Source organism: Bdellovibrionota bacterium (assembly GCA_035292885.1).
Taxonomy (GTDB): Bacteria; Bdellovibrionota_G; JALEGL01; order JALEGL01; family DATDPG01; genus DATDPG01.
The window spans coordinates 1-57,340 of record DATDPG010000076.1 but is presented as its reverse complement, the minus strand read 5'-3'; the positions used below and the strand labels follow the sequence as shown (position 1 = coordinate 57,340).

The 57,340-nt window shown below is 55.7% G+C and carries 62 protein-coding genes and 1 tRNA gene (1 of these 63 cut by a window edge); 43 read left to right on the top strand and 20 right to left on the bottom strand.

Annotated elements, in window-relative coordinates; genetic code table 11:
• Positions 1-935: the 3' portion of a hypothetical protein gene (locus tag VI895_05985; GenBank protein ID HLG19351.1), read on the top strand. It extends 979 nt beyond the left edge of the window; 935 of the gene's 1,914 nt are visible here — the last part of the coding sequence; its start codon lies off the left edge, out of view; its stop codon occupies positions 933-935.
• On the opposite strand, the gene VI895_05980 is transcribed toward VI895_05985, so the two are convergent.
• From VI895_05980 to rfbF, 7 genes are all read right to left on the bottom strand, one after another.
• Positions 936-2,024 carry a glycosyltransferase family 61 protein gene (locus VI895_05980; protein ID HLG19350.1) on the bottom strand — a complete coding sequence of 363 codons (1,089 nt, stop codon included), beginning with the start codon at positions 2,022-2,024 and terminating at the stop codon, positions 936-938.
• Between the two features lie 116 nt (positions 2,025-2,140).
• Positions 2,141-2,908: a CmcI family methyltransferase gene (locus tag VI895_05975; GenBank protein ID HLG19349.1), complete on the bottom strand. Its 768-nt coding sequence runs from the start codon at positions 2,906-2,908 to the stop codon at positions 2,141-2,143.
• Positions 2,892-3,815, bottom strand: coding sequence for an NAD(P)-dependent oxidoreductase (locus VI895_05970; GenBank protein ID HLG19348.1), 924 nt, complete (start codon positions 3,813-3,815; stop codon positions 2,892-2,894). Before VI895_05970 ends, VI895_05975 begins: the two co-directional genes overlap by 17 nt.
• The gene (rfbC, locus tag VI895_05965; protein ID HLG19347.1) at positions 3,812-4,342 is read right to left on the bottom strand and encodes a dTDP-4-dehydrorhamnose 3,5-epimerase; all 531 of its coding nucleotides are present in this window, start codon (positions 4,340-4,342) and stop codon (positions 3,812-3,814) included. Before rfbC ends, VI895_05970 begins: the two co-directional genes overlap by 4 nt.
• Entirely contained in the window at positions 4,339-5,583 is a 1,245-nt protein-coding gene (locus tag VI895_05960) for a class I SAM-dependent methyltransferase (protein HLG19346.1), read from the bottom strand. The genes rfbC and VI895_05960 overlap by 4 nt, the downstream gene beginning before the upstream one ends.
• Positions 5,576-6,688 (bottom strand): CDP-glucose 4,6-dehydratase, encoded by a 1,113-nt coding sequence (rfbG, locus tag VI895_05955; GenBank protein HLG19345.1) that lies wholly within the window; start codon positions 6,686-6,688, stop codon positions 5,576-5,578. Before rfbG ends, VI895_05960 begins: the two co-directional genes overlap by 8 nt.
• Positions 6,649-7,419 (bottom strand): glucose-1-phosphate cytidylyltransferase, encoded by a 771-nt coding sequence (gene rfbF / locus VI895_05950; protein HLG19344.1) that lies wholly within the window; start codon positions 7,417-7,419, stop codon positions 6,649-6,651. Before rfbF ends, rfbG begins: the two co-directional genes overlap by 40 nt.
• Before the next feature lie 75 nt (positions 7,420-7,494).
• Here rfbF and VI895_05945 point away from each other — a divergent pair, with 75 nt between their 5' ends.
• Together VI895_05945 and VI895_05940 are read left to right on the top strand one after the other, a co-directional pair.
• A complete protein-coding gene (locus VI895_05945; protein ID HLG19343.1) occupies positions 7,495-8,631 on the top strand; it encodes a hypothetical protein in 1,137 nt (378 codons plus the stop codon).
• 4 nt (positions 8,632-8,635) lie between these two features.
• Positions 8,636-9,658, top strand: a complete 1,023-nt coding sequence (locus tag VI895_05940) for a hypothetical protein (protein HLG19342.1) — start codon at positions 8,636-8,638, stop codon at positions 9,656-9,658.
• Here the strand turns inward: VI895_05940 and VI895_05935 are convergent.
• From VI895_05935 to VI895_05905, 7 genes are read right to left on the bottom strand one after another with little or no spacing between them, the layout of a single operon-like run.
• Complete coding sequence (locus VI895_05935) at positions 9,655-11,046, bottom strand: MBOAT family O-acyltransferase (protein ID HLG19341.1); 1,392 nt, start codon at positions 11,044-11,046, stop codon at positions 9,655-9,657. The genes VI895_05940 and VI895_05935 overlap by 4 nt on opposite strands.
• A complete protein-coding gene (locus tag VI895_05930) occupies positions 11,043-12,074 on the bottom strand; it encodes a hypothetical protein (protein ID HLG19340.1) in 1,032 nt (343 codons plus the stop codon). Before VI895_05930 ends, VI895_05935 begins: the two co-directional genes overlap by 4 nt.
• 2 nt (positions 12,075-12,076) lie before the next feature.
• Positions 12,077-13,159: a Gfo/Idh/MocA family oxidoreductase gene (locus tag VI895_05925; protein HLG19339.1), complete on the bottom strand. Its 1,083-nt coding sequence runs from the start codon at positions 13,157-13,159 to the stop codon at positions 12,077-12,079.
• Between the two features lie 33 nt (positions 13,160-13,192).
• Positions 13,193-14,323: a DegT/DnrJ/EryC1/StrS family aminotransferase gene (locus VI895_05920; protein ID HLG19338.1), complete on the bottom strand. Its 1,131-nt coding sequence runs from the start codon at positions 14,321-14,323 to the stop codon at positions 13,193-13,195.
• A 1-nt stretch (position 14,324) separates the two neighbouring features.
• The gene (locus tag VI895_05915) at positions 14,325-15,737 is read right to left on the bottom strand and encodes a hypothetical protein (protein HLG19337.1); all 1,413 of its coding nucleotides are present in this window, start codon (positions 15,735-15,737) and stop codon (positions 14,325-14,327) included.
• Positions 15,734-16,291 (bottom strand): WcaF family extracellular polysaccharide biosynthesis acetyltransferase, encoded by a 558-nt coding sequence (locus tag VI895_05910; protein ID HLG19336.1) that lies wholly within the window; start codon positions 16,289-16,291, stop codon positions 15,734-15,736. Before VI895_05910 ends, VI895_05915 begins: the two co-directional genes overlap by 4 nt.
• A 7-nt stretch (positions 16,292-16,298) precedes the next feature.
• The gene (locus VI895_05905; GenBank protein ID HLG19335.1) at positions 16,299-17,480 is read right to left on the bottom strand and encodes a glycosyltransferase family 4 protein; all 1,182 of its coding nucleotides are present in this window, start codon (positions 17,478-17,480) and stop codon (positions 16,299-16,301) included.
• A 97-nt stretch (positions 17,481-17,577) separates the two neighbouring features.
• On the opposite strand from VI895_05905, the gene VI895_05900 reads away from it, so the two are divergent.
• Positions 17,578-18,684, top strand: a complete 1,107-nt coding sequence (locus VI895_05900; GenBank protein ID HLG19334.1) for a glycosyltransferase family 4 protein — start codon at positions 17,578-17,580, stop codon at positions 18,682-18,684.
• Here the strand turns inward: VI895_05900 and VI895_05895 are convergent.
• From VI895_05895 to VI895_05885, 3 genes are read right to left on the bottom strand one after another with little or no spacing between them, the layout of a single operon-like run.
• On the bottom strand, positions 18,665-19,891 hold the full coding sequence (locus VI895_05895) for a glycosyltransferase family 4 protein (GenBank protein ID HLG19333.1): 1,227 nt from the start codon (positions 19,889-19,891) through the stop codon (positions 18,665-18,667). The genes VI895_05900 and VI895_05895 overlap by 20 nt on opposite strands.
• Positions 19,888-22,329, bottom strand: coding sequence for an O-antigen ligase family protein (locus tag VI895_05890; protein HLG19332.1), 2,442 nt, complete (start codon positions 22,327-22,329; stop codon positions 19,888-19,890). Before VI895_05890 ends, VI895_05895 begins: the two co-directional genes overlap by 4 nt.
• Before the next feature lie 38 nt (positions 22,330-22,367).
• On the bottom strand, positions 22,368-22,649 hold the full coding sequence (locus tag VI895_05885) for a DapH/DapD/GlmU-related protein (protein ID HLG19331.1): 282 nt from the start codon (positions 22,647-22,649) through the stop codon (positions 22,368-22,370).
• A gap of 151 nt (positions 22,650-22,800) precedes the next feature.
• Here VI895_05885 and VI895_05880 point away from each other — a divergent pair, with 151 nt between their 5' ends.
• From VI895_05880 to VI895_05725, 32 genes are all read left to right on the top strand, one after another.
• Positions 22,801-22,989: a Trm112 family protein gene (locus VI895_05880; protein ID HLG19330.1), complete on the top strand. Its 189-nt coding sequence runs from the start codon at positions 22,801-22,803 to the stop codon at positions 22,987-22,989.
• Positions 22,986-23,381: a holo-ACP synthase gene (locus VI895_05875; GenBank protein ID HLG19329.1), complete on the top strand. Its 396-nt coding sequence runs from the start codon at positions 22,986-22,988 to the stop codon at positions 23,379-23,381. The genes VI895_05880 and VI895_05875 overlap by 4 nt, the downstream gene beginning before the upstream one ends.
• Before the next feature lie 174 nt (positions 23,382-23,555).
• On the top strand, positions 23,556-24,425 hold the full coding sequence (locus tag VI895_05870; protein ID HLG19328.1) for a YicC/YloC family endoribonuclease: 870 nt from the start codon (positions 23,556-23,558) through the stop codon (positions 24,423-24,425).
• A 13-nt stretch (positions 24,426-24,438) separates the two neighbouring features.
• On the top strand, positions 24,439-25,023 hold the full coding sequence (gmk, locus tag VI895_05865) for a guanylate kinase (protein HLG19327.1): 585 nt from the start codon (positions 24,439-24,441) through the stop codon (positions 25,021-25,023).
• 62 nt (positions 25,024-25,085) lie between these two features.
• Complete coding sequence (gene rpoZ / locus VI895_05860; GenBank protein HLG19326.1) at positions 25,086-25,301, top strand: DNA-directed RNA polymerase subunit omega; 216 nt, start codon at positions 25,086-25,088, stop codon at positions 25,299-25,301.
• A 96-nt stretch (positions 25,302-25,397) separates the two neighbouring features.
• Entirely contained in the window at positions 25,398-26,492 is a 1,095-nt protein-coding gene (locus tag VI895_05855) for a serine/threonine-protein kinase (protein HLG19325.1), read from the top strand.
• Between the two features lie 44 nt (positions 26,493-26,536).
• The gene (locus tag VI895_05850) at positions 26,537-26,815 is read left to right on the top strand and encodes a hypothetical protein (GenBank protein ID HLG19324.1); all 279 of its coding nucleotides are present in this window, start codon (positions 26,537-26,539) and stop codon (positions 26,813-26,815) included.
• 14 nt (positions 26,816-26,829) lie between these two features.
• Entirely contained in the window at positions 26,830-28,032 is a 1,203-nt protein-coding gene (locus tag VI895_05845; protein HLG19323.1) for a phosphoglycerate kinase, read from the top strand.
• A gap of 15 nt (positions 28,033-28,047) precedes the next feature.
• A complete protein-coding gene (tpiA, locus tag VI895_05840) occupies positions 28,048-28,803 on the top strand; it encodes a triose-phosphate isomerase (protein HLG19322.1) in 756 nt (251 codons plus the stop codon).
• Between the two features lie 2 nt (positions 28,804-28,805).
• Positions 28,806-29,192, top strand: coding sequence for a preprotein translocase subunit SecG (secG, locus tag VI895_05835; protein ID HLG19321.1), 387 nt, complete (start codon positions 28,806-28,808; stop codon positions 29,190-29,192).
• Positions 29,193-29,313: 121 nt separating this feature from the next.
• Positions 29,314-29,892, top strand: a complete 579-nt coding sequence (locus VI895_05830; GenBank protein ID HLG19320.1) for a helix-turn-helix domain-containing protein — start codon at positions 29,314-29,316, stop codon at positions 29,890-29,892.
• Entirely contained in the window at positions 29,861-30,259 is a 399-nt protein-coding gene (locus tag VI895_05825; GenBank protein ID HLG19319.1) for a nucleotidyltransferase substrate binding protein, read from the top strand. The genes VI895_05830 and VI895_05825 overlap by 32 nt, the downstream gene beginning before the upstream one ends.
• A gap of 36 nt (positions 30,260-30,295) precedes the next feature.
• Positions 30,296-31,681 carry an SH3 domain-containing protein gene (locus tag VI895_05820; GenBank protein HLG19318.1) on the top strand — a complete coding sequence of 462 codons (1,386 nt, stop codon included), beginning with the start codon at positions 30,296-30,298 and terminating at the stop codon, positions 31,679-31,681.
• A gap of 188 nt (positions 31,682-31,869) precedes the next feature.
• Entirely contained in the window at positions 31,870-33,018 is a 1,149-nt protein-coding gene (locus VI895_05815; protein HLG19317.1) for a hypothetical protein, read from the top strand.
• Positions 33,015-33,551, top strand: coding sequence for a hypothetical protein (locus tag VI895_05810; GenBank protein ID HLG19316.1), 537 nt, complete (start codon positions 33,015-33,017; stop codon positions 33,549-33,551). The genes VI895_05815 and VI895_05810 overlap by 4 nt, the downstream gene beginning before the upstream one ends.
• 17 nt (positions 33,552-33,568) lie before the next feature.
• Positions 33,569-35,110 carry a hypothetical protein gene (locus tag VI895_05805; GenBank protein HLG19315.1) on the top strand — a complete coding sequence of 514 codons (1,542 nt, stop codon included), beginning with the start codon at positions 33,569-33,571 and terminating at the stop codon, positions 35,108-35,110.
• A 42-nt stretch (positions 35,111-35,152) separates the two neighbouring features.
• Complete coding sequence (locus VI895_05800) at positions 35,153-35,590, top strand: hypothetical protein (GenBank protein ID HLG19314.1); 438 nt, start codon at positions 35,153-35,155, stop codon at positions 35,588-35,590.
• Positions 35,591-35,662: 72 nt separating this feature from the next.
• Positions 35,663-35,881 (top strand): type II toxin-antitoxin system VapB family antitoxin, encoded by a 219-nt coding sequence (locus VI895_05795; protein ID HLG19313.1) that lies wholly within the window; start codon positions 35,663-35,665, stop codon positions 35,879-35,881.
• A complete protein-coding gene (locus tag VI895_05790) occupies positions 35,878-36,282 on the top strand; it encodes a PIN domain-containing protein (GenBank protein HLG19312.1) in 405 nt (134 codons plus the stop codon). Before VI895_05795 ends, VI895_05790 begins: the two co-directional genes overlap by 4 nt.
• Before the next feature lie 97 nt (positions 36,283-36,379).
• A complete protein-coding gene (locus tag VI895_05785; protein HLG19311.1) occupies positions 36,380-37,567 on the top strand; it encodes a thiolase family protein in 1,188 nt (395 codons plus the stop codon).
• Positions 37,564-38,415 carry a 3-hydroxybutyryl-CoA dehydrogenase gene (locus tag VI895_05780; protein HLG19310.1) on the top strand — a complete coding sequence of 284 codons (852 nt, stop codon included), beginning with the start codon at positions 37,564-37,566 and terminating at the stop codon, positions 38,413-38,415. The genes VI895_05785 and VI895_05780 overlap by 4 nt, the downstream gene beginning before the upstream one ends.
• Positions 38,416-38,421: 6 nt before the next feature.
• Positions 38,422-39,195: an enoyl-CoA hydratase-related protein gene (locus tag VI895_05775; protein ID HLG19309.1), complete on the top strand. Its 774-nt coding sequence runs from the start codon at positions 38,422-38,424 to the stop codon at positions 39,193-39,195.
• Positions 39,195-40,346, top strand: a complete 1,152-nt coding sequence (locus VI895_05770; GenBank protein HLG19308.1) for an acyl-CoA dehydrogenase — start codon at positions 39,195-39,197, stop codon at positions 40,344-40,346. Before VI895_05775 ends, VI895_05770 begins: the two co-directional genes overlap by 1 nt.
• 12 nt (positions 40,347-40,358) lie before the next feature.
• Positions 40,359-42,023: a methylmalonyl-CoA mutase family protein gene (locus tag VI895_05765; protein ID HLG19307.1), complete on the top strand. Its 1,665-nt coding sequence runs from the start codon at positions 40,359-40,361 to the stop codon at positions 42,021-42,023.
• 315 nt (positions 42,024-42,338) lie between these two features.
• Complete coding sequence (locus tag VI895_05760; protein HLG19306.1) at positions 42,339-42,740, top strand: cobalamin B12-binding domain-containing protein; 402 nt, start codon at positions 42,339-42,341, stop codon at positions 42,738-42,740.
• A gap of 11 nt (positions 42,741-42,751) precedes the next feature.
• Positions 42,752-43,258: a hypothetical protein gene (locus VI895_05755; protein ID HLG19305.1), complete on the top strand. Its 507-nt coding sequence runs from the start codon at positions 42,752-42,754 to the stop codon at positions 43,256-43,258.
• Positions 43,255-44,406, top strand: a complete 1,152-nt coding sequence (locus VI895_05750; GenBank protein HLG19304.1) for an acyl-CoA dehydrogenase family protein — start codon at positions 43,255-43,257, stop codon at positions 44,404-44,406. Before VI895_05755 ends, VI895_05750 begins: the two co-directional genes overlap by 4 nt.
• A gap of 5 nt (positions 44,407-44,411) precedes the next feature.
• Entirely contained in the window at positions 44,412-45,035 is a 624-nt protein-coding gene (locus VI895_05745; GenBank protein HLG19303.1) for a MotA/TolQ/ExbB proton channel family protein, read from the top strand.
• Positions 45,032-45,457, top strand: coding sequence for a biopolymer transporter ExbD (locus tag VI895_05740; GenBank protein HLG19302.1), 426 nt, complete (start codon positions 45,032-45,034; stop codon positions 45,455-45,457). The genes VI895_05745 and VI895_05740 overlap by 4 nt, the downstream gene beginning before the upstream one ends.
• Before the next feature lie 149 nt (positions 45,458-45,606).
• Positions 45,607-45,933, top strand: coding sequence for a BrnT family toxin (locus VI895_05735; protein HLG19301.1), 327 nt, complete (start codon positions 45,607-45,609; stop codon positions 45,931-45,933).
• A gap of 25 nt (positions 45,934-45,958) precedes the next feature.
• A complete protein-coding gene (locus VI895_05730) occupies positions 45,959-46,144 on the top strand; it encodes a CopG family antitoxin (GenBank protein ID HLG19300.1) in 186 nt (61 codons plus the stop codon).
• Between the two features lie 369 nt (positions 46,145-46,513).
• Positions 46,514-48,466, top strand: coding sequence for an acetoacetate--CoA ligase (locus VI895_05725; GenBank protein ID HLG19299.1), 1,953 nt, complete (start codon positions 46,514-46,516; stop codon positions 48,464-48,466).
• A 9-nt stretch (positions 48,467-48,475) separates the two neighbouring features.
• Here the strand turns inward: VI895_05725 and VI895_05720 are convergent, their stop codons facing one another.
• Positions 48,476-49,216, bottom strand: coding sequence for a class I SAM-dependent methyltransferase (locus VI895_05720; protein HLG19298.1), 741 nt, complete (start codon positions 49,214-49,216; stop codon positions 48,476-48,478).
• Positions 49,217-49,262: 46 nt separating this feature from the next.
• Complete coding sequence (locus VI895_05715) at positions 49,263-50,513, bottom strand: patatin-like phospholipase family protein (GenBank protein ID HLG19297.1); 1,251 nt, start codon at positions 50,511-50,513, stop codon at positions 49,263-49,265.
• An 82-nt stretch (positions 50,514-50,595) separates the two neighbouring features.
• Here VI895_05715 and VI895_05710 point away from each other — a divergent pair, with 82 nt between their 5' ends.
• The 7 genes from VI895_05710 (at position 50,596) to VI895_05680 (ending at position 56,836) form a co-directional block, all read left to right on the top strand.
• Positions 50,596-50,931, top strand: coding sequence for a septum formation initiator family protein (locus VI895_05710; GenBank protein ID HLG19296.1), 336 nt, complete (start codon positions 50,596-50,598; stop codon positions 50,929-50,931).
• The gene (locus tag VI895_05705) at positions 50,931-53,141 is read left to right on the top strand and encodes a diguanylate cyclase (protein HLG19295.1); all 2,211 of its coding nucleotides are present in this window, start codon (positions 50,931-50,933) and stop codon (positions 53,139-53,141) included. Before VI895_05710 ends, VI895_05705 begins: the two co-directional genes overlap by 1 nt.
• 78 nt (positions 53,142-53,219) lie before the next feature.
• On the top strand, positions 53,220-54,566 hold the full coding sequence (gene xseA / locus VI895_05700; GenBank protein ID HLG19294.1) for an exodeoxyribonuclease VII large subunit: 1,347 nt from the start codon (positions 53,220-53,222) through the stop codon (positions 54,564-54,566).
• Positions 54,527-54,796 (top strand): hypothetical protein, encoded by a 270-nt coding sequence (locus tag VI895_05695; GenBank protein ID HLG19293.1) that lies wholly within the window; start codon positions 54,527-54,529, stop codon positions 54,794-54,796. The genes xseA and VI895_05695 overlap by 40 nt, the downstream gene beginning before the upstream one ends.
• A gap of 33 nt (positions 54,797-54,829) precedes the next feature.
• Positions 54,830-55,732 carry a RimK family alpha-L-glutamate ligase gene (locus tag VI895_05690; GenBank protein ID HLG19292.1) on the top strand — a complete coding sequence of 301 codons (903 nt, stop codon included), beginning with the start codon at positions 54,830-54,832 and terminating at the stop codon, positions 55,730-55,732.
• Between the two features lie 12 nt (positions 55,733-55,744).
• Positions 55,745-56,698: a J domain-containing protein gene (locus VI895_05685; GenBank protein HLG19291.1), complete on the top strand. Its 954-nt coding sequence runs from the start codon at positions 55,745-55,747 to the stop codon at positions 56,696-56,698.
• A gap of 63 nt (positions 56,699-56,761) precedes the next feature.
• A tRNA-Arg gene (locus VI895_05680) sits at positions 56,762-56,836 on the top strand.
• Here the strand turns inward: VI895_05680 and VI895_05675 are convergent.
• Positions 56,822-57,340 (bottom strand): hypothetical protein (locus tag VI895_05675; protein HLG19290.1); only part of this gene is annotated, 519 nt, incomplete at its 5' end. The genes VI895_05680 and VI895_05675 overlap by 15 nt on opposite strands.

Sequence of the window (57,340 nt, the reverse complement as noted above, 5' to 3'; positions counted from 1 at the left end):
CCGCGTACATTGCACTTTTTTATAAAGTCACCCAAGCGAAAGTTACGAACCTGGATGCTATGCCTTCATTAAGCTCCATCGTCCTGGGGTGGCTTCGACTTTCCAAGCCGATTCTTTGGATCAGTTTTTCCCTCATGGCTCGGGTCACGCTTTTCGTTGGCCTGGCCTGGGTCCTCGTGAAGTGGTTCGAACGCAAAAATAGTGTTGAACACGAAACATTTGGCCCTGCTCTATGGATGTCACTTTTTCTGACCGCCGCGGGGATTGCGGTTTTTCAGGCCGTACCGACGAACGAAAATACCTATCAATTTCCGTACATCGGATACGTGGCCTGTTGGTATGCGCTTATACCGATGATTTCACGCCTAACCTTGAACTCGAAACGTTCGATGGCGGCGACCGTGATCGGAACATGCTTTATCGCCGTCATAACTTCGACTCATTCGATGTGGGGATTCGATGTCGACTGGAGTCAAAGTTTAGGGCACGTCTATGCCGCGCGGCACTCGATCGAGCCGGAGACGGCTCGAATCGTAACGGATCTCGCCCGGGAAGGGCGCAGGATTCGAATAGGATACGTTTTAACCCAAAGGGAGGTCGAGACGTACGACGTGAAGTGGTTTCAGCCCCTCATTTACGTTCCAGGAAACAAGCTTGGATATCTCGCCGCGGGGATGGATATCGAACCGATCTCTCCGTTTAAGTATTTTGCGACAAAAGGAACAAAGGAGACTCGCGAGTACCTTCTTTATATTTATCGTCTGTTGCCGCTCTATGGAGACAAACGGCCCAATCTCGAAACGTACGATCATTATTTCAGGCTACGACCGATGGATCGTGTGATGTATGACGGCCAACTCTACGAGCCACATGAGTTTTTGAAGTTGGGTATTCTTGACGAGCAAATACGCTCTAGTGGTTCAGTGGGTCCCTAATCAAATTTCAGCGCATGCCTTTCGGATTCTTCCAATTTCTTCGGAAGTTAACCTAACATTATCCCGGGTTTTGATCGGACCGATGGGAACCACGTGATGTATTAGACCGAGCGCGCGGGAGATCTGGTAGAAGAACAATTGGCTTTGATCCCATTCGAATCCACCGGGCAAAAGATCGATCACTCGGGCGTGGTCCGAATAGATAAGATTTGGAAATGCGGATCCGTGAACCAAAACGACTTTCTCCGCGTTTCGAAATAAGCCCACCTCATCTCGAAACGGCATCCCTTCCGTATCGAGGACGGTGAAGTCGAGGTCTGAAAGGGCGTCATGCAAGTGATCAATGTTCAAAATGCTGCGGCCATGGATCGGCTGCCGATTAATGATGAAGTTTTTCGGAAAAGTACCGGTGACCGGGATCGCTTTTGATCGCCTGTGGAGCTCGCGGTAGGCTTCAAGGGAGTTGACGTCGCTGTTCATCGTTTCGGCGTCTCTCCGATGCCGGTATCCGGGCACGATGAGCTTCTTAAAAACCGCCCGCGTATAGGCCCACGGCAGAAACTGCTCGGGCCGAATTCCAAAGAGCTCGGTCAACGTGTCACGCTGGAATGGGTAAGGCGTTCCACTAATAACGACCCGGACATCCCGGCCGAACGCCTTTTCGACCTCCGGATAGGCGAGAAAGCGCGCCAGAGCTTCGCCTGTCCAATGGCCGTAAGAGCGTTCGTGCCAAGAGACTAGGCTGATCGCCGGAAAGGGGAATTCAATCGCTTCGATTCGCCGCCGTCGAAGAATGAAACGAGCGTCGTAGGTTTTTCGAAAATACTCCATCTGAAAAACGGTGGATTCAAGAAGGATGTTTCCCGATGGATCCAGGGCAACCGCCTTTTTCCCGACCAATTCGCCGCGAGGCAGAACGACGAAAAAGGGGCGATGGAGAGTGAGCGGCTTTTGAAAAAGACGTTCCCAATAAAACGGGCGTTCGAGTCCAATCTTTTTCCATGTGGCGTGCGTACCGGAGATGGTTTCTGCATCGCCAAAGAACCGGACGTCATATTTTCTACCTTCAAAAAGCTCGCGACGGTTCACAAAGTGGAAGAGAACGCGGGCCAAGGCGGTGTAACATTCGAATTCCGCCTTTCGAAGCCAACGGACGAAGCTGACCAAAAGCGGAAAACGTTGAAAGAATGTTTTTAATCGTTCTTTCAGGAGACTCTCTTAATCCACGCCCCCGGCCAATGCGTAACTTCGATATCGAGGTTGCTTTCCGAGAAGGGGGGCTTCGGCCGCTCGATTCGAAAGGCAGGGTGCTCCTTGACGAATTCGGCGGCCGCCTCGTACGGATTGTCGCTTATCCAAGAAGAGTTCCCGCGGGGTACGTCCGTAAGGTCCTTCATGATTCCGTCGGTCGCCACGATGTAAGAACCGAGCGATACGAACGGGCTGTAGGCTTCGAGCTCTTCCAATACGTGTTTCTTTGAATGATTTGAGTCGAGGAACACGAGGACGGTACGGGCACCCTTGGCAAGGTCCTTGGCTTGCTGGACAATGGTTTTGTCCGTCGAACTTCCTTCCAAAAGGGTGATCATCGAGGCCAATTCGTGTTTTTCGATAGCCTTGCGATTATGGGGACGAATTTCTATGTCAATCCCGACGACATGGCCGTTCCCGATGGCTTTAAGGAGGCTTGCGTAAAGCACAAGAGATCCTCCGTGGGCCACGCCCGTCTCAATAATAAGATCCGGACGCAGCTGGAAGATGACTTCTTGTGTTCGGACAATATCTTCGGGGAGTTGGATGATCGGCCGGCCGAACCAACTGAACGTATACGTGTACTTTTGATCCCACCCGACGCGCAACCATTGTTGTGAAAGCCACTCAAGAGCTTCTTGGGAATAAAGCGGAACCGTTCGGCTTTCCCCGCCTGCCTCGCGAGTAATTGTGCGACGATCCGTGTCAATGACGAGGCGCATCGGACGAATGATTCTGCCACCAATTTATAGTATGAGCGAGGCCTGTTTCGAGATCGTGTCGAGGAGACCAATCGGTAATCTCATGGAGGCGGTCGAGCGAAGGCACGAGATATAACGGTTCTCCTGCAGGGACCGTGTCCCCGAATCGGACCCTGTCCACAGCCCCCAAAATCCCGGCGATTCGTTCGACCACGTGACGAACAGTAAAACGCTGACCCGAACCGAAATTCACGGCTCCGACGAATTTACTAGAGAGGATGTCGCAGAGGGCCTGGGCCACATCTTCAATGTAAGTGAAGTCGCGAGTCTGAGTTCCCGACGAGCAGGTCGCCACGTTTCCCGACAAAAGTGTTTGAATGACGGAGCTCACAAGGCGTTTTGGATGCTCGTGCGGGCCGTACATGTTGAATAGCCGAACCCATGCCAATTCGATGCCATCGGCATTGCAAATCTCTTTTGCGGCGGACCGAAAGCGATTCTTACACTGGCCGTAAAGCGTGCGCGGTTCGAGGGGGGTTGCGCCTTCGTCCATCAGTTGGTCGCTCCACCGATATTCGGCGCAACTCCCGGTCACGAGTATTCGTTTACCGCCAGCTGATACGAAGGCTCTAACGAGATTCAAACTTGAATCCACCCACACGAGGTTCTCGTTGGCGGACCAGAAGGCTCCGGGCTGTGTGCACCAAGCGAGGTGAACGAGTTCCGTGGGGGCGATTCGTTGGATGATCTCCTTGAGCTGATCCTGTTTCCCTGTGAGCAAATCGAAGGGATACCATTTAACCCCGGGGTGTTCTGAATCGAGGGGGTACCTGGAAAGTGCGTGTATTTCACATCCCTCCTTTTCCAGAATTGGCTTCAGATGACGTCCGATAAAGCCGTTTGCGCCCGTGACGAGGATTTTCCTCATGGCTGGAGGGGAGAAAAATTCCGATCGCGATCCGACAGCGTGGGGTTGGGAATCGGCCAAGATATCTTGAGGGTGGCGTCGTTCCAGGGAATGCCGCGCTGAAGTTCCGGACGATAGAATTCGGAGATGTAATAGAGAACCAACGCATCGTTCTGAAGCGTTTGGAATCCGTGAGCAAATCCCTTTGGGACATAGAGCATGTTGGACTGTTCGGCGTCGAGGTCGACCCCGTACCAATGAAGATACGTCCTCGAACCGGGACGCAAATCGACGGCGACGTCGAAAATCGCGCCTCTAACGCACGAGACGCATTTCGCTTCCTCATATGGTTCGGATTGGTAATGAAGGCCTCGGATCAAACCCCGTTTGTTGTTATAGGATAGATTCGTCTGAACAAGTCGGTTCTCCAGGCCGTTCTCCGAAAATTCCTTGGCGCAAAAGGTGCGTGCAAAAAACCCCCGGTCATCGACTCGAGGTTCTGGAGAAATCGACCAAAGCCCATCGAGCGTTGTCTTCTTGAACTTCATGGCATCACGGTCGGACGAGGTACGGGGATAATGAATCGTCCTCCCCATTTTCGAATGTCGCTCATCTGGGATGTAATTTCGGAGGCGATATTCCAAGGCAGAATGAGCAGATAATCGGGCTGGGTCTCGAATATTTTTTGAGGCGGAACAATAGGAATGTGCACGCCCGGCAAGAGATTCCCCTGTTTGTGAGGATTGCGATCGACGATGTACTCCAAGTAGTTTGTACGGATACCGCAGTAGTTCAACAGGGTGCTTCCTTTCGCGGCGGCCCCATATCCGACAATCGTCTTTCCTTCGCGCTTAAGGGTGTCCAGGAGGGCTAGAAGTTCGCGTTTCAATCTGCGGACTCGATCCTCGAACCCCGCATACGTACTCAGCTGGTCCAGACCCATTCTCTTTTCTTCATGTCGCAAAAGCTCCAGTCGTTCGGAAGTTGTGGAGTGGCCGCTTCCGTTATGGCAGGCATAAATACGCAACGAGCCGCCGTGTGTCCCGAGTTCTTCCGCATCGAACACACGAAGGCCGGAAGTGCGCAGAGCTTCCTCGGTGGAGCGAAGCGAGAAGTAGGAAAAATGCTCGTGATAAATCGTGTCGAATTGAACATCTTGGATCAAGCGGAGAAGGTGGGGGAACTCGATACTGATCACTCCGTCCGGGGCGAGGATGATTGCGAGGCCTCGGACAAAATCCAGGAGATCGGGAACGTGGGCCATGACGTTATTGGCGACCACCAAATCGGCACGGGTCTTTTGTTGCACGAGTTTGGAGGCCAACGCCGAGCCGAAAAATTCGGAAATCGTCTCGATTCCATTGGATCGAGCGACATCCGCCACGTTCGAGGCGGGTTCGATGCCGAGAGAGGGCACACCAAGTTCGCGAAAATGGGTAAGCAGGTAACCGTCGTTGCTTCCGATTTCGATGACAAGACTGGTCGCTGCGAGACCGAAGCGCCGCGCGGTATTTTGAGCAAATTTCTTCGCATGTTCTACCCACGTGGCCGAATACGAAGAAAAGTAGGGATAAGAGGAGAAAATTTTGTTGGGACTCTGGAATTCTTCGAGCTGAACCAAGAGACAATGGTCGCATACGTATACGCGCAATGGGAAAAACGCTTCCTTCTTCTGGGAGTCCTGCGGCGCTACGAGCGAGTTAGCCAATGGGGCCGATCCGAGATCACAAAAAGTCGTGCGGAGAATTTGCCGGCAGAGTCGGCATTTGGGCGGGGCCGCCTCAGGCATTTTTTAGTTTCTCATAGCGTTGGATCTGCTTTTCGGAAATGGTTTTGGCGTCTCGAGTCGTCCACGAGTCGCGATACCATTCCGCCGTCCATTGGAGAATTTCGGGAATCGTAAGTTGGGTTTTCCACTCGAGTCGCGCCCGGGCTTTGGAGCTGTCCAGCTCGAGCGTTTTTGCTTCATGGGGGTGTTTCGCCGTATCCGTCTGCCATTGAATGGGAGGATCGAAGTGGCGACCGAATTCAGTCGCCATCCATCCCACCGGCTTACTGCTCTCTTCCGATGAGGGGCCAAAATTCCAACTTTCCGCAAAGGACGCGCCGATTGTGAACGCCTTTTCCGCCAGAATGAGATATCCGCGGAGCGCGTCGAGGACAAACTGCCAGGGACGAACAGCATGCGGGTTGCGAATGGGTGCCGGGCGTTTCTGTTGAAAAGCGCGTACAAGATCCGGAATCAGACGATCCTGGGCCCAGTCCCCGCCGCCGATGATGTTCCCGGCCCTGCATGTTGCGATGGCTGGGGATTTCGGAAATTGAGTTCCGTTGAAATACGAATTCCGATACGACGCCGTTACGATTTCTGCAGCGGCCTTGCTGGCTGAATAGGGGTCCTTCCCGCCGAGCGGAGCCGTCTCCGCATAGGGCCGCTTCGCCGGGTTGTCTTCGTAACACTTGTCCGTCGTAACAATCAGCGCCGCCCGAAGGGACGGAGTTCGACGGCAAACGTCCAAAACGTTCGCCGTGCCCATGACATTCGTGGAAATCGTGTCGAGGGGATCGGTATAAGAGGTTCGAACCAATGCCTGGGCGGCCAAATGAATCAGAACTTCGGGCCGTGCTTTGGAGACGGCGGATTCGAGAGCTGGCAGATCGCGGACGTCACCCGTAATGGAATCCATCTCCTTCACGAGGTTCGAATCGCTAAAGAGGTTTGGTTGTGTGGGGGGAGGGAGAGAATAGCCTGTCACCTCGGCACCGAGGCGACGAAGCCAAAGAGAGATCCAGCTACCCTTGAACCCCGTATGCCCGGTGATGAAGACGGACTTCTTTCCCCAAAAGCCGGGGTTCATTTCCAGATCTTCCAGGGAGCCTTTCCCGAGTTCCAAAGAGCCTCCAGCACTTCTTTATCTCGCAGTGTGTCCATTGGATGCCAAAAGCCTTTGTGCACAAATGCGGAGAGTTGACCCTCCTTCGCCAGTCGCTCCATCGGCTCGCGTTCCCAGGTCGTGTGATCCCCTTCGATATAGTCGATCACACGAGGCGACAGGACGAAGAATCCGCCGCTGATGAGGCTTGATTGATCGGGGGATTTCTCCCGAAAAAGAGTGGCCTTTCCTTCCGCCACGGCCAACGACCCGAAACGGCTAGGGAGCGTCATCGCCGAAAGAGTCGCCAGCGTGCCCTGCGTCTTGTGAAACGCCGTCAGTTTTCGAATGTCGATGTCGCCGACGCCGTCTCCATACGTAAAAAGGAAGTCTTCTTCGCCGATAAAAGGCCGAACTCGCAAAAGACGCCCCCCGGTCATCGTCTGTTCTCCCGTATCCACGAGCGTCACCCGCCACGGTTCCGACTTGCTCTGGTGGATTTCGACTCTATTTTTTGCCAGATCGAACGTGACGTCCGAAGTGTGGAGGAAGTAGTTCGAAAAATATTCTTTGATGACGTACCCCTTGTATCCGCAGCAGATGATGAAATCGTTTACGCCGTAAGAAGAAAAAATCTTCATGATGTGCCATAGGATGGGTAAGCCGCCGATCTCGATCATCGGTTTGGGTTTAAGGTTCGTTTCTTCGGTGATTCTTGTGCCTCGTCCGCCGGCTAGGATGACTGCCTTCATAGACGCCTAGAATAGTGCCAATGATTCGAAAGCTCAATTGACAACGGGGGGAAAGGACGTGAACCTTACGAATCGATGCCCCGACTGACCGCGAAGTTCTTCGTCACGCCGGTCTACCCGTATGGAAAGGACCGGTATTACCATGAGATCGTCGCCCTGGCGGAAGGCTTTCAGGAACTCGGCCATCGGGTGATCGGCAACGTGAACTATTGGCAGATTCCTGAAGTGAGCAGCTATCTAATCCCCGAAGACGACGAGTCGGACTTTGACATCGCCGTTTACGATTATCGCTACGTCACCTCCTTTGCCCACCTACTGTTCCGACATGGGTATCCGAATTTCCGAAAAGATCGACCCCATATCTTGCTGGATCGCAATGATTGGATCTCTCCGATCTGGCTGGACAAGCCGTACGAACGATTCGAGTTGATTGCCTCGGGAAACCTTTACCGAAACGTCAAATATAGGCGGAACATGCGACCTTGGGCGATGGGCCTAACCTCTCGCATCATGAGGGCCATCGATCGGTTCTATAAGGAAGATGAGCCTCAAGATCCGGTGATCGGGTCCAATTCCCGCACCGACAATAACGTGCGAAGCCGCCTTCACGCGGCTCTTTCGGAACAGTCCAAATGCTATCCACTTAAACCATGTTTGTCTTCGGGACACGCAGGTTGGAAAGCGGACGCGAAAGATCCGGATTACATCTATTGGAAACAAACTACGGAGCGCCACGATCCCGATTACTTCCACGCGCTCAATCGCCATCTCCTCTTTTCAGCCATCTGCGGTTATTTTGAGTATCGCCCGCTCTTGTACCAGCCCTATTCGTTCCTCGACAAAATACGCCGTCGCCCGTTTATCTGGGGGTCGAAGATTGCAAACGGTTTGGGACTCGACGAAGCCTCGAAGCAATTTTTGTTTCAGCACGACAGCTTTCGCTTTTACGAGGTCCTTTATTCCAGGGCTTGCCCCATCCAGATCGATCTCCAGGATTGGAACTTCTGGATGCCGGCGATGCCGGCGGACGGCGCGCACTACTTGGGAATCAAGCGGTTCGACGTCCGTGGATTAGCCGATCGCTTGGCCGGAATGAGCCCTCAGGAGATCTCCGAAATCGGTCGAAAGGGCCGTATGTTTGCGAAAGATCACTACAGTCCAGCGGCACAGGCCGCGAGACTTCTCGAATATCTCAAAGAGACGACGAGCTAGCCGCATGGAGGAAAGATATTTTGTCCTTAAGGGTTGTGCCGGATTGGGCGATCGTTTGATCACGCTCGCATGGGCGATCGGATACTGCCTTCGAAATGGTCGGACCCTGATTGTGGATTGGTCGGACGGATTGTTCGGACCCAGAGGGCGGAATGTATTCTTTGAATTCTTTCAGATCACCGGCGTAAAGACCGCCGACTCTTGGAGAAACATTTCGGAGTTAGCGCAGAAATCCGTCTATCCAGCACTCTGGAAAAATCATCCCGAAGCCGCTGCGTACGATCTGTACCAAGAGCCGGTAGCCTACCCGAAATGGAAACGAAGACTCGTTCGATGCCTGACGTTCGGTCGATGGTCGGTGAACGGCGTGTGGCCCGTTAAGCCTGAGCATAGACTAGAGATTGCTAAAGGGCGGGGGCCGAGTTTCCTCGCCGAAATCTCAACCGGGGCGACCTTACCTTTGGCGGGCGGATATCCAGCGCGAATGGTGGAAGATGTCGTATTCGGCGCCGATTTCGTTCCCACGTTGTACGAGGAAATCTTGAGAACAAATGTTCATTTTACCCAAGCCGTTGAGAAGAAAGTGACGCAGGCTGCAACAGAGCTTCACATAGGCAAAGATACGTTCGGCGTCCATGTCCGACATACGGATCGATCGCCGGCCGCTGGCGTGGATCAATTGATTGGGAGGTTGAAACGCGATCCCTTCAACCGAGCGAAGCAAATGTTTTTGGCCACCGATAACGCGGGCGTTCTCCAGCAGTTCCGACGGGAATTCCCCGAAGTTCTCGCCTTTTATCCCAAACACCTCCCCGAAATTAATGGCGTGATGGGCCTCCATCATTGGGCCTCTTCTCAAAACCAACCGGAATATTTGAAGCGCGTCTTGGAGGAAAGCCTTATCGATCTCTACGTGCTCACGCAGTGCGGTCATTTGCTCTACCAAGGACAATCCAATTTCTCTCGTTTAGCGCGTGTGTGGGCTTCACCGGGGCAAGTGAGCCAGGATTGGACGGAGATTGTTTAAAATTGGAAATAGATAAATGGAGAGGACTGGAGCGGAGCAAAGGCGATCAGGGCGAGAACGATCATCAACAACGCGAAGGCGCCGCGAAAACTGGTGAGCGAAAGTTGCGGGAGCCCTTTGTGCCTTCCAATCCAATTCGCCAGTATGATCACGGGAATCCAGAGTAGAACGCCGGTGTAGTACCAGCCCACGCCATAGCTATCCCAGGTGACGATCTTTCGCAGGATGAGTGCGGCGTCAACAAGAGTGGGAGCGCGGAAAAATACCCAGCAGAAACAGACAAAAGCATATGTGAGGAGCCATGCAAGCCAATTCGGCATGTGCGTGAGGAGGGGCGTCTTAAGATCCCTCGAAAGCATTCGATGAAGGGCCAGCGCCGACCCATGCAGGACGCCCCAAATTACGAAATTCCAACTGGCGCCGTGCCAAAGACCGCCGAGGGCCATCGTTATGAAAAGGTTGACGTACGTTCGGCGCTTTCCCTTTCGATTGCCGCCCAACGAAATATAAAGATAATCGCGAAGCCAGTTGGACAGCGTGATATGCCAGCGTTGCCAAAACTCCGTAACGTTCAGGGAGAGGTACGGCATCCGGAAATTCTCCGGAAAGGTGAACCCGAGCGAACGGGCGAGGGCGATCGCCATGTCGCTATAGCCGGAAAAGTCACAGTAGATCTGGATCGAGTACGCAATTACGGCCAGCAACAGCGTGGACCCGCTGTAACTGGCGGGATCGGAAAAGACGGGATCAACAAAAAAGGCGATTCGATCGGCGATCAGAAGTTTTTTCACCAATCCTTGCGAAAACAACCAAATGCCGGATTCAAAATTCCGCCACCGGAGCGTGACAGGGCGAGCCACTTGAGGAAGGAAGTTCGCCGCACGGACCAAGGGGCCTGCGATCAGATGGGGAAAAAACGAAACGAAAAAGAGAAAATCCCGGTAACGCTTTGTCGGCGCGAGTTTATTCCGATAAATGTCGATCGTGTAATTCATGCTCTGAAACGTGAAAAACGAGATCCCGAGCGGCAGAACGATGTCGAGCGTCCGGAAATGCCACCCTGTACTTACAAAGAGAGCATTGGCCGTGGTAAGGAGGAAGTTCGCGTACTTGAATATGCCAAGGACACCGAGGTTTGCGACCACGCTCGCCGCGAGAAGCCATCTTCGAAAGCGAGACGATTTTGACCGGTGAATATACTTGCCCACTTCGAAATCAATCCAAGTTGTGAAAAGAATCAGAGGAAGAAATCGAACATCCCAATAACCGTAAAAAAACAGACTCGCGGCCAAAAGGAACCAGCTTCTGTAATTGCGCGATGGCGATACGAGAAGACCGAGTATGACAACGGTGAAAAATAGGGCGAACGCCCAGCTGGAAAAGATCATTTCAAGTTCTCCGAAATGACCTTTGCCAGAAAGTCTCCCACAACCTTATGCCCGTCCTGATTGAGGTGCCCGGCACCCATACCGGAGTTGTGAAATCCGAAATGAGGTTTCCGCCGGGTCACATAATCGGCCTTTAGGGCCTCGAGGGGGTTGTACACGCTCAAACCCAGAGCGTTTGCCGTACCTAGAAACAGAAGTTCGTTTGGATCCGTTTGAACAAGTTGGGGGTAAGATAGTTTGGGAAGATAGAGAATAGCGAGATTGGGATAATTCTTCTGTAACGTTCGAAGTGTGACTCGAAGAAGGTCTTGTTTGGAAGTAAGGTCCCGAAAGGGTGCTTGGGGAGGCGTCGGTGCCATCGGCAAGCGGATATCATCGGGCCGGACGAGATTGAAATACCGTAAGACGATTAAATTCGCGAGAGCCGAATAATAGACAGGCCGGCGAATTCGAGTTCTCCAAGGAGATTCGCTTCGTGGCTGCGGAGGCTCGATCTCCAGAAGCTCGTCCTCCGTTACGCGAAATTGAAACGGCTGAGGACGGTCGATCCAATCCAACATCCATTCGTCGACCTGAAGAACCACGAGATCGGGATGATGAGGTCGGAAGATCCGGTCAAGCAGAATCAGCTGTTGAAAAAAATCGTCCCCGTTCCGTCCGGCATTGACGACTTGGACGTTTCGGCCGCGCTGTCCTAAATTTTGTTGGGCCACGGCTGTGAATAATTCGCGATCCGGCATTGAGTCTGCTTCGGTAAAGGAGTCTCCAGTGATTACGACGAATGGATGTCGATCGAGGTCGGGTTCGGGTCCGCGGAGGCCGAGGGAGTTGTAACGGATTTCGGCAAATCCTTCACCGCTGCTTAGCGTTCGCGCGCCAGGGATATAGGCAAAACGTAGGGCGGGATCGTAGATGTAGTTGCGCGGGGCCGTGATGAATCCCCGCGCGATAAGTTCCCAAAGGATGAGGGCGCAGGCCGAAGCAAGGGCCCACCGTCCCCAAATCGACGCGTGTAGACCCTTACGCAAACTTAAGCCGCGTTGTCCTTTCTTCTCCCCAGACGACTATGCCGTGGGCGGAACTTCAGATGGATTTCTTTGCCCGTTTCCGCCGATTCATAAAGAGCGTTGATCAATACGATCGACTTCATCGCCTCTACGCCGTCCACAAGGGCCCGGGTTTGGTTTCGAATGCTTTCGACGACGTGCCGGAGGTATTCCCGGTGGCCGAAGCCGTAAACGTTCGGCGGATTCTCGCGGGCCGTGGCGACGATGGTCTTGTCTTCGGGAAGGGGATTCTCGAAGTTCCATGTGCGGATTTCGTTCATGGCGAATCCCGCCACTTCCACGGTTCCCTTTTCCCCCATGATCGTGATGGACCCTTCCAGGTCCTTCGGTCGCGTAGCCGTCGTGGCTTCGATAATTCCCAGGGCTCCGCTTCGAAAGTTCAGTACCGCCACGCCGGTGTCTTCGGTTTCGATATCCACCAATCGGGTCACGGTCTTCGCGAATACCGAATCGACTTCCCCCATCATCCACTCGATCATGTCGATGTGGTGGCTCGCCTGGTTGGTGAAAACGCCGCCGTCCATGGCCCATGTGCCGCGCCATGAATCTTGGTCGTAATAGTCCTGCCGCCTGCACCACCGCACGCGGACCGTTCCCATCACCATCTTTCCGAAACGGTCGTTCTCGACCGCTTTGCGTAATGCTTGAATCGGCAGGTTGTACCGGTTTTGCTTCACGACAAAGAGCCGGATTCCGGAACGATCACACTCTCGGATCATGGTTTCGGCGTCTTTCAGCGTGAGGGTCATCGGCTTTTCGACGACGACATGCTTCTTGTGCTGGGCGACCATCGAAACGTCGCGGGCATGCTGACCGCTTGGAGTGAGAACATTTACGACGTCGAGCGTGGCTTCCCGTAAGAATTTTTCGGGATCCGCATACCAGGGAACGCCATACTTTCGTCCCATGGCTTCGGCCCGCTTCGGATCGATGTCACAAACAGCGCTTAGTTTGGCTCCCTCGATTCCCGCCTGTAGAACCTCGGCGTGTCGTGGCGCGATTCGACCACAACCGAGAAGACCGAAGTTCAGGGCGGCACGAGACACGTCGAAAAGTATAAGCTCGGGATTGAACGAAGGCTAGGAAGTCGCCTCGATCAAGGCGTGCACGACAAAATCAATCTGGTCATCGGACAATTCTGGATAAATCGGGAGCGACAGCGTTGTGAGGCTGATGGATTCGGATTCGGCCATGGCTTCCGTAGCTAGGCTGCATCCGCGCAAGGCGGGTTGTAAGTGTAGTGGAACCGGATAATGAACAACGGTCGATACACCCCGGCTCTTCATGTGTGATGCGATCCGTTCACGATCGGGATGGCGGATCGTGAAGTGGTGCCAGATCGGTTGCGCACCTTCGGTCACTCGACTGAGACGAAGGTTCGGGTGAGGGGCCAAGAGCGCTTGGTATTTTATCGCGACCTTTCGCCGGCGCTCGTTCCATGAATCGAGATGTTTGAGTTTTATGCTCAGCCATGCCGCCTGGATCGTGTCTAAGCGGGAATTTCGGCCCATGACCCGGTGGTCATATTTTCCCGTCCGGCCGTGATTGCAAAGGAGTCGCAGTTTATCCGCCACCTCCTTGTCGTTGGTCGCCACGGCTCCGCCGTCACCCAGGGCGCCCAAATTCTTGCCCGGATAAAAGCTGAATACCGCCGCATCACCGAACGTGCCTACCCGTTGATCTTTAAAGCGCGCTCCGTGCGCCTGCGCCGCGTCTTCCAAGACGAAGAGGCCAAAACGGCGTGCTACGTCGATGATCTTTTGAATTGAGCAGGCATTCCCCCGAAGATGGACGGGGATCACGCCGCGAAACTTCTCTCCCCTTGCCGCCGCTTTTTTCAAAAAGGCTTCCAAATGATCCGGTGTCATGACCTCGGTATCCGGATCCACATCGATGAAACAGGGGATGCCGCCGGCGTGAACTACGGCGCTTGCGGTTGCGAAAAATGAAAGGGCCGGCGTGATGACTTTCTCTCCCGGCAAAAGGCCCAGGGCCCGGAGCGATAACTCCAACGCATCGGTGCCGTTGGCGCAGCCGACGACGTGATCAGCACCGAGATACTGTGCGAACTCCTTCTCGAAGCGTTCGACCATTTTCCCGGAAACGAAATCGGTCGTCTCCGTCAAACTTCGAAGTGAAGCGATCAGATCCTCTTTCAGCGGGGCCAACTGAGCCTTCAAGTCCAGTAGTGGAATCACGGTCGGCATCATATCATTCCCGAATATGGTCCACAGGACGCAGGCGGTTCCCTCGGCCGAAAGCGAGGGAGAACAACATGCCCGCATTGAAAAGGATTTCCCTCCAACGTCGGATCCAATTGGCCAAAAAACGACGGCGAAACCATAGCCGGACCGGAAAATATCCGCTTTCATAGGCGTCCATGAGGACGAGAAACATGAAATAAAGTCGGAGGGCGGAGGGCGTGTGGAGATGAAACTGTCCTCGCTTGCTCGCGGTGAATACGGAAAACATCCGTTTCCGGCAACAGTCCCGCAGGACATTGGCATGAAGAGTCACTTCCACGTCCGGGACGAGCGTGGGATCCGGCCGGTCCGAAACCACCCGCTTCCTGAAATCGACAAGCCAACGGGCGCGCCCCGCCGGGCTGGTCGGGTTGAATATGACGAGAGCCGGAAAGAACCTCGAAAAAAGAGGTGGCAACGCCGATAGGAGCGCGGAAAAATATTTCTGAAAGCTCGGCCAATGGGGCGCTACCCGATCTTCCTGAGCGTAGAACATTTCGAGCGTCGACTTGTGTTTCTCCGCCAATAGCTCGATATGCCGGTCCCGAGCGGTAAAGTAGTCATGGGTTTGCGTGACGAATCCCTCGGCATCGGACCAAATATCCCCGGGAATCATGACCCGGCATTCCGACGAGGTCGTCCGATGTTGGTCGAAGTACTCCTTAATCATGACGGGAGAAACCGAGGTGGAGTTGAACTTTCGCGTCTCCTTATGAAGGAAGCAATGGTTGCTGGCGAAGGGGATCGCGTACTTCGCTCCCAGACGTTCCGCGAACGCCAAGAATTCGGCCGCGTAATCCTCGTTGGAACGGTGTCTTAAATGTTGCTCGGGAAAATTAGAAGTGACGCACCAAGGGTAGGGGCCGGCGCTGCTGTGGCTCCGAAAAACGAAGTCCACATTCGGGTGGCGTGACGCCAAGTGACGAAGCGGTCTTCCCATCATTTTGCAGTCGTTGGCATTGACGAACGTTCGTCCCTCGGACTCGATGACGAGAATTGAATCCAGGGCCGGGCCGAATTGATAACTGGTAACGTTGAAGCCGTTCGAAATCTCCGTCGAAACACCGTGGGGAAGTTCCTGGATCCGCGTAAATCCCATGCCCGCGAGATCGTCCACCATCCGCGTAAAGTGTGCTTTGGGCACCAGCATGAGCGTGTCCGGTGCGAAGCGCCGAAGCGATGGGCCATGGAAATGATCCCAATGCACATGTGTCAGGTAAATCGTTCCCGGCTTGAGCTTCTGAATCAATGATGCCGGAGGGGGAGGGTAGTTCCACCAGGAGCGCCAGTAACAGCTCCCGATCACCCAAGGGTCGCAAAGCAGAGATTCGTCCTTCGTTTCGACCAGAAGGCCCGCGTGGCTGACGACTGTGAATTTCAACGGGATTCGATCTTTCGCTCTCCGGTCTTTTGCGCCGGATTGCCCCGCACGATCGCTCGGGACGGCACGTCGTTCACCACGACGGAGCCGAGTTGAATGAAAGCTTCGGGACCGACGTGAACGCCGGGCGCGATCGACGATCCGGCCCCGACCCATGCGCCGTCGCCGATCTCGATCGCCTTGGTCAGCAGATCGAACGTGGGGATGCGCGAGTCGTGCGTTCCGGTGCAAAGGTAGGCGCGTTGGGCGATGCATGCGTGGGCGCCGATTCGGATCTCATCCAGCGAGTCCAGCCAGACCTCTTCGCCAACCCACGAAAAATCTCCGAGACGGAGTTTCCACGGGAAAGTGATCGTCACTCGAGGTTTGATCAGGACGCCGCGGCCGACGGAACCGCCAAAGCACCGCAATAGAAATCTCTTTGGGGCGTAAAAGGGAAACCAGGAGCTTTGGAAGAGAATCGCGCTGACGACTCGCCATAGGACCTCGATCCAATAGGATCGGCCCCGACGAAAGTTTCTGTTATCGAATTTCGAAAGGTCGATAGAGGTCATTTCGGAGCTAGGTTACCTTTTCGTGGAGAGGGTGTCCCGCGCCCAACATGTCTTGATAGACGGCCGTAATCTGGTTGGCGTGCTGTTCCGCGCTAAATTTCTTAAATGCCGATTCTTTTGCCGCCAGGGCGACCTTTCGCGCCTCCTTTGATTCCAGCGCACGAAGTATGCCCGAAGCGAGAGCCGCGGGGTCGCGCGGGGGAACGAGAAACCCGAGCTTCCCGTCTTCGAGCAATTCGGGAGGGCCTCCTGAGTTGGCGGCAATAACCGGGATTCCTGACGCCATCGCCTCGATGACCGCCCGACCGAACCCTTCATTCTCCGCCGGGAAGACAAAGCAGTGACTCGAGGCCAGGAGATCAGGAACGTCGCTTCTTCGACCCAAGAAAAGAAAATGCGCTCCAAGTCCCAGGCGAGCGATTTCCTGCTCCAAATGGAGTTTGTGATCTGTTTCCAGGGAAACGTTGGGATCTCCTCCGGCAATGACGAACGTAATGTCTTTACGGACCGATACGATTTCATGAGCGGCTTGGATCAGATCCTCCAGGCGCTTCTGCGGATCCAGTCGCCCGACGAACAACACGATCCGCCGTTTCGACAATTCCGGAAACAATTCGATAAGGCGCGTATTTGAGACATTTCGAAAACGGCCCAAATCGAGACCGTTGTAGCAAACCTGAACTTTCGCACCGAGATCTCTTTTGAAAAACGGTCGGGCGGTCGCGCGGCTGATGGCCACGATGCGATGGCTGAGAGCGACAAGGAGCGGAAGGAAACGATCAAAAAACCACTTCGGTTCATCCACGGTTTTCGCCCGATAGTGGAGGACTGCGGGAACACCGATAATTCTCGCGGCGACCAAGGGAGAAATCAGGGAATCCATATTGGAGTGCACGATGTCGGCATGGACGCGGAGAATCGAAAAGACGAAAAGGCCCACTTCAATCGGAAACCAAACCAAGAAGAGGATCCAGTAGAGGGGATTAAAGGTCCGGATGATTCGTAACATGGGAAACCGAATCACCTGCGCACCCAGCGCCCTGTATTTTTCGGCATACGCGGATCGCCAAGGCGTGACGACGACGGGGCGCCAATGTTCTTTCGAAAGAAATTTGAGTAACGTGAGCAAGCTTTCATCCGCACCGCTCACGGAATGATTAAACGGCGAACCGTAGAGAATGGTTCTCATCGACTACAGTGTAGCTTGAATCGGTTCGACGTGAATTTTCCTAACGCGGGGCATATTTCCACAATAAACCAAGGTCAGGTAGGAGTGGCAATGAGTTGTGCGCATCGCCTACCTGACAGACGCCCTGTTCCCTCTCCAGATGGGGGGGATGGCGAAGTATGCGCGGTTCCATATGGAAACTCTCCGGGAGCGCGATGCACTTATAGACGTATTCGCGTCGGCGCCCGCCTCGGGACACCCGGAGATCGCGGGCGTTCAATGGATTTCTTGGCCCGGCAGTGCCGCCTTCCCCGGACATTACGTCAGAGAAAATAGAAGGTTTTCGGAAGAAATTGGAGCACGTCTTGCGGATGGAACCTATGACGTGATCTTCGCCCATGGTCTGACGGCCATGTCCCTGAAAGAGCCAAAGTGTCCTTTGATCGTCCATCCACATGGCCTGGAGAGCTTTCAACTTGGATCCGGAATCCTTTCCCGTTTACAGCTCCTTCCCCTGCGCAGAGCGTTCACGCAACTGCTTTTGCGTGCCGACGGGATTGTAAGTTTTGGTGAGTTTTTCGATCGCATCCTTGTTCAGGAGATCGGGGTTCGGGCCGAAGTCCTTCTTCGACTCGGGAATGCCGTATCTCCCGCTTTCTTGTCGCCCGTATCAGGATCTTCCGACCGGGGCATTCCACGTTCGACGTTTCGGTTTCTTTTTGTGGGGCGCGACGAACCGAGAAAAGGGCTCGATCTGTTTCTACGCGCGGCGATCAAGATTCCGACGGCCGAGTTTTGTGTGGTGGGTCATCATCCCGTTCAAGAAAAGTCGAGCCTCAGGAACGTTCGTTTCCTCGGCGAAATTCGCGAAGAAAGGGCCCTTCGGAGCGTCTACTCACAGGTCGACGCCCTCGTTCTCCCAAGCCGGGCCGAAGGATTTCCCACGGTGGTTTTGGAGGGCATGGCATCTGCGCTCACCATCGTGGCCGCTCGCGTGGGAGTCATTCCCGATCTTGCACAGCAGGCGCAGGTCTTCACGTTCGAAAAAGATGATTTAACCGGATTAATCGAGTCCTTGGAAAAAGTGTCTCAAATGTCTGCGGGCGATCGTCAGGCCATCGGAGAAAAGAACCGGAGTCTGGTTCTAGCGAAGTATTGCTGGGATCGGGTTGCCGACGACACGTTGAACGGGATCCAAGAGTTGGTCAAACGGGCACGTCCTTGATGGATCCGCTGGGGGGTTCTTTCAACAAGGCGGCCAGAAGCGCGTGGTAACGTTCCGTAGCGCGTTTTCGTCCGCCGTTTTCCTCGATCCACTCCCGTCCCTTCTGGCCGATCCGTTTGAGGTTGTGCGGATCCGCGCGGAGCTGGCGAATCGCTTTTGCGATTTCGTCGGCATCGGGTGGACAGACAACACCGCATCCGGCGGATCGAACGATCCGGTCCACCTCGCTCCCCGGCTGCACATTGGCCAGGACCGGGCGGGCGACGGCCAGAATGCCGTAGATCTTGCTCGGGACGATATATCCGGTGAGCTTCGGATCGAGCGATACGTAATGAAGGTCCGCGGCGCTTAAGGATTCCGCGAGGTGGTCGCCGGGCTGGTAGGGGAGAAACCGAACATTGCCGAGTTCCATCCGTTTCGCTTGCGCTTCGAAATGGTTTTTTCGCGCGCCATCTCCCACGATCACGAACTGAATATCGGGCTCATCGCGAGTGGCTTGGGCGGCGGCGAGCAGGGTTTCAAGATCCTGTGAAAAACCGATATTGCCGGAGTGCATGACGACGAAGGCGGATTCGGGAATGCCGTTTGCTTTTCGAAAAATTGTGGGGTCCGTGGGCTTGAGCGCCTCGAGATCCTGCCAGTTCGGGATGACGTGGATCTTGCGGAAGGGGCACCCTTTGGCCGCGAGGCGTTTTTTCATATCCTCGCCCACCGCGACGACGGCGGCCGCGCGATTCAAAATGATGCTCGACGCCCACCGTAAGATGCTTCGGCTGATGGGGTCGCTCATCTTTCCAACCGCGGCCGCGATTTCCGGATAAACATCTTGGGAGACAAATACGAACGTTCCCCCCTTGACGGCACTTACCAGGGCGCCGATGAGACCCACGAGGGGCGGATCGGTCCAGCAGAGAAGGATGTCATGACGAGGCAAAAACATCGTTCGAAAGACGGCGCCGAACAGAAATAAGAAATAGTTGATGACTCGGACAAAGAGATTGGAGCGCGAGAAGGGGAGCATCGGAATTCGCATCATCTGAACGCGGGACAGGTTCTCGGAAATCCGTGAGTCCGGGTTGTACGTCGGTTGAGCGCAAACGACGGTCATGTTTTCCGACCGGGAGAGGTCGGCCGTGAGTTGGCCCAACAAAAGGGCCGTCGCCGCGCGATCCGGCGGGAAATATTGATTGATGACGAGAATCTTCATGGATTCCCCAGGCATTTCCGGACGGCGCCATTGGACGAATCCATCAACTCTCCCGCCAGCGTATTCCAGCGCGTTTTATCCGGCCAACGGGATTTGTTCGTCTCCCAGGCGGTTCGAAGACTGGAGCATCGGCCGCTTTGAGCGAGGCCGCGGATGCAGATCTGAAGATATTGAGCGTTACCGTGAAGGGCGGAGAGGCTTTCGCACGCCGTGTCGACGGCGCGATCGGGCATTCCCCGCCGGGACCAGACGTCAATCTTTAGGCTCCACGCATCCTGGTTTCCGACGTCCATCTGGAGTGCCTGCTGCACCTCGAAGAGCGCATGGTTCAACTTCCCCGTTCGATGAAAACAAATCGCCTGGGCAAGATGTGGGGAAGGCGAATGGGGCCATTCCTTCAGCCATTTTTCCGCCAACGTTTGGCACGTTTCGGATTCGGTGCCGAGTTCAAGTGCGCGCCGCATATCGGGCCAGACGGTCGCGGGAACGCCGGCCAGATTCGCCGCGCGGTCGAGGAAAGGAACGGCTCTGTCCGGAAGATGGGCCGCCAAGAGTATTTTGCCCGCCAGATGGAACGAACTCGGATCGGGATTCGCGCCGTCGAAGAACGGTTTCAGTTGATTTAAAGCTCTTTCATGCTGGGACGCCCGAATCGTGAGCTCGGAATACCAATGGATCCAATCCACGGGTATGGGTGGAGCGATCGATTGAAACGCCTCCTCGAAGGCCGCTTGTATCTGGCCTCTCTCCTGCAAAAATAGGGCAAGCTCGCGCCGCATGTCCGGACTTCGGGCGTCGATGCAGCGTCGCAACAACAGAGGATCGTCGGCGAATCCGGCCATGGTTCGGAGGCAAACGGATCGCCAATAATGTGGAAGATGTCGGAACTCCGAAGCTAATCGAAAGCCCGGTTCCGAAAATCCGTGCTCCAAGAGCCACGTCACCGTTCTTTCCAGCCGTTTTCCGTTGCGGCGATCGTATAAACCGGCCTTCTCCATGGGAATAGCGGCATCCTGGTATTCTCGGTTCGCACTGAGAACGGTCCCAAGAATCTCCAACACATCAGAGTTGTACGGGGCTCGCGCCGCCGCCTTGCGTATCCAACGGACGCCTTCAGCGGCGTCTCCCTTTTGAAGCAGTCGTTGCGCCTCCCGCATGGCTGGAACTGGATCTCCAGGCCGGAGCAGAGAGGCGATCGTAGGACTTCCACCGAAGCGCATAAGCGCTCCCCCGATGGAAAAGAGAACGACGGCGGCAAGTTGAAGGATCGCGAAGGAGGAAATCAGGCCGCGGGACCGGATCCCGCCCGCTCTCGGCGAGGCGATCGACTCGGCGCAAAGGGCTAAAATCGCGAGCGCGACCAGAGGCACATGCCAGGGGAAATCGACAAGCGAATGGAAACCCAGCGTGACGCCGCTCCAAAACACCGCCTGACGTAACCGGTGGTTCTCGAACGATCCTTCCTTGTGATGCTTGAGAAGGGAGAGAAAGAGCATCGTGACAAGCCAGGCTGCGATGAGGAAAAGCGGCGTGCCTAGTTCCGCGAGAAGTTGAAGGACGTCGTGGTGGGCGTAGTTGGCGACGCGGTCGGTGGTCTCGATATCGGCGACGGACGGAAAGCGCTCCGCATACGAGCCGAGACCATGGCCCAGGAGAGGGCGCTCTTTCCAGAGTGCGACGGCGGCCCGGGTCATCCCCCGGCGGGTATCGTCATTTACCTTGGTCGGGGCGACGGCGGCGAGGATTTTTCCGGCGGTCTCCTCTTCAACGTAGGCGAAGTGGATTTGAACGCCGAGGAGGATCAGGAAGACGACCGGTACGGTAATTTTCGGCTTAATGTGATTCCGCAGGAGGAACAGAACGCTGGCGAGAGCGAGAGCGAGCGTGGCGCCCATCGAGAAACAGAGGATCACGCCGCAGGCGAGAACGGAGGTCAGAAGTGTCCGCCAGTTCGCGCTTTGTTCGTGGTCGCCGAAAAAGAGCGGACGGCTGGTGCGAAACGCAAGCCAAAACCCGAACGTCAGCAAAGCCGCCGTATGGTTGGCGTTGACGAACGTGCCGGCCCGCGTGAAATCGATCAACGGGGCAAAGGGAAGCAGGAGGACTTCCAGGAGGCAGACGGCGAGAAGGGCTGCCACAACGACTTTTGCGGACGGTTTCCGGGAAGAAGGAGTTCGAAAGAGCGCGACGAGAAGGAGGGCATCGACGGCCCACAAGATGGATTGAATCCACTCCCATCGATTCGGCGATCCATATGCTTGAAGGGCAAAGCCGATCAGCAAAACGAGGATCAATCGGGAAGCCGGGTTGGCGAATGGCCATGTGGGTTGTTCCTCCTTCGGCCAAATGAAAAAGGCGGCCAGCGCCGCGGCGGCGATCAGGCCATGTATAAGAAATGGGGCTCCGTCTCCACCATAGAAGAACGTAGCCGCGGCCAACGCTGCGCCCAGGAGGTAGTTCGGAAGTCGAGGCAGAGTTAGCCTCGCTTGATGATTGCGCCGGCGGCGGCGCGGGAATGACGGTCGACCCGGGCGCCGGCTTCCACGACGCACCCCTCACCCAATCGTGCGTGGGAGCCGATCGTAGCGCCCGATCCGACGACACAATGTGCGGCCAGACGCGCGCCGTCGTGAATCGTGGCACCGTCTTCGATCACACTCCCGCGCGCGATCGTGACGTTGTCCCCGACCTTGCAGCGGCCGATCGAACAATTTTCGCCGATTCTCACGTTTCGGCCGATTTTCACGGCATGCGGCACGGCTGTAATAGTACCGGTGAAATCAATAACATACAGTTCATATTCGGGGGACACACGACCGGACCCGAATTCATTCCATTCTTTCCCAAATAATTCGGGTCCAGTTGTGTGTCCCTATATTTCCCCCGAGAATCGCGTTAAGGTGACGCGCATGCTGGCGAAAGACCTCTTGGACATTCTGGTCTGTCCGAAATGCAAGGGGGATCTCCAATATCATCCGGAACAGAGCGCATTGGATTGCGGTGCGTGCAATCTTCGCTACCGGATTGAGGACGATATCCCCGTCATGCTGATCGACGAAGCGACGCCGGTCCCCGCGATGGCTTCCGCGGCTCGATGAATCCGGCGCCTGTCGGAATCGGCGTGGACATCGAGTCGGTCTCTTCGTTTCGGTCGCGAAAGGTGTCCCGGCACCGCCGTTTCTACGAACGGCTCTTTTCAAACGACGAAATGAAATACTGCGCTTCTTTCCGCGATCCGGCGCCGCATTTTGCGGTCCGGTTCTGTGCGAAAGAGGCCCTCGTCAAGGCCGCGCGCGGAATCTTGCCTCTCCATGTGACGGACGCCGAGGTTCGGAACGACAAAGACGGCGCGCCCTCTTTCCGCCCGCGTTCCAAGAGTTCGTCGGTACGTCGTTTCTTTTCGCGATATCGGCCGCTCGTGTCGCTCTCCCACACCGACGACCAGGCGATCGCGTTTGTGATTCTTGTGCCGAAGAGAACGGCGGATTAGGCCGCGACGCATCGAGTTACTTCGAAACGCTCAGTTTGACGCAGGTTAAGGCGGGCGCCGAGAACGGACCGGAGTTTACAAGAAACGTAAATGAGGACCGCTCGCAGGCGTCCAACGCAGAGATGCGGCAAACTCAGCGTTTCCTTCGCGAATAATCCGGGATAGGATCTCGGCATGGCGTCCAGCATGACCGGATTCGGCCGCGGCGTGGCGAAAGGGAAAGAATATCGCTACGTCGTGGAGGCGCGTTCGGTGAACAATCGATTCTGTGACGTTCGAATCCAGGCCCCCAAAGAGCTTCTGGAACTCGAGCACGACCTGGCGGGGCTCGTGAGAAAGGAATTTTCCCGCGGGAAAATCGATCTAGTTTTGAAAGCCGAGCCGCTCGCCGCGCGAAAGAACAACGGGTTTTCGGAGCCGGTGGTCATCGGGCGCTGGCGGGAGCTGGAGCGGCTTCGAAAGAAACTTGGAATTCCGACACCCGTTTTGCTCGAAACAGCGGTCGCCCTCGCATCCTCGCGCGATGACCGGTCTCCCTTTGGATCGGATGCATCCCGGCTTTTTCAGAAAGCGGCCAGGGGAGCGCTGGAAAAACTGCGCGAATTCCGGTGGCGAGAGGGGAAAGCGCTGGTGGCGGATATCGGCCGCCGGAGGCAGACCATCGAACGGGCGGTGGAAAGGGTTTCGCATCAAATAGGGGAGGCGGGTCGAATACGAATCGATCGGATGCGAACGCGTGCGACGGAGCTCTTAAACGGCAAAGAGATTGCCTGGGACCGCGTGAACGTCGAGCTGGCTTTGCTGGTGGAAAAAGACGATGTCACGGAAGAGGTCGTCCGCTTGAAGAGCCACTTGAAAAGACTGGAGGAGCTTTTGGGTTCGAAAGGGAGCGTCGGGCGGGAAATCGACTTCCTGCTCCAGGAAATGAACCGCGAGATCAACACGATCGGTTCCAAGTCGCCCGATCTCGATATCACCGGAGACGTGATTTTGGTAAAAGCGGAGGTTGAAAAGATCCGTGAGCAGGCCCAGAACCTGGAATAGCGGTATTCTGTTTGTGGTTTCCGCGCCATCCGGTGCGGGAAAAACAACGCTTGTGAAGCGCCTCCTTCGGAAGGACCGGCGCATTCACAAAACGATATCGCACACCACGCGTTCCCCCCGCTCCGGGGAAAGAGACGGAAGAGACTATTTTTTTATTTCCAAAACCGTGTTCCAGCGAATGATTTCAAAGAAGTCGTTCGTGGAATGGGCGAGGGTGTACGGAGACCTGTACGGAACGTCCAAACGAACCATCGACGGCATTCTTCGAAAAGGAAAAGACGCGGTCTTGGTCATTGAAGCGCAAGGAGCGCGGTCGATCCGAAAGAAGTTTCGAAACGCCGTATTCATACTGATCGTTCCGCCCAGTCTTTTGGAACTTAAGCGGCGCATCTCCCGAAGGGGAGGCGAGGGCGTTACAGAGATGAAGCGGCGCCTTCGCGCCGCAAAGTCCGAGATTCGCGCCATGCGGTGGTACGATTACGTCGTGGTCAACGAACGGATTCACAATGCCGTCACGGACCTTCATATCATTATCCAGGCCGAACGGCTGGAGTTAGCCCGGCGGCGCTCATTAATACAGATTCTGGCAGGCCGTTGAACGGACCCGGAGCTTGGGCGGCTTGACAGCCGGCGGCACTTACCGGTATCTCTCCCTCTCCCATGGCACGGATCACGATTCAAGACTGCTTGGAAAAAGTCGAAAGCCGGTTCGGTCTCGTCCATTTGGCTGCCGAACGGGCCCGCCAACTGGTCAAGGGCTCCAGTCCCCTCGTCCGATCGAAGAACAAGATCATCGTGACGGCGCTTCGCGAGATCGCCGCCGAAAAGGTCAAGTTCGCCAAGGTTCTCGACGAAAAGTCGATCACGCATCCGTAGTCGCCCAACCCTAGAAATTTATACCTGACATTTCAATTGGTTGCGCCGGACCAGCCCAGTTGTATAGTAAAATTAGGCCACATAGAAAGATGAGCCGTGCAACGCTTCGGCAAATACTGGATTGAACGGAAGATCGCCATCGGAGGGATGGCGGAGATTTACCGCGCCTTCTCCGAACCGGGCGAACCGGTTGCCATCAAAATGATCCTGCCGGAGTACGCCTCGCAGCCGAAATTCGTGCAGATGTTTCTCGACGAGGCGCGGATCGTCGTCACGCTTCGGCATCCCAATATCGTCCAACTTCTCGACTTCGGGAAGATCGAGGACACCTATTTCTTTTCGATGGAGTGGGTGGACGGAAAACCGCTGTCGACGATCATCAAACGGCAGATCGAGCTGGGCGTTCCGTTTCCGATTGAGGACGCCCTTTTGATCGGCGTGGATGTCTGTGAGGGGCTCGCTTACGCCCATGCAAAAACGGACCGATTCGACCGCCCGCTCGGAATCGTTCACCGCGATATCAGCCCGCCCAATGTTTTGGTGACACGGGACTGCGTCGCCAAGATCGCCGATTTCGGCATCGCGGACGCCCAGAACAAGGGCATCCAGACGCAGCCGGGAATCATTCGGGGAAAATTCAGCTATATGTCGCCCGAGCAGGCGAGCGGCGTTCCCACGGACAAACGTTCGGATGTATTCAGCTTGGGAGTCGTCTTGTGGGAGATTCTTACGTCCCGCAGGCTTTTTCTCCGGGAAAAGGAAGTCGATACGCTTATGGCGGTTCGAAAATGCGATATTCCGCCGATCCGTCCGTTGAATTCCTTGGTCTCGCCCGCACTCGAATCGGTGTTGTCGAAAGCGTTGGCCAAAGAGCCGCATCGGAGATACGCGTCGGCCGAAAAGCTCGGTCACGGGCTTCAGAATGTTCTCTCCGACGAATACCCGGACGCAAGCGGAAAACATATCGCTCAATTCTTGAAAGTTCTGTTCCCCGCCGAGCGATTTTTCGGCCTGGACGAACCGACGAACATCGTCGTTCTGAAATGGAAGGAAGAACAGGAACGGAAAATCCATGACGCGCGTCACCCCGCCGTTCACCCATGGGTCAAAAAATTAACGGAGCATCGCGCGCCGATATCCGTTTTGCTGGCGCTCGCGACGCTCGCGGCCGCCGAGTGGCTCGCTCGCTGAAGCGTTCTTGCCAGATCCCCCCAGTTCCGATAGATCGTCCCGCGATGGCGGAGCACCGGGAAGAGCGCGAATATTTGGACGGAAAACGGGTGGAGATCTTCCTCAACACGCCGCTGTTTCGGTTCCGCTACGTGTTCAACAATGAAGAGCGCGAGCTTCTCGAAAACGCGGTTCGGATCTCGGGCGTCGTGCTTCGGGAAAAGCGGGCGGGTCTCTTGGTGAAGGCGGAAGAGCTAAGCAACATGAAGCTGACCGAGAGCGAACTCCCGTTCGAACGGATCTTCATACCGTACGGCAAGATCGATTTTGTGGTGGTGTCGTAATTGAGGGGGTGGCTATGGCGATTCAGCTGGCGCAAGGAAAAATCCGGACCCTCAAAGAGGTGGAGGTGGGCGGCAAGACGGTCTTCCTTCGGGCCGACCTCAATGTTCCGATTCAGGATGGACGGGTCACCGACGACACCCGTATCCGGGGAATGCTGCCGACACTGAAGTACCTCGTGGACAAAAAGGCCCGTGTGGTGATGGCTTCGCATTTGGGACGCCCGAAAGGAAAGCCCGATCCGAAATATTCCTTGGTCCCTGTGGCGGAGGCGCTCGCCCGCCTGATCTCCGGCGAGGTGATTGTCCCCGACAATTGTATTGGGGACGGCGTTCGCGGCATTCTGGCCACACAAAAATCGGAGGATGTGGTGCTGCTCGAAAATCTCCGCTTCCACGCCGAAGAAGAGAAAAACGATCCGAAGTTCGCGGCGGAACTCCGCCACCAGCGTCAGGTTTACGTCACCGATGCTTTCGGCTCTCTCCATCGCGCGCACGCATCGACCGACGCGCTTCCGCGCCTGTTCGATCAACGGGCCGCCGGATTTCTCGTGGAAAAAGAACTTCAGTTTCTGGCCCCGTTGGTTTCCTCGCCGCAGCGGCCGTTCGCCGTCGTCCTGGGCGGAGCCAAGGTGTCCGACAAGATCAAAGTGGTGGAGAACCTCTTGCGATACGTCGATCGGATCCTCTTGGGCGGAGCCATGGTCTTCACGTTTTTGAAGGCGACGGGACACGGGATCGGCAAGTCGCTGGTCGAGAACGGCCAGCTGGATCGGGCGAAGCGGATTCTCGAACAGGCCAAGACAAGAAACGTTCAGGTATTGCTTCCGAAAGATTTTGTCGTTGGCAACAGCATCGAGAATCCCGGCGAACCGAAAACGATTCAAGGGCAGGAGATTCCGGACGACGCCACGGGGCTGGACGTCGGACCCGAAACGGTTCGCCTTTACGGCCAAGCGCTTCAGGATGCAAAAACGATCTTTTGGAACGGTCCGTTGGGGCTTTTTGAGAAGCCTCCTTTTGATGCCGGAACGAACGGCCTGGCTCGAATTCTTGGAGAATTTTCCTCGATTCGGGTTGTAGGGGGAGGAGATTCCGCGGCGGCCGTCGCGAGAGTCGGGATGGCCGACCGCATGACCCATGTCTCCACCGGAGGAGGCGCAACCCTTGAATATCTTGAGGGAAACGGTTTGCCTGGACTCACGGCACTGGCGGTGTAGACTCCCGCGCCCGCCATGAAACAGAGAATCATCATCGGCAATTGGAAGATGAATAAGACCGCGACGGAGACGATCCGTCTCGTCACGGAACTCAAGGCCCTTTTGTCCGGAAAACAGGAAATTGAAGTGGCGGTCGCCCCGCCGTTTGTTTCCCTTCAGCCCGCGGAGATTGCGGCGCAGGGAACACCGATCAAAATTGCGGCGCAGGACGTTTTCCATGAGGACAGCGGGGCCTTCACAGGTGAGATCTCGCCGCCCATGTTGGTCGACGTCGGATGCACCTACGTCATTGTGGGCCATTCCGAGCGGCGCCAGCATTTCGGTGAGACGAATCTGATCGTCAACAAGAAGGTGAAGGCGGCGATCGACAACGGGCTCAAACCGATCTTGTGCGTGGGCGAAACCGAAACCGAGAGGGAACAGAAAAAGACCTTCGACGTGGTTGAGTCCCAGCTTCGGGAAGGGCTGCGCGGCGTGAACGACGCCGAGGCGGAGGATTTAGTGGTGGCGTACGAACCGGTCTGGGCGATCGGTACGGGGGATACGGCCTCGCCGGGAACCGCCGAAGAAGTTCACGGATTCATCTTCGAAAAGTTATCCGCGATCTTTCGGCGGGACGTGGCGCACAAAATTCGGATCGTTTACGGCGGTTCGGTGACGCCGGAAAACATCAAAGATCTCATGGCACAGCCGCATATCGACGGCGCGCTCGTGGGCGGAGCCAGCTTGGATCCCAAGAGCTTTTCCCAAATCATTCATTTCAAGGAGTAGGCATGGTTCTGTTTCTGACGATTCTTCACGTTTCGGTCTGTATCTTCTTGATTGTCATCGTTCTTCTTCAGCATGGAAAAGGGGCGGACATCGGCGCGAGCTTCGGCGGCGCCAGCCAGACCGTTTTCGGAACTCGCGGAGCCGCGACGTTCTTGAGCAAGCTCACGGTCTCTTGCGCGATTATCTTTATGGTGACGAGTCTGTCGTTGGCCTATCTCTCCTCGCGCGGGTCGGCAAAGAGCCTCTTCGCCGGCCGGAAACCGCAGCCAAAGAGCGCCGCGGCCTCGGCGGTGCCGGCTTCCGCCCCTGCGACAGCGGTTCCGGCCAGCACGCCATCCGTTGCGACGACCGCAACGCCCAAAGAGTCGGAAGCCAAGAGAAAGAAGTAGGCAATATCCGTCCCTCTCGCGTCAAAGGGAACTGCTCGTCGGCGCGCTCGGTGTGCACAAATAAATATGCATATCGCTAAATAAATTAGTCAAATCGCATTCTCTTCGGTATACTGAGTTCATGTATGTGCTTGACCGACAGAAGTTTAGGAAGCTGTTGAAAGAACAGGGTTTTTCAAGCGTCCAAGCTTTTGCGCAGAAGTCCGCGATTCACAGAAACACGTTGAACGCGTACATGAGTGGGAAAAAGTCCGTCTTCTCCGCCCCGATGGAGAAGATCGCAACGACTCTAAAGATTGATCCGGTTGCACTTGCCATTCAGTCCGATTTCCCCGGACTTTCCGATTTGCGGAATGTTCTTCGCTCCGTTATCCAAGGGCGATCGGACCGTAACCTTGCGTTCCTCTTGTTTGGTTCGCGCGCCGAAAAACGGGAACGTCCCTTTTCGGACTGGGACGTTGGGGTCACCGGAGGTGAGCAAAAAGTGACTTCCTCGGAATACCTGCGAATCAAGACGGAGGTATCCGATCTCGTCGAAGACTTTCCGTATGGGGTGGATCTTGTGAATTTAGACCAGGCTCCAACTTGGTTTCTTCAGGAAATGACGCCGGGCCTTGCGCATCTGGCCGGAAGCTTCGAGGCCTTTCAATTCTTCAAAGGGGTCCTGCATGCGGCGAAATCCTTCGACAAAGTTGCATAACGCACTTTTGCAGTTGGAAAAGGCGGTTGAGTTTTATGCGAAAAATGACGACGATCGAGATCTGCGCTTTTTGGCGGTTGTAAAGAGCTTCGAAATTCTCACGGAGTATCTTTGGAGGCGCCTTAAGACTTACGTGGAGGACGAGGGACTCGATGCACCGTCTCCCAAAGAGGCCATCCGTCAGGCGGCGAAGCTCGAGCTTTTGGATGATCCGGAACGATGGATCGATTTCATCAATGCTCGGAACGATAGTGTGCACGATTATTTCGGAATACCCGAAAAGGATTTTGTCGAATTAGTTCGGGATCTTTTGGTGCGGGCGAATCGCCTCTCCAAAGCGTTGAATGAAAAAGCAAAAGGCAAATAATAAACCGGTGTTATAATAGCGGCCCCGGAGCTATTATTGATCGCCTCCTTGTTTAAGCGCCTAACGCTGGCTTCGTTTTTTCTTTCTATGTTGGCCGTCAGCGGTGTCGCCTTCGGACAGACGAAGGGAACCGTTAACGGCAACAATGTCGCCGTTCGATCCGACCCCAACACGAAGAGCGAAATTCTCATCACACTTGAAAAGGGGAAAGCGGTCACCGTGATCGAGCAGCGGGGAGGCTGGCTCCGAATCAAAGTCGCCCTCGACGCGGCGTTTACGTTCGACGGATGGGTGTCGGCCAAACTTATCACTTGGAAAAAGCCGGCTGCCGCCTCGGTCGTGGCCTCAAAGAAAGCGGCTCCGGCCAAAACTCCGGTGGCGTCGGTGACGACGCCGGCCCCGGTATCCCCTCGAATCAATCCAACTCCGAGCGTTCCTTCAGCCTCTCCGCCGACGGCTCCGGCCGGAGGAGCACCGACTCCCCTCGACCAATTCTTTGAATCTTCGGGATCCGTCCCGCCACCGGCCACAACGAATTCGCCGTCGGCAACGGCCAATAAAACATTTGCTCAAATACCGAGCGACGCGGAGGGTCCCGGACGGCCTGCGAACTTCGAGCGACCACCGACTCGTCAAGATTTCCTCACGCCCCTGGGAGATCGCGCGTCGGCGGCGATTCGCGTCGGCTATCTCCTCTACCATTACAAACTTCAGAACGGTGGAGCCACGCCGAGTGAACTGTTTGCGTACAATCTCCCCGGCTTCGGCGTCGACGTAGATCTGCGTTACTGGTTTTGGAACATGCCGGATGAAAAATTCCGTATCGGCGGCTCACTCTTTTATCAGCACGGATTTTATCGCCACACGACCAACCTTCAGGATTCGTCCGGTGCGACGTTTCAGTCTCCTTCGACCAGCTCTTCCACGGACAATATGTGGGGAAAGGTGCTGACCGAATATCGCTTTAATCCCCAGAAAAGTCTCAACTCCGTAGGCCTGGCGGCCGGTTTTCAGTATTTCAAATTCAGCGGCGATGACGTGAACAACGATACCGGCCCGATTAATCTTTATGTCTCCCAGAAGACGATGAGCGTCACGACGGGAGTCGAGGGGCACATCGAAATCCCGAGGACAAAAAATCTGGTCGCCAACCTAGGGTTCGATCTCTTCATTTTGAATTTTGTGAGTGAGGATCCCTCGGACGCGACCGGAACGGACCCGAGTGCGAATATCGGTTACGGTCCCTCCGTAGGTTTGGCGTGGCTCCCGACATATCGGCATCGAATCGGCGCGGGCTATCAACTCCGGCTCCAAAAATACGAATTCACGGGTGCGGGAACGCGTGTGGGCAACGCGGTAACGGACGGGAGCGCCGACACCGCCGCGCACAATTTCTTCTTGGCTTACGATTATCACTTTTAGACGCGTCGAGCCCGGCCGTGAAAAGTTTTCACAATGTGACGGGAATCATTGAAAAAATTGCGGGCGGTTTAACGCGAAGCGTTCATTTAACCTATTGAAAGGCCTCCATTTTTAGAACAAGCTGATCTGGATCAGCCTTTGCAGGTAAGGGGGGTCCGACGAACGTTCGGAGGGGTGCGTTTCAATTGATGGAATCACGACACACCATTTTCGCACTGATCGCTTTCCTTGCGCTCGGTGCCTGCAGCAAATCGGAGACGACAGCCGGGAGCACCTCCCCGAACGGTAAACTGAGTTCAGCCTTTACGTCGGATCAGTACCTCCAGGCCCTTCGCGCCGTTTCGCTCAAAGCGAATTTGGCTCTTCCCGCGTCGGCCGATGTCGACGCTCTCATCGCGGCGTCGGATCCGGCGTCGGAATACAACACGCTGGTGGACGGCTACGTTCACTCGGAAGGACTTCGAACGGCCCTGATCGACTATTACCGGACGATCTTCGGCATGGGCAACGATCCCGCGAATCCTCAGTACGACGATCCCGCTCGCCTGGCGGCGTATATCATCATGAACGACAACGATTACACTGAGATCCTGACCGCCAATTACAAGATTGACGCGGTGGGAACGAAAATCGCCGGGCAAGATCCGAACGGCACTCCCGTGACGGCACTGGCTGGGTTTGCCACGCTTTCCGGATGGCTCCAGTTTTGGAAGGGAAACAACTTCCTCTTCAACTACATCCGAGAAATTGCCCGAGTCAGCGAATGTTACGAATATCCGGATAAAGACGGATTAGGCGCTTGGACGGAAAGTCAGATCGCGCCGAAGTACCGCGCGCGGGATGACATCAACTGCCATGCTTGCCACTCGGCGATGAACGTCCGCCGAAGCGTGTTTTACCATTACAGCAGCGCGGAAATTCCTCAGTGGCGGACAAATCCGGCCAAGAGTCCCGATCTATACGGCCACGAGAAAGATCTCTTTAACGGCTCGCCCGTGGACGAACCGCTGAACGGCGGTCAGTTCAAATTCGTTTCGGACATCACGACGCCGGCCGATTTCGGCCTTCAAATCACGCAGGGAGATCGTTTCAAGCGGTGCACGGCCCGGCGTTTTCTGGCTTTCGGGCTTGGATACGCCAGCGGCTCCGCCGGGCAAGGCCTCGGAAAAACCCCTTTTGACTTTGATGCCAGCTCGCAGGAAGGGGATCGTGAGCTTCTCGAAAAATGGACCGGTGAGCTTGTCAACACGCACGCCATGAAAATTCGCCCGTTCTTGACCGCATTCTTCCAGAGCGAAGATTTTATTCAGCGGGTCACGTATGGAGGTACGTTATGAAGCCGGGCGCGATCCCTCTTGCCCTGATGACATGCGTCGGTCTCTTTGGCTGTGCCGGCGGAGGCGTGGACGCGTCGGGAACCGGGGCTTCGTCGGTCAAATTTGCATCCGCAGCTCCCGTCGAATTTCTTCCGTATGAAATCTTGCGCAACAATATCGTTCAAAATTTCCAGCTGAGCACCAGTTCAAGTTGCATCAAGAGTTTGGATAGTCAGAAGGAACTGTACGGATCCCAGGCGGCGGGCGGAGCCCGGTCGCTCAATTTCAGCATTACGCGGGCGAAATCGACCGTGGCGCTGGCGGATCTCTGTTGCCGCGAAGCTCTTCAGAAGAACGAGGAACTACTCTTGGATGAGAACGACCCCCTCAATTTCGATAAGCTCGGCCGCGCGATCTTCGGAAGACCCTTGACGGATTCGGACCGGCAGATGCTCGACGACCTGGGTCAGGTGAAAGGATACACCTCCAATACCCAACGCCAACACGCCGCCTGCGTGACGATGTTCGCGAGTCTAAAGGCCACGGTGCAATAGTCTGGAGGAGATGACGCATGTGTGACAAACATCCACCGGCACAAACCTATGATCCGAAGACGCCTCTGGCAAAGGCGAACGACTGGACGCGGCGCTCGTTTCTCAATCGGGCGGCTCTGTTCTTGGCGGCCATGGGAGTTCCCTGGCAGTGGCGGATGGAGGCATTAGAGAAGTTATCGGGGAAAATTTTCGGAAGTTCCACGGCGTTTGCGGCCTCTTCGGGGAACACATTTCTTCTCTGCTTCGGATGGCGTTCGGGCTATCCGATGGACAACATCATCTGCGATGCCCAGGACTTAGCGGGTCCCGGCGACGCTCAACGGAATTTCCATGCGACACCCGCGAACGTTGCGGCGGTCCCCACGACTGGCGGTCGAAATCTTTACGCGCCCGCGCAGTTCTCGGAAGCTTTGGCTGCCATCACGCCGGTGGGCGCGCCATTTGCCGACCGAATGGCGAAAATGACGGCTTGCAAGAACACAACCGGCCATATGAACGGTTCGTCCGCTCTCTGGATGCCGGGCGGGACGAAGGGAACCGACTCGAATGCATTTGTGAGCCACGCGGCCAAGATGGCCACGTTAAACCCAACGCTCCTGTCAAATTACTTAGTATACGGCGCCAAAGGGACGTTTGATTATGGGCAATTGGGGAGTCTTTCGGCGTCTTTCACGCCGACCTATGGATCGACGGCTCAGTTCCAAGGTTTGTTCAAGCCGACTGACTTAAAGGCGGCCGACAACACCACCCTCTCTTCCGACCTAGTGAACGAGATCAATACCGTTCAGGCGAATATCGACGAACAATTTATTAAAACGATCGAAACACGCGAAGGTGTGGACGCTCTCCGCGCGGGGCAAGCGGCGGTTGCCGCACTGTTGAAAACCAACCTTTCCGCGCTCATCGATCCCAACAATACGACCACGGCAGGATATATCTCGGCGCTGACGACGGGTGTTACGGTTCCAAACACACGGTTCAGCACGGGGAGCGTGTCGATCGCCCAGCAGGTCGCCGTTGCACTGCGCTGCATCGAATTAGGAATCTGCAATGGCTTCGGCCATACGATCGATACAGGGGATTGGCACAATACGCAGGCCGGGAGCGACGGCACGAACAACCAGGGCATCACGGACGCTACCGGGCGGAACGATGGAACCGCTCAAGCGCGGCACGCGGCATGGTTCGGCGAGTTTTTTGCGGCTCTGCTCAATCTTGCGGATGGAATTGCTGTGGGCGGCTCCACGATTGGAGAGAAACTGCGGATCGTTCACGCGAGCGAGTTTCTGCGCACCATTAACGGGGGCCCGGCTACCGGAGATAACGGCGACGGCGGTCATACCGGAAGCATCCTCATCGGCAACGGACTGAACGGAGGAACGTACGGCGATCACACGACCGCGATGAAGTCGCTCAAACCGGACTTGGCTACGGGCGACGCTACGGTCGAAGGGCAATTGGATCAGACGAATCTGGTGAATACAATCCGCCGGTTTGTCGGCCTGACGGACAGCACGGAACACGACGCTACGGCCGTGCTCACGGCGATGGTTCCGTAAAGGTTTCCCCAAGGCGATCCACCGTATAGGATACTCACGGGCATGCGGCGCGCGGCATTCGTTTTTCTCCTCGTTTCAATCTGCAGCTGCGGTTCCGTCGACGTGGCGAATCTCGACCCCAAGGAGTTTTCCACGACAGGTGGCACAACCACGGGAACCGACTGCACGACCGTCGCAGCTTCCTTTGCGACCGATGTTGTTCCGATTTTTTCCGGCCGTGGGTGTAACGCTTCCGGTTGCCATACAGGAGCGGCGCCGGCGGGCAATCTAGACCTGACCGCGTCGCTGGGAGCACCCGCACTCTTTACCAATGCAACCTCGAACAGCCGGGTGAGTACTTCGTCTCCCTCCGACAGCAAACTTCTCCGAAAACCTCTCGGTCTGGACAGCCATGGCGGCGGGAAGGTCTACGACAGCATCACCGATGCGGATTACGTGACCGCCTACTGTTGGATCTCTGCCGGCGCTCAAAGCAATTGAAGTGGCTCGATCGATCCGCATAATAAATTAAGCATTTTGACATAAAAAAGCATATCTTCTACCATTATGAATATGCGAACCACCCTCGATATCCCCCAGGATCTTTTGGAAGAAGCGCGAAGAATAAGCCGTCTGAAATCGAAGACGGATATTGTCATCCATTCTCTTCAAGAATTCATTCGAAAAAACAAAATCGAAAGACTGATAGCCCTGCGCGGGAAACTCCGACTTCCGCATATCGAAAAGGTGTATTTGAAAAGCCGGGGCCGCCCTCTGCCGGGCCGGAAGTGAAAATCGCCGTTGATTCCTCGGTTTGGATTGAGTTTCTTCGATCCCAAAGAGATCCCCTCGTGGAGCACGTTCAGGAGTTGTTGGAAGCCGACGCGCTGGTTCTGTTGGCGCCAGTGGAAGTCGAGCTATGGTTGGGAAGTCGAAGGCAAGAACGCTCTATTTTGTCCGAACTATTTTCGGTGATGGAGTACCGCGAACCGGTGGCCGATAGTTGGACGTGGTGCCGGCGTGTCGCGCGAAGAACAAGGGAAAGGGGAATCACATTCTCACCCGTGGATCTCCTCATTGCGGGAACGTGCGCTGAACACGCACGGGGGTCGCTCCTTCTTTGGACACTGGATCGTGACTTTGAGCCGTTATTCCGGTCGACGGACCTGCGGCGGTATGACTATATCCAATAGATCGCTTGCCCGACGGTGTTGGGCACTACCCGCTCAGCCGCGTTTCTGAACTCGCTCGGCGGTTGCTCAGGTAACGCATTCTGGTAATGTCCGCGCCGTGCGAGAGGTCTGGATAATCGGTGCGGCGCGTACGCCGATCGGCGGATTTTTGGGCGGTCTTTCGACGCTGACGGCGCCGAAACTCGGATCGATTGCCATCCGCGAAGCCGTTCGCCGTTCGACCGTGAAATCGGAGGAAGTTTCCGAAGTCTATATGGGCTGTGTTTTGACGGCGGCGGTCGGTCAGGCGCCGGCTCGGCAGGCTGCGCTTGGAGCGGGGCTTCCCAATAAGGTCCCTTGTACGACGGTGGGGAAAGTCTGCGGATCGGGCCTCAAGGCGGTCATGCTCGGTACTCAAGCCATTGCGTGCGGGGACGCGGATATTGTGGTCGCGGGCGGGATGGAAAGCATGTCGAACGCGCCGTTCGCTCTCGATAAGGCCCGCCAAGGGTACCGGCTCGGGCATGGAGAACTGATCGACACGATGATCCGGGACGGCCTTTGGGACGTATACAACAATTATCATATGGGGAACGCCGCGGAGCTTTGCGCCCGGGAATGCAACATCTCCCGCAAGGATCAGGATGCGTTCGCCCGCGAAAGTTATGAACGGGCTCTTCGAGCTCAAAAGGAGGGCCTTTTTCGGGGTGAAATCGTTCCGGTGGAGATCCAGGGCAAAAAGGGCGAAACGACATTGGTTTCGGAAGACGAAGAACCGGGCCGCGTGAAGTTCGAGAAAATTCCCGAGCTTAAGCCGGCATTCGACAAGAATGGAACTGTGACAGTCGCCAATTCATCGAGCCTGAATGACGGAGCGGCGGCGGTTATTTTGATGGCCGGCGAATTGGCGAAAGCTCGAAAGCTCAAACCGTTGGCCCGGATTGTCGGCCAGGCGCAGGCCGCACGCGAACCGGAATGGTTCACCGTGGCGCCGGCGGATGCCATCTCGAACCTCTTTAAGGAACTGAACTGGACGGGCGATTCGGTCGATCTGTACGAGATCAACGAGGCGTTCGCCGTTGTGTCGCTGGCCGTCAACGATCGGCTCAAGCTGGATCCGAAAAAAGTGAACGTGCATGGAGGCGCCGTCGCACTCGGGCATCCGATCGGCGCGAGCGGCGCGCGAGTTCTGGCAACGCTGATCTACGCCATGATGAGATACGAGAAAAAAAGGGGTGTGGCGAGCCTCTGCATCGGTGGAGGTGAGGCCGTCGCTCTCGGTGTCGAGAGGGAGGTAAAGTCATGATCAAGACGATCGGAGTGATCGGCGCGGGGCAGATGGGCGGTGGGATCGCTCAGGTCGCCGCCCAAAGCGGATTTTCCGTGATCCTGCACGACATCGAGACGGAGTTTGTGGAAAAAGGAATGTCGGCGATCCAAAAAAACCTCGATCGCCTGGTTCAGAAGGAAAAGCTCACGGCCGCCCAGAAGCAAGAAGCGCTGGGCCGGATCCGAACGACGACGGACCTCAAGGCAATGAAGGACGCCGATCTGGTCGTCGAAGCGGCCACGGAAAACATCGACATCAAACTCCAAATTTTTCAAACGCTCGATGAAGTCACGCGGCCGGACGTGATTCTCGGGTCGAATACCTCTTCGATTTCGATCACGAAAATTGCGGGCGCAACCAAGCGCTCCGACAAAGTGATCGGAATTCATTTCATGAATCCGGTTCCGATCATGAAACTCGTGGAAATTATCCGAGGCCTCTTGACGTCGGACGAAACGTACAAAACCTCCGTGGAATTCGTTCAGAAAATGGGAAAAGAGACGGTCACGGCCGCGGATTTCCCCGGATTTCTGGTGAACCGAATTCTCTGCCCGATGATCAACGAGGCGATTTTCGCATTGGAAGAAGGGATCGCTTCACCGGAGGACATCGACAAGGCGATGAAGCTCGGCACGAACGTCCCGATGGGGCCGTTGGAGCTGGCCGATTACATCGGTCTCGATACTCTCCTGGCGATTATGGAAGTGCTCCATCAAGGGCTGGGGGAGGACAAGTTCCGACCGGCGCCGCTGTTACGGAAGTACGTTGCGGCGGGGCTTTTGGGGCGGAAAACCGGGCGAGGATTTTTTACGTACAACAAGTGAGGCGCCATGGCGGTACTTGAAACAAAGATTTCGGAACGAATCGCGACAATAATCTTTAACCGGCCGGATTCTCTCAACGCCTTGAACTTGGAGACGCTGGAGTTTTTTCACACAACGGCCAAAGAGCTGGCCGAAAGAAAAGACGTTTCCGTGATCGTGGTGACAGGTGCCGGGGAAAAAGCATTTATCGCCGGCGCCGACATCAAACACATGCAATCGCTCTCGCCGTTGCAGGCGTCCAGGTTCGGCAAGCTTGGCCAGGACTGTCTCTTTGCGTTGGAGAATGCGCCGCAGATTACAATTGCCGCCGTAAACGGCTTTGCGTTGGGCGGCGGATGCGAGTTCGCCATGGGGTGCGATCTGATTTACGCGTCGGAGAAGGCGAAGTTCGGTCAACCGGAGGTAAATCTCGGGATCACGCCGGGGTTCGGCGGTAGTCAGCGTCTGCCGAGGTTGGTGGGCCCCATGAAAGCGCGGGAGATGATCTACACCGGTGAGATGATCGACGCTCAGGAGGCATTGAGAATCGGTCTGGTGGCTCGCGTCTTTCCGGCCGCGGAATTCTTGGGCAAAGTGATGGAGGTGGCAAAGACCATTGCGTCCAAAGGCCCTGAGGCGATCCGCCGGAGCAAAGTGATGATGCGCGACGGCCTGGGAACCGACTTGGTTCGGGGCTGCGCGATCGAACGGGACCATTTTGCCCTCTGCTTTGCTCACCCGGATCAAAAAGAGGGGATGTCCGCCTTTCTCGAAAAGCGAAAACCGAATTGGAGAGACTGATGGACTTTGCGTTATCACAAGAACAGGAAGAAATTCGAAAGATGGTGCGGGAGTTTGCAGAGAACGAGCTCCGTCCCGTTGCCGCGAAGAACGACCGAGATTCAAGATTTCCGAAAGAACAAGTGAAGAAACTTGCCGAGTTGGGCCTTATGGGAATGGTGGTTCCGGCCGAATACGGAGGATCGGGACTCGACACGGTTTCGTACGCCATCGCCATCGAAGAGCTGGCCCGCGTCTGCGCTTCGACTGCGGTCATCGCTTCGGTTAACAACTCGTTGGTGTGCGATGTCATCAAGACTTGGGGTTCCGACGAACAGAAGAAGAAATATTTGATTCCGCTGGCCAAGGGCGAACATCTGGGTGCGTATTGTTTGACCGAGCCGATGTCGGGTTCCGACGCGGCGACGCAGAAAACGACGGCGACGCGGGAAAGCGGTTTCTACGTCGTCAATGGAGCGAAGAACTGGATCACGAATGGCCCACAGGCCGACACGCTCATTCTTTTCGCGATGTTCAACCCGGCCAAAGGATCCAAGGGCGTTTCGGCATTTGTGTTCGAATCGAAACTCCCGGGCGTCGAAGTCGGAAAGGACGAGAACAAGCTCGGCATCCGCGCTTCGGGCACCTGCACAATCAGTTTTACGAACGTGAAAGTGCCCGTGTCGTGCAGAATCGGTGAGGAGGGCTTCGGGTTCAAAGTGGCGATGATGACGTTGGACGGAGGCCGCATCGGGATCGCCGCACAGGCGGTCGGCATCGCGCAGGCCGCTTTGGAGGAATCCATAAAGTACTCGAAAGAGCGCCGGCAATTCGGAAAACCGATCGGCCAGTTCCAGGGGTTGCGCTGGATGATCGCCGATATGGCGACGCGCGTGGAAGCCGCGCGGCTCTTGACGTATCAAGCGGCGTATAAGAAGTCACAGGGGGGCCGCTACTCCAAGGACGCGGCGATTGCGAAGCTCTTTGCCTCGGAAACCGCGGCGTTTGTGACGAATAAGGCGGTTCAAATCCACGGGGGCTACGGCTATATTAGCGATTATCCGGTCGAGCGTTTCATGCGCGATGCCCGGATCACCGAGATTTACGAAGGCACCAGTGAGATTCAAAGAATCGTCATTGCGAACCAACTGCTCAAGGATGTGGGGGCGTAGCTGAAATCCCCGATGGCGGACGACCTCAAAAAATCGCTCAAGGCGTGGGAAGAGAGTGTCCTCAAAAAAGCGCTGGAAAAGTCTCCCGAACGCAAACAGCGATTCACGACGATCTCCGATCACGAAATCCGCCGGCTCTATACGCCGGCAGACACGGAAACGGTCGAATACGAACGCGACCTGGGAATCCCGGGCCAATATCCGTTCACCCGCGGAATTCACGAGACGATGTACCGCGGCCGGGTTTGGACGATGCGCCAGTTCGCCGGGTTCGGTACGGCCAAGGATTCGAACAAACGGTTTCATTACCTGCTGGAGCAGGGCCAGACCGGCCTCTCGGTGGCGTTTCACATGCCGACGATCATGGGGTACGACTCGGACCACCCGCGTTCGCGCGGCGAAGTCGGAAAGGTCGGCGTCTCGATCGACACAATGGAGGATATGGAGACGCTGTTCCACGGAATACCGCTCGATCGCGTAACGACGTCGATGACGATCAACGCTCCGGCGTCGATTCTTCTTTCGATGTATTTAGCCGTCGCCGAAAAACAAAACGTCTCGTGGGACAAAGTCGGCGGCACGACGCAGAACGATATTCTGAAAGAATACATCGCCCAGAAATCGTGGATTTATCCACCCAAGCCGTCGATTCGTCTGATCACCGACATGATCGCGTTTTGCACCGAAAAAGTTCCGCGATGGAACACAATTTCGATTTCGGGCTACCACATCCGAGAAGCCGGTTCCACGGCAGTTCAGGAACTCGCGTTCACGCTGGCCGACGGTATCGGGTACGTCCAGGCCGGCGTCGAGGCCGGAATGGATGCCGATGCCTTCGCCCCTCGGCTGGCGTTCTTTTTCAACGCCCACAACGATTTTTTCGAGGAGATCGCCAAATACCGGGCCGCCCGGAGGATCTGGTCGAGGGTGATGAAAGAAAGATTCAAGGCCAAGAATCCGAGGAGCTGGATGCTTCGGTTTCACACACAGACGGCGGGCGTTTCGCTCACGGCTCAACAGCCTTACAACAACGTCGTTCGAACGACGCTCCAGGCCCTGGCCGCCGTGATGGGTGGGACGCAATCGCTCCATACGAACTCCCTGGATGAAACGCTTTCCCTTCCGACCGAAGAGTCGGTGACGATCGCGCTCCGGACGCAACAGATCATCGCGGAGGAGTCGGGCGTCGCCGCCACGATCGATCCGCTGGGCGGCAGCTACTTCATCGAATCGCTGACGAATGAAATGGAAAAGGCGGCATGGGAATACATTGAAAAGATCGATCAAATGGGCGGAATAGTCGCGGCCGTTGAAAAAGGTTTCCCGCAGCGGGAAATCGGAAATTCAGCGTACCGATACCAGCAACAGGTGGAAAAGAAGGAAAAGATCATCGTCGGAATCAACAAGTACATCGCGGAGGATGAAAGACCGATTCCAACGCTTTTTATCGACGAAAAGGTCGAGAAAGAACAGATCGCCAACGTCAAGCGGATCAAAGAAAAACGGGACAGCACACTGGTGAAGCAGCGACTGGAACGGCTGCGCCAAGCCGCGAAGGGCAAAGAAAACGTCATGCCGCATATCATCGACGCCGTTCGTTCTTATGCTTCGCTCGGCGAGTTGTGTGATGTCTTTCGGTCGGTCTTCGGCGAATACCACGATCCGAAGTGGCTCTAACGCCGGCGAGCAATCTATGAAGAGAAAAGCAAAAAATGAAAAGAGAGAACGTGAATTTTACATACATACCGATTTTGGAAATGTCCTGGCGGAGATGAAACCGCTCAAGCTGGATCTCGAGTTTCCCGCGCCCACACAATCTATAAGTATTCGGCTTCCGTGAGAAGTACTCGACAAGATTCGTATCATTGCCGATGCTCACGATGTGCCGTACCAATCATTGATCAAGATCTGGTTAGCCGAGCGCGTTAAAAAAGTGGCATAAGCAGGCTAAGTAGTTGAAATTCCCCGGCATGCGGCTATAAAGACCGCTCGATGGAACGAAAACTCCGCATCTTGGTGGCCAAACCAGGTCTGGACGGCCACGACCGAGGGGCCAAGGTGGTGGCCCGCGCTCTACGAGACGCCGGGTTCGAAGTCATTTACACCGGCCTGCATCAAACACCGGAAATGATCGTCGGCGCGGCGGTGGACGAAGATGTCGACGCCGTCAGCCTGTCGGTTCTCTCGGGTGCGCACATGTTTTTGTTTTCCGAAGTCATCCGCCTGCTCAAGGAAAAAGGCGCGGGGGATATCACCGTTTTCGGCGGCGGGATTATTCCCGACGATGACATTCCTAAGCTGGAAGCCGCCGGTGTGGCGAAACTTTTTACGCCGGGGGCCTCCCTTCAGGAAATTACCGATTGGGTTCGAACTTCAGTGAAACCAACCAAATAAAGGAGCAATCCATGAACCGAACGATCCTGACTCTTTTTCTTGTGATTCTAGGTTTCGGATTTGCAGTACAGGCGCAAGAGAAGGAGCCAATGAAGAGAGAGCCGGTCAAAATCGGCGATGAGGTTACGGCCGGCTGGGGACCGACGTCGACCGAAGCGGCGGCTACGCCGGAACAGAAAAAAGTGCTCGAGAAAGGGAAAGTGGTCTCCATTACCGGCGAAGTCGTGGACGTCTCTTGTTATATGCAACTCGGAAAACGGGGAGAAAAACATATCGATTGTGGAAAGAAATGTGTGCTGAATGGTCAACCCTTTGGCGTGGTCGACAAAAAGGGAGAACTCACGCTCATTATCCCCGAGGAGCATCATCCGAGGCGGGACGGCCAAGTCAGCCTGAAGGAGAAATTCGCCGATTTAATGGGCCAGGAAGTTACGGTGACCGGGATCCTTTCGAAATACAAGCGAGATCGGGCTCTCTTCGTCAAAGCGGCCCCCTACACGCCGGCGAAGCCGCAATGAATTTCGATCTCGAAGAAAACCACCGAATGATCCGGGACCTCGTACGGGACTTCGCAGCCCGCGAGGTGGCTCCCGGCGCGATGAAGCGCGATGAAACCTGCGAGTTCCCGTTCGATCTCTGCCAGAAACTGGGAGAGCTCGGCCTCATGGGCATTATGGTCCCCGAGGCTTTGGGCGGAGCCGGGCTCGACGTCACGAGTTTTGTGATTGCCGTGGAAGAGATCGCTCGCCACGACGGTTCGCTCGCTCTCACGGCCGCATCGCACAACGGACTCTGTATCGGTCACATGTTGGTGGGAGCGAACGACACACTGAAGAAAAAGTATCTCCCTTCCTTGGCGAGCGGGAAAAAGCTGGGCGCTTGGTGCTTGACCGAACCGGGATCCGGGTCGGACGCGCTGGCGATGAAGACGACGGCCGTGAAGAAAGGGGACCGCTGGGTCATCAACGGGTCAAAAAACTTCATCACACAGGGCTCGGTGGGAGATGTCTACGTGATCCTCGCGCACACCGATCGATCCAAGGGCACCCGCGGCGTAACGGCGTTTATCGCGGAAAAAGGATGGAAAGGGCTGACTCCCGGGAAAAAAGAGGAGAAATTGGGCGTTCGTTCGAGCGACACGGCGGCCTTGACGTTCGAGAACCTCGAGATCCCGGAAGAAAATGTTTTGGGAAATGTCGGCGAGGGATTTATCAACGCGCTTAAAGTATTGGATCGCGGCCGGGTCGTCATCGGCGCCATGGCTTTGGGGCTGGGTCGCGGCGCTCTGGAAGAGGCCGCAAAATATTCGAAAGAGCGGCAAGCCTTCGGACACCCGATTTCAGAATTCCAGGGGATTCAATGGCTGTTGGCCGATTCCGCCATGGAACTCGAAGCCGCACGGGTGCTTGTTTACAGGGCGGCGTGGTTGCAGGGGAACGGAAAGTTCTCGAAGAAAGAATCGTCGATGGCCAAGCTTTACGCTTCGGAAGCCGCGATGCGGGCTTGCCATCGCGGAATTCAGGTCTTCGGCGGATATGGGTACGTCAAAGAATATCCGGTGGAACGCTATTTTCGCGACGTGAAACTCTGTGAAATCGGGGAAGGAACCAGCGAAATTCAGCGGGACGTCATCGCGAACCAAGTGATCGATCAGGCTTCCGTTTAGTTCTCATGGAAACGTTTCATTACGTTTACGCCTATCTCTCCAAAGGCGGCCCCGTCATGGCGGTCCTTTTCCTCTGCTCCGTCGCCTGCGTCGCCCTGATTTTCGAGCGATTTCGGGCGCTTCGAAAAAACAAAATATTGCCGGTTCGATTTCTGACCGACGTCGAATCGCTCGTGCGCGAGAAAAAAGTATCCGAAGCCCTCGCTCTCTGCCGGGCCAGCGACGTTCCCGTGGGGAGAATCCTTACGACCGGGCTATCGTTTGACGGAACGGATCCCAAGGAGATGGAAGAGGAGATGGAAAGCGCCGGCAGGCGCGAGACCAGCGTGCTCGAACGGAACCTCGACTTTCTCGGCACACTGGCGGCCGCCGGTCCGCTGATCGGTCTCTTGGGGACGGTCACCGGCATGATTCGGACGTTCGGCGTCGTCGCCGTGACCGGCGTGGGAGATCCGTTGAAATTGTCGGGAGGGATCGCCGAAGCGCTTCTCAATACGGCCGGCGGGCTCGTTGTCGGAATTCCGGCGCTCATCGCCCAGCAATATTTTCTCCATCGCGTGGATCGATTCGTCCTGGAGATGGAAGAATATGCCAGCCGGATTGTGAAGATGGTGCGGAGAAGGGGATGAGGTTCGCCACCTCCCGCCGCCTTCGTCACCGTTCCGCCGAAATCAATCTGATTCCTCTGATCGATCTCTTTCTGAATATTCTGGTGTTTTTCATCGTGACGACGACGTTCGCGTCGACCGAATCGTTCTTTTTCGTCGATCTTCCCGAAGCGTCGGCCGCGGGTCAGGCCGGAGAGCGCAAGCTCGTTTGGATCAATGTCGGTTCGGCCGGGGAAATTTCAGTCGATCGTAAAATCGTGACGATGGAAGAGCTTAAAGCCAACCTCGAGACCATTCCGGCCGAGAAGCGAGCCACGATCCCGGTCGTGATTCGAGCGGACCGCGAGTCGAAACACGGTTCCGTGGTTACCGTGATCGACCTGGTCCGGCAACAAGGCCTCCAAAACGTCGGCATTGCGACAAAGAGCCCTACTAACCGTTAATTGAATCTGATACGCCTTTGAAGCTTGGCTACACCACCTTGTGGCGTACGCGCTTCTGGTCTAGCCGGCATTCGCGGTAGTTTCGTGTCTCGGTTTGTTTGAATTCCTAAGCAATTGTAAGTCTATTGTAAATCATTTGTATTTACATAATGCACTACCTCGTGTTAGGCTCAAAAAGTGAAATTCCACGGCTTCGACTGGGATTCGGGAAACACCGAAAGGCCGGGAAGCACGGGCTTGCAATTGGCGAGATTGAGGAATTCTTTGCGCGGGAAGTGCTGGTTGCGGAAGATTCTGAGCATTCCGAGAGGGAACATCGGTATGTGGCTGTGGGACGAGCGGGAAACGGTCGATATATGTTTGTGGCTTTCACGTTCAGAACGAAAGGGAAAGAATCCTTGATTCGAGTCATTTCTGCGCGATACGCACACAAAAGAGAGGCAAGAGCTTATGAGAATCTCCAAAAAACGAAATAGGAACGAAGATCCTTTGGATCGGGACATGTCCGATCTGCTTAAGACGGGAAAGTGGAAGGCTGTGCGTTTCGAACTTGAGGCGAAGAATAAAACGATCACGATTCGTCTCAGTGAACGGCTGCTTCATGCTCTCAAGAAAAGAGCCCATGCCGCCGGGCTCGACTATCAAAAGTTTATCCGGCTGGCACTCGAAAGATTTGTGGAAGCGTAATCCCCTCTGCTTTTGCTATTTGTTCCGTCTCTTTTTTTCGAAATCGATCAATGCAACACGTGCTTCGGGTGAGCCAATCTGAAATAGTGAGTTTTCCGCCATGTCTCGCACCATTGTCGACATAATCCTCGGGAGACATATTCTCCATATGTTTTCCAAATCGTTGAAGGGCACTTGAAGCATTCCAGGCGGGCGGAGGCCCTTTTCCTGTTGGGGCCAGGGACTCCGTCGGGGGAGAAGATTGCGCTGCCTCCTTAGAGTCATCCTGCGAAACCTGTTGGCAAGCGGTCAAACAAAACACAATTGTAATAATTGCGATTTTCATAGGGATCAATTCTAGGGTATTAGGCCCTCTAAGGTACCGAAACCATGATTCTTCGGAAGCCAAGGGCTGATGACCTGCAGAAAAGCCAAATGGCTCGTTACATCCATTGGCTTCCCAAAAACGGGTATCCTTCTTTCCAAGATTATCTTTCGCTCCATAGATGGTCGGTGGATCAAATCGGCCCATTTTGGGAATCGATCTGGAAATTCACGGATGTCGTATCTCACACGCCTTACAAGAAAGTTCTAGCCGGCTCCAAAATGCCGGGAGCCCGTTGGTTCGAAGGGGCGCGGCTCAATTTCGCCGAGAACCTGTTGCGGTGTTCCGAAGGCGGGAACTCCGAGAAAATCGCGATCACAGCGATCAACGAAGCTGGCGCGCGACGGGAAATCACGTACGGCGAGCTTTACCGACAAGTAGCGTCCGTCGCTGCGTTTCTGAAGTCCGAAGGTATCGTATCCGGAGACCGGGTCGCCGCGATTACGTCGCATTCTCCGGAACCGGTCATTGGAATGCTCGCAGCGACGAGTATCGGAGCGATCTGGTCCTCCTGTTCACCCGATTTCGGCGTGCAGGGGATTTTCGACCGGTTCGGCCAGATCGAACCGAAGATCTTGATCGCCGTGGACGGCTACCAATACAATGGAAAGCCATTTTCAATTCTCGACCGGATTCGCGAAGTCCAGAAACGGGTTCCTTCGATTCAAACGGTGGTTCTCATTCCGCAGATGAACCCAGAGTCCGTGGTCGAGATTCCAGGAGCGGTTTCATGGAACGATGCCGCGAAATTCGAGGCCCCAATGGGCCTCGAATTTCGGGCGCTTCCGTTCGATCACCCGGTCTACATTCTCTACTCTTCGGGAACCACGGGTGTTCCGAAGTGTATTGTTCACGGAGCGGGAGGGACGCTCCTTCAGCACGGCAAGGAATTGATGCTCCATACAAACGTCGGGCCGGACGATACGTTCACATATTTCACGACGTGCGGCTGGATGATGTGGAATTGGCAGATTTCCGGTTTGCTGACGGGATGCAAGCTGGTTTTGTATGACGGATCGCCGTCGTATCCTTCACTGAATCGACTCTGGGAATTGGCCGCCAATGAAAGGCTGACGATCTTCGGAACGAGCGCAAAATTCCTGGGTGCCTGTCGCAACGCGAACCTTTCACCCAAGGATAAGTTCGATCTGAGTCGTCTGAAAACGATTACGTCGACCGGTTCTCCTCTTCTTCCCGAGGATTTCGATTGGGTGTACGAACATGTGAAGCCAGACGTCCTGCTCTCGTCGATCTCGGGCGGGACCGACATCGTCTCCTGCTTCGTCCTGGGAAATCCGATCCTCCCTGTCTATCGAGGCGAGATTCAATGCAAAGGGCTTGGAATGGATGTCGCGGCTTACTCCGATGACGGCAAAGAGCTGATCGGCCGGCAGGGGGAACTGGTTTGTCGGAAGCCGGCGCCCTCCATGCCGATCTATTTCTGGAACGATCCCGGCGGCGAGAAATATCGGAAGGCCTATTTCAGCGAATATCCCGGAATTTGGAGGCACGGAGATTACATTCTTTTCAACGAGAGGGGAGGGGCGGTGATCTACGGGCGCTCCGATGCGACGCTCAATCCGTCGGGTGTGCGAATCGGAACGGCCGAAATCTACCGACAGGTCGAAACGATGCCCGAAATCTCCGACAGCCTCGTGATCGGTCAGCCGTGGGAAGGGGACGAAAGAATCGTGCTTTTTATCGTGCTAAAACGCGGTGCGAAGCTTACGGAGCAACTCCAAAAGAAAATCAAGACAAGGATCCGCGAAGAGACGACGCCGAGGCATGTTCCGGCGAAGATTCTTTCCATACGGGAAATTCCGTACACGATCAGCGGGAAAAAGGTCGAGATGGCGGTTCTCAAAACGATCAAAGGTGAGGAGATCAAAAATCGGGACGCCCTCGCAAACCCAACGTCATTGGATCAGTTCAGAAACCTTAAGGAACTTCTATCTTAGGCTTGGAGATTACTTTCGAGCCAAAGCCACCAGACGTCGGGCCCGATGGTCATAAGGATTTCCCTGGAAATCCCCGAAAAGGACGATCTGTTTGAATCCACATTCCGTCAGGAGCGCCCGGAGTTCCTGTCCTGAATAGAGACGGATGGACATCGGCGTTTCGTGGCGCCGCTCTTTTTCAATCACGACGGCAAGGACATCCACTTTTCCCCAGTCGTCGGAAATTTTCGCTTCTTCCAAGAAGATCGCGCCTTGGCTTTCTCGCCAACGACGTGCTTCAAAGATGCGGGCTAAGACCTCTTTTCCCATGAGATCAATCACGAACATTCCGCCCGTTTTTAGGGAACGGCAAACGTTCTTCAACGTCTTTACATCGTCAGCCGACTCTTCGAAATAACCGAAAGAGGTGAACAGACTCAACGCGAGATCGAAGGCCTCCGGACGAACAAATTCCCGCATGTCCTTTTCAATCCATTCAATTTTTGCCCCTTCTGTCTTAGCTTTTTGTTCGGCCTGTTTGAGAAGTTCCGCACTCAGATCGACTCCCGTGACGGTGAAACCGTGTTGAGCGAGGGGTATTGCATGCCTTCCCGGGCCGCAACAGAGATCCAGCACACGGGCGCCGGATTGAACACGCGTCAATCGGATCAGATCGATGATCTCCATAGGTGCGGCCTTCCACCGGTCCGCATCGAACATGAACGGCCGGGTGAACGCCCAAAAATCAGGATCTGAATACCAGGACGCCACGGGGGTATTGGTTTCAAGCTGTTTCGGCGGAATTCGAATGCATGTGTTATTCAACCGGCTTATGTTCAATGGCTCGTTCCGCGAACGCGGCCAGGGCGTCGTGGTGACGTCTCGCGTCTTCGTAGCCGAGATCAATGAGCTTTTTCAGGTAACTCGGTTCAAAAAGAAAGTAACTGAGGAAGTCGCTCCCCTGGCCCGGATCGGTTTCCAGGACTCGCAGAACGAACCGCTCCAAAATTCCCATGGTTCGAAGGTTTTGAAGCGAACCGCGGGCGGTTTCATCGACGAGGTTGGCGATGTTCGCCGTGGGTTCGATCGAAAGCGTTTCGATCCGTTGAACGCCGGCCTGGGTGCAAATCGCGTGATACGCGTCCGGATCGAGGTGCGTGGCACAGGCCGTGAGAATTCGATTAATGCGGTCCACCTGTTCCTGGTCGGAATCGAGACGATCCACAAGAATCGCGTGAAAAAGCTTTCCCAGGACATCGCCCAGAGTGGGCTGGCGCGAGACCGTCATTCGAATCTGCGTGTCGAGATCCTCGACGGTGGGATGATATCGGGTTCCGATGATCAGGATTCTCGCTGCGCCCAGCGAAACTGCGGGTGCGAGGGGGGTGTTCAGGCGCATCGCCCCGTCGTTGTAATAAACGCCGTGGATTGGGACGGGCGGGAAGATAAGGGGCAAGGCAGCGGAGGCCATGACATGCCGGGGGCTGATCCGTCCGATGTGGCAATTCAGCCGTTCGCTGTGACCCAGTTCCAGCCGTTTGTGGATGAAGATCTCCAACTGGCCGGTGAGCATATTGGTGGCGGAAATAGCGAGAGCCTCGATCACGCCGTGATCGATATTCTTGCTGATATTGGCCCAGTGACAATGTTCGCGCAGAAACTGAAAAAAGGGAGCCGTGTCGAAAAAGCCCCGGAAATGCAGCGACCGATCGTCCGGACGAGCCAGACCCTTAAGACCCGCCACGTGGGATACGACTCCCACCAGAGTTCGCAACAGTAATTTTCCCAAGGTCAACGGTCCACGGCGGTAAATATTTTCTGTGCGAAGGTCGCTCCAGAGATTCAGCAGGGTTTGTCCCTGCGCGACCGGGTCGTGGGCCATGGAAGCCATAAAAGCGGCGTTAATGGCGCCGACGCTCGAGCCGCAATGAATGTCGAATTGCAACCCTTCCGCGAGCCGTGAGGGGAGCTTTGTTCTTAGATAGTGGACTACGCCGACTTCATAGGCGCCCCGGGTTCCGCCGCCGGACAAAACGAGTGCGGTTCGAACTTTTCGTTTGGGTGGCATCGCGAGGAAACCCGAAAGATATCGAGATCATACGCGGAGGGTGCGGCTTTTCAAACTTCGCGTGCTCCGCTAGGATCGTTTCATGGCGAACATGGCGGGGAAATGGAGCCGGATCCTCCTTCGGAAACTTGAGATTCGTTTTTCCCGCCGCAGGTCGTTACTTTGGACGACGTTTCTGGCCTATATTTCCGCGCTCATTTTCTTTTCGATCGTCGGAGATCGGGGACTCTGGACCAGCTATCAGCTTTGGACCCGAGGAAAGCAGATTGACCGAGAGATCGGTCAATTCAACCGGGACATCGGCCGGCTCGCCAAAAAGATTGAACTCTATCGGAATGATTTGCGAACGATTGAACGCGAGGCCCGGCAAGAACTGCAGCTTGCTGGGGAGAATGAAATTCAATATATCTTCCGATGATGCGGGCGGTACTTTGGGCTAACGTCGTAACTCGCCCGCTCTATCGTTTTCGATTCGCCGTTGTCGCCTCGTTTCTTTTTTTGAGCAGCCTGCATCCGCGCCTCGGGGATTCCTGGTGGCCGCTCGCGTGCGTCCCGTTATTGGCGGCGATCTCTCTCTTTTCCTACCTCTTTCTGCCCAAGACGGCGGGAACGCCGGAAGGGAAGCTCGCGCGCCGGCGCTTGATGGAAGGTGCCGCTGCGGCGCTCCTCGCCATTGACTTGGCTGCGCGAACTTGGCCGCAGGAATGGCTTCCGTATCTGACGTTTCCGTTCTTTCTGGTGTTGGTTTACGCCGGCTATCGTTGGCGTGAAATCGCGGCGTTGCTGGTTCTTCAAGGGGCGCTCTCGCTCTTTCATGCTCCCGGCGGAAAAGACGGACTGACGCTCGTCGTTTCGACGTATCTTTTTCTCGTCATCTGGACGGCGCTGGCGTCCGTTTTTCGCCTTCAGGAACGGAAAAAACGGAAGGGAGTTCTCGACCGCCTTCAATTGTATGAGCGGGAGGCGAGCCTCTTGGAAGGGAGGTCGGCCGAAATGGAGTCGGTCCTGCGCGCGGCGGACCGGAAAAAAGCGCATCTGGCCGAGATGATCCGTGGGAGGGAGAAAAGCTTTCGAAACCTTCTCGAAATCGTCCAGCGGACGTACGAGCCGCACACGTGCGCCCTCTATCTTTTCGATGAAATGGATGAGGTTTTTGTTTTAAAGGATCATTTCACGCGGTCGGATCGATTTTCCAAAGAGCCGGTTCGTGCCTCGGAGGGGATTTTTCAGGCTCTGCGGAACGAAAACGCTCCGATTCGCCTTTTTTCTTCGTCGAAGCCGTTGCGCGGGCTCACGTATTACGAGGGTCCGGCGCCGGTTCAGTCGGTCCTGGTGGCTCCGCTCCGGACGGAGGATTCGGGGCAACTGAAAGGGGCCTTGGTTCTGGATCGATTAGAGCCCACGCCCTTCGCCGATGACGAGTGCGAAACGGTGATCCAAATCGGGCGGCAACTGAACCGCGCGATTGAAAACGCCGAAGCGTTGCACGCGTATTTCCATCTCAAAGAGGAATTGTCGAATTTTTACTCCGCGAGCACGGCGCTTAACCGGAGTCTTCGCGTCGAAGATGTCGTTCAGACGCTGGTTCAGTCGACACATGAGATCGTTCACTATGACTGGAGCGCGGTCGTGCTCTACGATGCCGAATCGGATGAAAATCGGATCACTGCGGAAGGCGGGGAGACTCCGGCGGGATGCACCGGAGCGACGTTTGTCTGCGCGCCCGAGCGCGGGTTGGTCTCTTGGGTCGTGAAAAATCAGACCCCGCTTTCATACACCCATTTTCGTCTTCGGCAGGGCAAGACGACGCTTTTTCCCAAGTCGATTCGTGTTCCACCGATTTTCGACTCCGTTCTATTGCTGCCGCTTCAAATGAAAGGAGAACCGCTGGGGGCGATTCTTTTTGCCAGCCGCAAGAACAACGCTTTCTCCAAGAGCGTGCGCAAGATGCTGGAGGTGGTGGCGCTGCAGGCGGCTTCATCGCTGAAGAACGCACGCATGGTGCAGGAGCTGGAGCGGCGCGCCACGACCGACGGTTTGACCGGCCTCGCGAATCACCGGACGTTTCAGGAATTTCTCTCCACGGAGCTTGAGCGCTCCGGCCGGCATCCGTCCTCCACGACTCTTCTTCTGGCCGACATCGATCACTTCAAGAAGTTCAATGACGAGTACGGGCATCCGGTCGGCGACTTCGTCTTGCGTGAGATCGGGGGCGTGCTGCGAAAAATGGTCCGCAAAATCGACCTCGTGGCCCGATACGGAGGGGAAGAATTCGCCGTGATTTTGGTCGGCACGCCCGGGAGCGGCGGTTATCGGATGGCCGAGCGAATCGTGGAGGCCGTCGCAAAGACGCGGTTCGTCCGTCAGGGGCTCACGTTGCGGGTGACGCTTTCAGTCGGCCTGGCGGAATTTCCCGATGATTCGGAAAGCCGGGAGGATTTAATCGAAAAGGCGGATCGTGCTCTCTACGAATCCAAACGCGCCGGCCGAAACCGGGCGACCGCGTATCACGCGGGGTTGGGGAAGATGGAATCGGGTCTGAGCGAAGCGAAACTCATCGCCGTGGCCGAAGAGGAAGTGCGCAAAGCGACGCAGGCCGAGCGCCGAACCCGTCAGCGCGCGGGTTAAAGCGAGGCTCGAAGCTAGGAAATCAACTCCGACGCGACTTTTCGTTCCGCGGCGGCTGGTGTAGGCTCCGGCCTCCGCATGGACCTATTCGAATACGCCTCGCAGCAGCAGGAGGAGCCTGAAGAAGGCGAACGCCAATTCAACGAGGCGATCTACACCGTCAGCGAAATCACGTCGGAGGTGAAATCGCTCATCCACGCCCGTTTCGGAAAGTCGAGCATCTGGATCAAAGGGGAGATTTCGAATTTTAAGGGTCGGAACCAGTCGGGGCACATGTATTTCTTCCTCAAAGACGAGAACGCCGTCCTCAACTGCGTCTTCTTTCGGAACGCCAATCAGCGGATCGATTTTGAACTCCAGGAAGGTCTTGAAGTATTGGCTTTGGGCCGGCTGGATGTCTGGGCGCCCGGCGGAAAATACCAGCTCATCATTGAAGCCATCCGGCCGGGAGGCGCGGGAGAGCTCTATCTTCGTTTTGAACAGCTGAAGAAGAAGTTGGAACTGGAAGGTCTATTCGATCCTGCAAGAAAGCGGAAACTCCCCGCCTTTCCGAAACGGATCGGATTGATCACGTCGCCCACAGGCGCCGCCATTCGCGACATGATTCACGTCATCCGGACCCGCTGCCCGATCGTCAAGCTCCTGCTGTTTCCCGTGAAAGTACAGGGGGAGGGAGCGGCACAGGAGATCGCTGCGGCCATCGAGGAAGCCAATCGGCCTAACCACGGTTTGGAAGTTCTGATTGCCGGGCGCGGCGGCGGATCGATTGAGGATTTATGGGCGTTCAACGAGGAAATCGTCGCGAGAAGCATCGTCGCTTCAAGGCTACCGTTGATTTCCGCCGTGGGGCACCAAACTGATTTCACGATTTCGGATTTTGTCGCCGACGTCCGGGCGGCCACTCCCTCGCAAGCGGCGGAGTTAGTCGTGCCGAATCTGGGCATTCTCCGCCAGCGGGTCGAATCTTTAATCCGAAATATCGTTCACGATTTGCACCGCCAATGGGAGCTGGCGGCGGCCCGGCTGAAAGAGCTCAATCGCGCGGCGCCGCTTCGCGATCCGCGCGTGTTGATTGAAAGCCGCATGCAACGGCTGGACACCGCCGTGGAGCGGATGGTCGATCGCCTGCGCGAGCGGAAAGATCGGGAGGGCGACCGAGTGTCGCGTGCGTATGATCGGCTCCGCATTTTCTTGGCGAAATTGATGGTGCCGCGCAAACTCCGTTTTGAGAAGAGTGTCAGCAATCTAAGTATGCTCAATCCGTTGTCCATTTTGGCTCGGGGGTACAGCGTGGTGAGCCGAGAGGGCGGCCAAATCGTCAAGCGGAGCGGTCAGGTTCATCGCGGCGAACAGGTATCGGTCCGTCTGTACGAAGGAGGTCTCGCGTGTCAGGTCACACAGATCTTGAAGACATCCGAAACATAGAGGAACGCTTGCAGGAAATCGACGCGGAGATCCGAAGCGGGGATCTCGCGCTGGAGGACGCATTCAAGCGCGTGCGCGACGCCATTCAAACGGTCCGGTCGTTTCGAAAGAGCTTCGTCGACGCCGCATTTTCCGTGCACCGAATTCAGATCGGGCGGGACGGAACCGTTCAGGAGAGTCCCTTTGACTGGCACGCCTTAGAGAGCCAAGCCGGGACTAGCGGTCATTGACGGGTACTGGAAAGGGCCTACATTAACCGACCGATGCGGATCAAGATCCTGGCCCGAAGCAGGGCGAACTATTCCAATCGACGGTTTCGCGAAGAAGCGAAGCGCCTTCGGTACAAACTCACGGTCTCCGATCCGCTCGACTTCGATATCGTGCTCGGCCGGGCCACGCCGATGCTCTATCGCAACGGCCGAAAGGCGGATCAGTGCGATGTCGTCACGACCCGGATCGGAGCGTCGATCACCAACTACGCCCTCGCCGTGGTCTCGCAGTTTGAGATGATGGGGGTGCCCGTCGTCAACAATTCGATCTCCATCATCCGCACGCGCAACAAGCTCCGCTGCATTCAACTGATGAGTCGGCACGATATTGATATTCCGAGGACCGTTGTCGTTCGAAAGCCGATCGACATCCCGAGTGCCGTGGAGATGGTGGGCGGCTTTCCGGTGATTCTAAAGCTCTTGAGCGGAACGCAGGGTGTCGGCGTCATGCTGGCGGAGACGATGCAAACGATCGAGTCGACGCTGGATACGCTCTGGAGCCTGGGACAGGATATTTTGATCCAAGAATGCGTCAAAGAGTCGGTCGGTCGGGATATTCGCGTGATCGTCGTCGGCGGCCAAGTGGTGGCGGCGATGCGGAGGCAGGCGCGTCTCGGTGAATTTCGCTCGAACATTCACCGCGGAGGGATCGGAACGCCGGTGGAGCTGCCGAAAGAATATGAACGAATGGCGAAACAGGCGACCAAGATCGTCGGTCTTCAAATCGCCGGCGTCGATCTCTTGGAATCGCACGAAGGGCCGAAGGTGATCGAGGTGAATTCCTCGCCGGGGTTGGAAGGAGTGGAGGCGGCTACGGGAGTGAATGTGGCCCGAAAAATCTTGCAATGCCTAGCGGCCGCGGCGAATCAAAAGAATCCGATGCGAAAGGCTTTGTGAGGTTAATCCGAAATGAAAGGGAAAGATTACTACAAGTTGTTAGGTGTGGAACGCTCCGCCACGAACGACCAAATTAAGAAGGCATATCGGAAGCTCGCCAAACAGTACCACCCCGACTTCAATCCCGGGAACAAACAGGCCGAGGACAAGTTCAAGGAAATCACCGAGGCATACGCGGTTTTGAGCGACGCGGACAAGCGCCGCCAATACGACGCCATCGGGCCGGACGGCTTTCAGTCCGGTTTTGATTTCTCCCAGTTCTTCGGAGGAGGTTTTCGGCCGCGACCGGGCCAGCGGGTCTATCATTTTTCCTCGGGGCAGGGCGGGTTCAATTTTGATTTCGGCGGCCTGGAGGACATCTTCGGTTCGATGTTCGGTGGCGGGGCGGGGCCCGGCGCTCATGGCCACGTGCCGTTCGAATCGTTCGAATCGACGGGAGGGGGCGCGGACGCGACGTCCGAATTGGAGATCGATTTTTTGACCGCCGTAAAGGGAGGGGACGTCCAAGTAAATGTCGGCGGCGAGCGGTTGAGCGTGAAAATTCCGGCGGGCGTGGAAAACGGCCAACAGATCCGGCTCGCAGGGAAGGGGGGCGCGCAAGGCAAGCGGAGTTCGCGCGGAGATCTCTACATCACGTTGCGGATTCAACCTCATCCGACGCTTGAGCGGAAAGGGAGCGATATCGTCGCCGACGTGCCGGTTACATTGGCGGAAGCGGCGTTGGGTTCCACAATCGAGGTGTCGACCGTCGACGGTCTTTCTCATGCTAAACTTCCACCGGGTACCTCGAGCGGCGTGCAACTTCGGTTAAAAGGAAAAGGCGTGTATCGCCGCGACGGCGGACGGGGGGATCACTACGCCCGGATTCAAATCGTGATTCCGAAAGATCTCGATCGCCGGTCGAAAGAACTGATTGAAGAGTTTGCGAAGAAGAATCCGCTCAACCCCCGGCAAAGAGGTACCTGAAATCGGGTTTCTTCCTTTAGGCTTGGAGTGCGACAGGGAATTTGATACTCACGTCCGACCGACGCCCCGATAGTTCAACGGATAGAATGTAAGCCTCCGGAGCTTAAGATGTAGGTTCGATTCCTACTCGGGGCACCACTCTGACAATTCGCGGTTTCGGGTCAAGATGGCCCATGGCATGTTGTGGGAAAAACTGATTTTTCGGTTTTTGAGGAACCGGTTCGACCCAACTTTTTCGAAGAATTCCTTTTTGGCTTTTTGGTTTTCGTCTTTCGCGACCGGACCCGCCTGGTGGGCCGATTCGAGAAATTCCTTTGCGAGTTCGAGCGACGAAAGGGCTGACCCGTCAAATTGGCTCAAACGCTGCTCGATGCTCACCTTTCGATTGAGCAGTGACTCTTTCTTCGCAACGTACTCCGAGGTGTCGACCACGCCGTTTACGTGAGCATCGAGTAGCCGATCGAGCTTGCCTTTTAGGCTGGCAAGCTCGTCGGCGGCCATCTTTTCTAGGTCAGCCCTTTGGTGGCGAGATTCGTTCCGTTCCTTGGCCCATTCAGAGAGCATTTTCTCGTACGCGTCCGTAGGGAGAGCTATCCCACGAAGAGCATCACCAATTTGCTCTGAAAGTGCTTCTTCTCGAAG

Excerpts from the sequence above, each read along its gene's own strand:
- VI895_05975 (HLG19349.1), bottom strand. The coding sequence starts at position 2,908 with ATGCGCCTCGTCATTGACACGGATCGTCGCACAATTACTCGCGAGGCA.
- VI895_05970 (HLG19348.1), bottom strand. The coding sequence starts at position 3,815 with ATGAGGAAAATCCTCGTCACGGGCGCAAACGGCTTTATCGGACGTCAT.
- rfbC (HLG19347.1), bottom strand. The coding sequence starts at position 4,342 with ATGAAGTTCAAGAAGACAACGCTCGATGGGCTTTGGTCGATTTCTCCA.
- VI895_05960 (HLG19346.1), bottom strand. The coding sequence starts at position 5,583 with ATGCCTGAGGCGGCCCCGCCCAAATGCCGACTCTGCCGGCAAATTCTC.
- rfbF (HLG19344.1), bottom strand. The coding sequence starts at position 7,419 with ATGAAGGCAGTCATCCTAGCCGGCGGACGAGGCACAAGAATCACCGAA.
- VI895_05945 (HLG19343.1), top strand. The coding sequence starts at position 7,495 with ATGCCCCGACTGACCGCGAAGTTCTTCGTCACGCCGGTCTACCCGTAT.
- VI895_05940 (HLG19342.1), top strand. The coding sequence starts at position 8,636 with ATGGAGGAAAGATATTTTGTCCTTAAGGGTTGTGCCGGATTGGGCGAT.
- VI895_05935 (HLG19341.1), bottom strand. The coding sequence starts at position 11,046 with ATGATCTTTTCCAGCTGGGCGTTCGCCCTATTTTTCACCGTTGTCATA.
- VI895_05920 (HLG19338.1), bottom strand. The coding sequence starts at position 14,323 with ATGATGCCGACCGTGATTCCACTACTGGACTTGAAGGCTCAGTTGGCC.
- VI895_05910 (HLG19336.1), bottom strand. The coding sequence starts at position 16,291 with ATGACCTCTATCGACCTTTCGAAATTCGATAACAGAAACTTTCGTCGG.
- VI895_05905 (HLG19335.1), bottom strand. The coding sequence starts at position 17,480 with ATGAGAACCATTCTCTACGGTTCGCCGTTTAATCATTCCGTGAGCGGT.
- VI895_05895 (HLG19333.1), bottom strand. The coding sequence starts at position 19,891 with ATGAAGATTCTCGTCATCAATCAATATTTCCCGCCGGATCGCGCGGCG.
- VI895_05880 (HLG19330.1), top strand. The coding sequence starts at position 22,801 with ATGCTGGCGAAAGACCTCTTGGACATTCTGGTCTGTCCGAAATGCAAG.
- VI895_05875 (HLG19329.1), top strand. The coding sequence starts at position 22,986 with ATGAATCCGGCGCCTGTCGGAATCGGCGTGGACATCGAGTCGGTCTCT.
- VI895_05870 (HLG19328.1), top strand. The coding sequence starts at position 23,556 with ATGGCGTCCAGCATGACCGGATTCGGCCGCGGCGTGGCGAAAGGGAAA.
- rpoZ (HLG19326.1), top strand. The coding sequence starts at position 25,086 with ATGGCACGGATCACGATTCAAGACTGCTTGGAAAAAGTCGAAAGCCGG.
- VI895_05850 (HLG19324.1), top strand. The coding sequence starts at position 26,537 with ATGGCGGAGCACCGGGAAGAGCGCGAATATTTGGACGGAAAACGGGTG.
- VI895_05845 (HLG19323.1), top strand. The coding sequence starts at position 26,830 with ATGGCGATTCAGCTGGCGCAAGGAAAAATCCGGACCCTCAAAGAGGTG.
- tpiA (HLG19322.1), top strand. The coding sequence starts at position 28,048 with ATGAAACAGAGAATCATCATCGGCAATTGGAAGATGAATAAGACCGCG.
- secG (HLG19321.1), top strand. The coding sequence starts at position 28,806 with ATGGTTCTGTTTCTGACGATTCTTCACGTTTCGGTCTGTATCTTCTTG.
- VI895_05830 (HLG19320.1), top strand. The coding sequence starts at position 29,314 with ATGTATGTGCTTGACCGACAGAAGTTTAGGAAGCTGTTGAAAGAACAG.
- VI895_05825 (HLG19319.1), top strand. The coding sequence starts at position 29,861 with ATGCGGCGAAATCCTTCGACAAAGTTGCATAACGCACTTTTGCAGTTG.
- VI895_05815 (HLG19317.1), top strand. The coding sequence starts at position 31,870 with ATGGAATCACGACACACCATTTTCGCACTGATCGCTTTCCTTGCGCTC.
- VI895_05810 (HLG19316.1), top strand. The coding sequence starts at position 33,015 with ATGAAGCCGGGCGCGATCCCTCTTGCCCTGATGACATGCGTCGGTCTC.
- VI895_05805 (HLG19315.1), top strand. The coding sequence starts at position 33,569 with ATGTGTGACAAACATCCACCGGCACAAACCTATGATCCGAAGACGCCT.
- VI895_05800 (HLG19314.1), top strand. The coding sequence starts at position 35,153 with ATGCGGCGCGCGGCATTCGTTTTTCTCCTCGTTTCAATCTGCAGCTGC.
- VI895_05795 (HLG19313.1), top strand. The coding sequence starts at position 35,663 with ATGCGAACCACCCTCGATATCCCCCAGGATCTTTTGGAAGAAGCGCGA.
- VI895_05780 (HLG19310.1), top strand. The coding sequence starts at position 37,564 with ATGATCAAGACGATCGGAGTGATCGGCGCGGGGCAGATGGGCGGTGGG.
- VI895_05775 (HLG19309.1), top strand. The coding sequence starts at position 38,422 with ATGGCGGTACTTGAAACAAAGATTTCGGAACGAATCGCGACAATAATC.
- VI895_05770 (HLG19308.1), top strand. The coding sequence starts at position 39,195 with ATGGACTTTGCGTTATCACAAGAACAGGAAGAAATTCGAAAGATGGTG.
- VI895_05765 (HLG19307.1), top strand. The coding sequence starts at position 40,359 with ATGGCGGACGACCTCAAAAAATCGCTCAAGGCGTGGGAAGAGAGTGTC.
- VI895_05760 (HLG19306.1), top strand. The coding sequence starts at position 42,339 with ATGGAACGAAAACTCCGCATCTTGGTGGCCAAACCAGGTCTGGACGGC.
- VI895_05755 (HLG19305.1), top strand. The coding sequence starts at position 42,752 with ATGAACCGAACGATCCTGACTCTTTTTCTTGTGATTCTAGGTTTCGGA.
- VI895_05750 (HLG19304.1), top strand. The coding sequence starts at position 43,255 with ATGAATTTCGATCTCGAAGAAAACCACCGAATGATCCGGGACCTCGTA.
- VI895_05745 (HLG19303.1), top strand. The coding sequence starts at position 44,412 with ATGGAAACGTTTCATTACGTTTACGCCTATCTCTCCAAAGGCGGCCCC.
- VI895_05740 (HLG19302.1), top strand. The coding sequence starts at position 45,032 with ATGAGGTTCGCCACCTCCCGCCGCCTTCGTCACCGTTCCGCCGAAATC.
- VI895_05735 (HLG19301.1), top strand. The coding sequence starts at position 45,607 with ATGCACTACCTCGTGTTAGGCTCAAAAAGTGAAATTCCACGGCTTCGA.
- VI895_05730 (HLG19300.1), top strand. The coding sequence starts at position 45,959 with ATGTCCGATCTGCTTAAGACGGGAAAGTGGAAGGCTGTGCGTTTCGAA.
- VI895_05725 (HLG19299.1), top strand. The coding sequence starts at position 46,514 with ATGATTCTTCGGAAGCCAAGGGCTGATGACCTGCAGAAAAGCCAAATG.
- VI895_05715 (HLG19297.1), bottom strand. The coding sequence starts at position 50,513 with ATGCCACCCAAACGAAAAGTTCGAACCGCACTCGTTTTGTCCGGCGGC.
- VI895_05710 (HLG19296.1), top strand. The coding sequence starts at position 50,596 with ATGGCGAACATGGCGGGGAAATGGAGCCGGATCCTCCTTCGGAAACTT.
- VI895_05705 (HLG19295.1), top strand. The coding sequence starts at position 50,931 with ATGCGGGCGGTACTTTGGGCTAACGTCGTAACTCGCCCGCTCTATCGT.
- xseA (HLG19294.1), top strand. The coding sequence starts at position 53,220 with ATGGACCTATTCGAATACGCCTCGCAGCAGCAGGAGGAGCCTGAAGAA.
- VI895_05690 (HLG19292.1), top strand. The coding sequence starts at position 54,830 with ATGCGGATCAAGATCCTGGCCCGAAGCAGGGCGAACTATTCCAATCGA.
- VI895_05685 (HLG19291.1), top strand. The coding sequence starts at position 55,745 with ATGAAAGGGAAAGATTACTACAAGTTGTTAGGTGTGGAACGCTCCGCC.